This is a genomic window from Lentzea kentuckyensis (assembly GCF_002150765.1).
GTDB lineage: Bacteria > Actinomycetota > Actinomycetes > Mycobacteriales > Pseudonocardiaceae > Lentzea > Lentzea kentuckyensis.
This window is the reverse complement of sequence record NZ_MUYM01000013.1, coordinates 1-57,671: the sequence shown is the minus strand read 5'-3', so window position 1 is coordinate 57,671 and position 57,671 is coordinate 1. Positions and strand designations below refer to the sequence as shown.

The following is a 57,671-nucleotide window of genomic DNA, read 5'->3' as shown; positions in this document are numbered from 1 at the left end:
TCGACCTGGCTCACGGCGGGCACGAGCGACAACAGCAGCTCCGCCACCGCGATGGGCGTCGGGTGGTTGAAGACGAGCGTCGCCGGCAGCGTCCGACCGACCGCGCCGCCGAGGCGGTTGCGCAGCTCCACCGCCATCAGCGAGTCGAAGCCCAGTTCCCGGAACGGCCTGTCCGCGGCGATCGCGTCCGGCGCGGTGCCACCGAGTACCGCGGCGGTGTGCGCACGCACCATTTCCAGGGCGACGCGCCGCCGCTGCGACACCGGTGTCGTGGCGAGAGAACACTGTTCCGCCCGGACCTCCACGGCCGTCGCGAAGTCGGCGAGCAACGGGCTCGGGCGAGTGCCGGTGAACCGCGCGGCGAACCGGGGCCAATCGATGTCGGCGACGAACACGGAAGCCGCCGTACCGCCCACCGCGGCGCGCAGAGCCGCCAGCGCGGTGCCGAAGTCCATGCCGCGCAGGCCTCGCCGCCGCATCGTCTCGCCCGCGAAGCCGGCCGTGTCCTCCCACAGGCCCCACGCGATCGACAGAGCCGGGAGCCCGTCGGCCACGCGCTGTTCGGCCAGTGCGTCGAGGAACGCGTTGGCGGCCGCGTAGGCGGCCGATCCCGCCGTGCCCGTGATGCTCGCGACCGAGGAGAACAACACGAACGCGTCCAGCTCTCGTGCGTTCGTGAGCTCGTGGAGGTTCGTCGCCACGTCGATCTTCGGCCGCAGCACCTCCGCGATCCGTTCGGCTGTGAGCCCTTCGATCGTCCGGTCGTGCAGCACCATCGCCGCGTGGACGACGGCGGTGAGCGGGTACCGCTCGGGGATCGAGTACAGCACGTCCGCCAGTGCCTGCCGGTCGGCGGCGTCGCACGCGACGATGCTCACCTCGGCACCGAGCCCGGTGAGTTCGGCCCGCAACTCGTCCGCGCCCTCGGCCCCAGGGCCACTGCGGCTCACGAGCAGCAGGTGCTGTGCGCCTTCGGCGGCCAGGAACCGGGCGAGGGCGCGGCCGACCGCACCGGTGCCACCGACGATCAGGACGGTGCCGTGCGGGCGCCACCGGCCGGCGGCGGGCGTCCGGCGGGCGAGCCGTCGTCCGAACGTCGCGACCGGCCGGATCGCGATCTGGTCCTCGTCGCCGCCGGCCGCGAGCAGCGCGCACAGCCGGTCGAGCGCCCGTGCGTCCGGATCGGCGGGCAGGTCGGCGAGACCACCCCACCGGCCAGGGTGTTCCAGTGCGGCGACGCGGCCGAAGCCCCAGACCATCGCCTGCGCGGGATCAGGCCGTTCGCCGCCGGTGTTCACGCCGCCGCGGGTGACACACCAGAGCCGGCCGCGGGCGAGCGCGGGCAGCACGGCGGCGAGCGCGCCGAGCCCTTCCTCCCCGGCGAGCAGGGACACGACCCCGTCGAAGCCGCCCAGTCGCGCGGGATCCGGCTCGCTGTGGACCTCGACCACCGCGCCCGCGTGCCGCATCCGGATGGCGAGCACGGTGGCCAGGACGTCGTCCTCCTCCGCGAGCAGGGCCCAGGTGCCGGTGAGCGGACGAGCCGCCGCCTCCGCCACCGCACGCCAGTCGATCCGGTACCAGCGGTCGTCCACGTCCCCCGGCTCGGCCCGACGCCACTTCGCGAGGGCCGCGACCAGGCCGTCGGGGACGTCGCCGTCCGCGACCCCGATCAGGCGGGCGAACGCGGCGGTGTCGCCGGACGCCACGGTCTTCCAGAATGCCGAGCCCTCCGGTGAAAGCCGGGGTCGCGGGGCCGGCGGCCAGTGCCGCTGCCGCTGGAACGGGTAGGTGGGCAGGTCGACGACCACCGGAGTGGTGCCGTCGAGGAACATGGACCAGTCCACGGCGACACCGGCCACCTCGGCCTGCGCGAGTGCGGTGCCGAACCGGCGCAGCCCGCCCTCGTCCCGCCGCAGCGTGCCGGTGACGACGACCTCCTCAGCGTCCACATCGGACACTTCGGCGATCTCGGCGATGCCCCAGGTGAGCACGGGATGCGGGCTCACCTCCACGAAGATCCGGTGACCGTCGGCCAGCGCCGCCGCGGTGGCGAGGTCGAACCGCACGGGCAGGCGCAGGTTGCGATACCAGTAGTCCGCGTCCAGTTCCGTGCCGTCCACCCGTGCGCCGTCCACGGCCGAGTAGAACGGGACCCTGCCGTCTCCCGGCGTGATCGGGGCGGCGAGCTCACGCAGCCGGTGTTCGATGGACTCCACGTGGGAGGAGTGGGAGGCGTAGTCGACCGGGAGCCGGTGGGTGTCCACGCCCAGCGCCGCACAGGTCGACGCGAACCGGTCGAGTGCCTCGGGAGCACCGGCCACCACGACGCCGGTCGGGCCGTTCACCGTGGCCACGGCGAGCTCGCCCGGCAGGATCGCGGCGGCCTCCCGCTCCGGCAGGCGGACGAACATCATGCCGCCCTGACCGGCCAGCACGAGCAACGCCTTGCTGCGCAACGCGATGATCCGCGCGGCGTCCTCGAGGGACAGTGCTCCGGCGACGTGCGCCGCGGCGATCTCCCCCTGCGAGTGCCCGATGACGGCGGCCGGCCCGACTCCGGCGGCACGCCACAGCGCGGCGAGCGACACCATCACGGCGAACAGGACCGGTTGCACGACGTCGACGCGATCGAGCCCAGGGGCGCCGGGTTCACCGCGGAGCACCGCGACCAGCGACCAGTCCACCCAGGGGCTCAGTGCCCGCTCGCACCCGGTGATCGCGTCCAGGAAGACCGGCGACGAGTCGAGCAGCTCGACCGCCATGCCCTGCCACTGCGACCCCTGGCCGGGGAACACGAACACCACCGGAAGCCCGGTGCCGGCCACGCCCCGCACGACGGCCTCGGAGGGTTCCTCACCGGCCACCTCCAGCAGGCGGTCCGACGCCTCCGCCGCTCCCGAGGCCAGGACGACCGCCCGGTGTTCGAACCTGGAGCGTGTCGTGAGCAGTGAGAACGCCACGTCGGCGAGCCGCGCTCGCGACTCGCCGATCCGGTCGCGCAGGAGGGCGGCTTGGGTGCGCAGCGCGGCCGGTGTGCGAGCCGAGAGCACCAGCGGCACGGTGCGGCCGTCCTCGGCCTCACGTCGCGGCTCGGCGCAGTCGGGTGCCTGCTCCAGCACGAGGTGTGCGTTGGTGCCGCTGATGCCGAACGACGACACGGCGGCACGGCGCGGGTGATCGCGGTCCGGCCACGGCTGTTCGCCGGTCAGCAGCCGAACCGGAGCCGACGCCCAGTCCACCCTGGTGGTCGGCTGGTCCGCGTGCAACGTGCGGGGCAGCACGCCGCGGTTCAGCGCGAGGACCATCTTGATCACACCGGCGACGCCGGCGGCGGCCTGGGTGTGGCCGATGTTGGACTTCAGCGAGCCCAGCCAGAGCGGGCGGTCCTCCGCGCGACCCGCGCCGTAGGTGGCGAGAATCGCGCGGGCCTCGATCGGGTCGCCGAGCAGCGTGCCGGTGCCGTGTGCCTCGACCGCGTCCACCTGGTCGGGGGTCAGGCCCGCGTCGGCCAGCGCGCGGCCGATGACCCGGCGCTGCGCCGGGCCACTGGGCGCGGCCAGACCGTTGCTCGCGCCATCCGAGTTGACCGCACTGCCGCGAATCACGGCGAGAACCCGATGCCCCGCGCGCACGGCGTCGCTGTGCCGTTGCAGCACAAGCACACCGATGCCTTCCGCCCAGCCCGTGCCGTCGGCCCCCTCGGCGAACGCCTTGCACCGGCCGTCCGGCGCGAGACCGCGTTGCCGGGAGAACTCGACGAACATGCCCGGTGAGGACATCACCGTCGCGCCACCCGCCAGCGCGAGGTCGCACTCGCCCGACCGCAGCGATCGCACCGCCTGGTGGATCGCGACCAGCGACGAGGAGCACGCGGTGTCGACGGTGATCGCCGGACCGTGCAACCCGAGGACGTAGGCCAGCCGGCCGGAGGCGACGCTCGGCGTCGTTCCGGTGAGCGCGTAGCCGCCGTCCTCGTCCGACTCCGTCAGCCGTGACCCGTACTCCGGCGCGGTCACGCCGATGAAGACGCCGGTGTCCGAGCCGCGCAGGCGGGCAGGGTCGATCCCCGCGCGTTCCACCGCCTCCCAGGTCGTCTCCAGCAGCAGCCGTTGCTGCGGGTCCATCGCGGCGGCCTCGCGGGGCGAGATGCCGAAGAACTCGTGGTCGAACAGCGGGGCCTCGTGCAGGAAGCCACCGTGACGGGTGCAGGTGTGCCCGGGAAGTCCCGGTGTCGGCGAGTACAGGGCTTCGACGTCCCAGCCCCGGTCCGCGGGGAACCCGGTGATCGCCTCCCTGCCCTCGGCGAGGAGCTCCCACAGCTGCTCCGGGGTGGACACGCCGCCGGGCAGGCGGCAGCCCATGCCGACGACGACCACCGGATCATCGTCGGCCGTGGCCCGTTCCGGTGCGGGCGGCGGGACGTCGCTGGTCTCGCCACGCAGGTGCGCCGCGAGTGCCGCCAGCGTCGGGTGGTCGTACGCGGCCTCCGCCTGCAGCGGAACACCTGCCGCCGCCGCGAGACCGGCGACGAACTCGACCAGGGTCAGCGAGTCGAACCCGAGTGCCTGGAACGTGCGGCGGGGATCGAGATCGGCGGGGTCCGCGAACCCGAGTGCGGCCGCGGCGTGCGTGCGCACGAGGTCGTCGAGATCGGTCCCGGTGGCCGGTGGCTCCGGCGCCACGGGGCTGTCCGCGGCCTGCCGGAGCGAACGACGCGCGAAGGCGTACGTGGGCAGCTTGACCCGGTGCCGCGGGGAACCACCGGCCAGCGCGTCCCAGTCGAGCGGGACACCCGCGGTGTACAGCGATCCCAGCGCCGTGCCCAGCGCGACGGCCTCGACCGGCTCGCTGCGGCGCAGCAGGGGAACGAACACGGCGCCGCTCACGCAGTCGGCCGCCATGGCGGTCAGTGCGCCACTCGGGCCGAGTTCGACGAACGTGGTCGCTCCGGTGGCGCGCACCGCGTCGGCGAACCTCACCGTCTCCCTCGCCTGCCGCATCCAGTACTCCGGCGTGCGGAACTCGCCGTGTTCAGCGGTGCCACCGGTGAGCGTCGAGACCATCTCGAACCGGGGCACGCCGAACGTGGCGGTGGCGACGGCCTCGCCGAACTGCCGCAGCATCGGGTCGAGCGCGGCGGAGTGGAACGGATGGCTCACGGAGAGCCGGGTGATCTTGTGTCCCCGTCCGGCCAGGGTGGCGGCGACCGCCTCCACGTCGTGCCGGGGGCCGGTCAGCACCACGGTGCGCGGGCCGTTCACCGCACCCACCTCCACCGCGGTGCCGGCGAGCAACGGCAGCACCTCGTCCTCGCCCGCGCGGACCGCGACCATGGCGCCGTCCACCCGCAGGTTCTGCATCAGACGTCCGCGCAGGGCGACGAGCCTGGCCGCGTCCGGCAGCGACAGCACACCGGCGACGTGCGCGGCCGTCAGCTCGCCGAGCGAGTAGCCGGACACCACGTCCGGACGGACGCCCACGTGCTCAAGGACGCGGAACAGCGCGACACCGAGCGCGAACAGCGCGGGCTGCGCGTACTCGGTGGTGTCGAGGAGAGCGGCCTCCGCGGAGTCGGGTTCGGCCCACATCACCTGTCGCACCGGAAGTGCCGTGTGCCGGTCCAGTTCGTCGCACACCTCGTCCAGCGCCGCCGCGAACACCGGGTCGGTCGCCGCGAGCGCCTGGCCCATTCCGCACCGCTGGCTGCCCTGGCCGGGGAACAGGTACGCCAGCCGGCCGGCCTCGCCGGTCACCTCACCACGCGGCACCGCCGGCGCGGGTTGTCCCGCGGCGAGCCGCGCGAGTCCGTCGACCAGTGCCGCCCGGTCTGCGCCGACCACGGCCGCCCGGTGCTCGAACGCGGTCCGCGTCGTCGCGAGCGCGTGTCCCGTGCTCACCGGATCGAGACCGGGGTGCTCGTGGACGAAGGTGTGCAGGCGCTGCGCCTGTGCCCGCAGCCCTGCCGGCGTGCGGGCCGACACCGGCCAGATCGTCACCGCCGGAGCCGCCGCGCGGACGTCCTGCTGTCCGTCCTCTTCGGACGGACCGGATCCGAGCACCACATGCACGTTGGTTCCTCCCATGCCGAAGGACGACACACCGGCGATCGCGGTGTCCTCAGTGGACGGCCAGGGGATCACGTCCGCCTGCACGCGCAGGTTCAGCTCCGCCAGTGGAATCTCCGGTGGCGGCGTGCGGAAGTGCAGGCTGGGCGGCAGTGTCCGGTTCGCCAGCACGAGCGCGGTCTTGATCAGGCCGGCGATCCCGGCCGCACCTTCGAGATGGCCCAGGTTCGTCTTCACCGAGCCGACGAGCAGCGGGGAGCCCGCGGGTCGTGCCGCACCGAACACGGACCCCAGCGCGGCGGCCTCCACCCGGTCACCGAGCGGGGTGCCGGTGCCGTGCAGTTCGACGTACCCGACCTCGCGCGCGGTGACGCCGGACCGGCGCAGCGCCGCGCCGAGCAGACCGCGCTGGGCGATCTCGTCCGGCCTGGTGAGACCCGTGCTCGCCCCGTTGTTGTTCATCGCGGTGCCACGGATCACGCAGTAGACGTGGTCGCCGTCGGCGATCGCACGCGAGAGCGGTTTCAGCAACACCGCGCCGCCGCCCTCACCTCGGGCGAACCCGTCGGCATCGGCGTCGAACGTGCGACATCGGCCGGTCGGGGACAGCCCGCCGAACCGTGCCGCGGCCACGGTGCCGGACAGCAGCAACGCCACGGAGACGCCACCGGCGACCGCCAGCACCGACTCGCCCCGGCGCACGCTCTCGCAGGCCAGGTGCACAGCGGCCAGCGAGGAGGACTGACCGGTGTCCACGGTGAGGCTGGGACCGGTGAGGCCGAGCAGGTACGACACGCGGTTGGCGATGATCGCGTTCTGCTCGCCGGCCATGGTGTGCCTGCCGACCGCGTCGAGCCCGGCCTGCCCGGTCAGCACCGCGTGCTCGTTGCCCATGGCACCGACGAACACGCCGACGTCCGTTCCCGCGCACGACGCCGGGACGACGCCGGCGTCCTCGAACGCCTCCCAGGCGAGCTCCAGCATCAGGCGCTGTCTCGGGTCCATCACGGCCGCCTCCGCCGGTGACAGGCCGAAGAAGGCGGGATCGAAGGAGTCGATGTCGTCCAGGAATCCGCCCCGCCGCGCGGCGGCGGGCAGCGCCGGCCCAGCCGGTTCCCACCGGCCGGGAGGTACGTCGGTGGTCGCGTCCGTCCCGGCGAGGAGCAGTCGCCAGAACGAGTCCGGCCCGTCCGCGCCGGGCAGCCGGCAGGCCAGGCCGATGACGGCGACCGGCTCGTCGGCGGACCTGGTTTCCGCCGGGGAGACGTCCGTGCCTGCGTCGAGAGACATGCCGACGTTCCTTTCGAAGGTTCGCTGGATCAGACGGGGAGCGCCACGGGCACGCGCGTGCGGCCGGCGGTCATCAGGGCTGCGACGAGCAGGCACACACCGGCGCCGGCGAAGACGACGACGGCGGCCGCGTCCCCTGGCACCGCCACGATCACCGCGCCGGTCGCCGCGACCCCGGCCAGTGCGCCGACCTGGCGCACCGCCTGCAGGGCGCCTGCCGCCACGCCGGCCTGTCCTGGGCCGGACGCGTCGAGGAAGATGGTGGAAAGACCGGGAAGAGCGAGCCCCACACCCAGGTTGCCGACCGTCAGCAGAGCGACGAGCAGCCACGTCGGCGCGTTCGCCGTGATCGGGACCAGCGCCAGTGAGGCCGTGCCCGCGACCGCGAACCCGGCCACCATCGCCGGGCAGGTGCCGAACCTGGCCGCGGCGCGGGCGAAGAGGAGGTTGCCGAGCACGACGGCGCCCGTGACCGGCACCAGCCACAGCCCAGTCCACAGAGGACTGTGCCCGGCGTGTGCCTGCAACTGGACCGACACCGCGTACAGCCGCCCGAACAACGCGCAGTTGGCGAGGAACCCCGCCACCGCGGCACCCGAGACCCGCCGGTCGGCGAACAGGGTGGCGGGCAGGACCGGCCGCGCGGAGGTGCGTTCCCAGCGGAGGAACCCCGCACACCCGAGCACCGCTCCCACCACCGCACCGGCGACCAGTGGGTTGGTCCAGCCCCTGCGTGGCCCCTCGACGAGCGCGAAGCACAGCGCGGTCAGGGCGACCACGGCCAGGACGTGACCGGCCCAGCCGATCGGAGCCGGCCGCCGGGGCGGCGGGGCGATCACGGCGCGCGTCGCGACCATGGCCGCGATGCCGAGCGGTACGGGAATGAGGAACACACCGCGCCAACCGGCCAGTTCGGCGACCGCGCCACCGATGAGCGGACCGGCCGCGGTGGCGACCGAGACCACCGCTGTCCACAGCGCGACGGCCCTGGCTCTCCTGGCAGGTTCCGGGAACGACGACGCCAGCAGCGCGAGCGAGCTGGGCAGCAGGACGGCCGCACCCACGCCCTGCACCACCCTGGCGACGAGCAGCACGCCGGCCACCGGGGCGAGGGCCGCCACGGCAGAGCCCACGACGAAGATCATCAGACCGCCGAGGTAGGCCCGCCGCTGCCCGATCCGCGCGGCCAGCGCGCCCGCGCAGAGCAGCAGGGCGGCGAACGCCAGCAGGTAGCCGTTGAGCAACCAGGTCAGACCCGTGAAGCCGAGACCGAGGCCGTTCATCACGGTCACCCCGGCCACGTTCACCGCGGCACTGTCGAGCATGGCGAGCGCGAAACCGGCCGCCAGTGAGAGCAGCCGGACAACCGCTTTTCCGCGACCTTCGCCATCCACACCGATGACCATTCGATCACCATTCTCCGACGCCGGATCGGGATATCCGAAAGCCTTCCCAATCTTCGAGACTAGTCGCCGGAATCACGCCTCACACTTAGAGTTTTAACGAGATCCACCAGCACCCACACCCGCAGTTATCGAAATAATTCACCGCACTTTTCCACAATGGGTGCGGATGGTCGATCATGCCCGCTGGCCACGGGAAAATCGCCCAGCCCGCTCCCCAGTCCACCCCGGCACCCGGCGTGTGGCGGCCCGTCACCGCGCGTTGCGCGAACGCCGGCTCGCCGACCCCGGCGACCAAGCCGGGCGGTTTTCCATTTTCTGCGGATAACCGCCGCGGACGATCCGCCCTAACGTCACCGGTATGACGACTGCCGGATTCATCGTGACCGTGCTGACGGCACCCGTGCTGGTCGGCCAGCTGATCTACGCGATCACCCGCGGCAGACCGCGGTCCACCCGGAACTGACGCGACAGGTGCTTGTCGAAGTTCGGAAGTGATTTACCTCTCAATGCAGATGCCCCGGCGACGTGGGCCCAAATCATTCCTCAAAACGCGGAGACATCGGACTGCCAAGATCAGGGACATGTCCGACGACCTGTTGCCGCCCGACGCCGCGCGAAAAGCAAGACGATGGATCCAGATCGGAATCACTCCGCCCGCCGCGGACAACCGTGCGAACTTGTACGAACAGATCTCGGATCTGACGAGCGGCCTGACAGAGTCGAACCGCATCGAAAACCACTTCTTCATGCACCGGCCGCCCGGCCTCAGGTTGCGTTTCGAGGCACGGCCACGCCGACGTTCCGAGGTCGTCACCGCGGTGCATCTGGCCGCGGCGCAATGGGCGGCGTCCGGGTTGGTCAGCGGCTGGAGCCACGGCTGCTACGAGCCGGAGACCGCATTGTTCGGAGGAGAGGTGTCGATGCGGTTCGTCCACCGGATGTTCAGCGCCGACTCGTCGGCGTGGCTGCGCCACCACACGGGAAGCCGGACACCGGCCTGGCTCGTCGCGCTGCTGCTGACCAGGAGCCTGCTCGACGCGTTCCGCATCACGCCGTGGGAAGACAGCGACGTCGGTCATCTCATCCAGCGCACGGGACGGACGTTGTACGGCACGACCGCCACGAGCAACGACGTCGTGACCCGCGTCAGCAGGCTCTGGCGTGACCCGGACGCGTTGCTGCCGGAGCTGAACGATGCGGAGAGAGAGGCGGTGACCTCGTTCCGGGCACTCGCACGCACCGAGGTTCCCCGCTGGCGGACGGAGTACTTCGACACCCCGCTGGTGACGGTCGGGCCTCGCCAGCTGATCGCGCACTACGCGGTGTTCATGTGGAACCGGGCCCGGCTCTCCGCGTACCGCCAAGGTCTGCTGGCCGACAGCCTCGCGCGAATCGCGTAACGCCGGTCAGCACTTTCGTGGACAGTTCCCTCGAACCGAGGAAGCTCGCCGCGGGCACGTGGCACGACCCGGATCCGGCCATATCGTCGTCATGACAGGTCACAGGAGCTGACCGAGGAGCGCGCATGGCCAGGGTCCGGGAGGCGGTCGCGAACGGCGGAACCGAGTCGACCACGTCGGTCGAGCCGTCGTTCCGCGACCGCGTGCTCGCCGAACAGATCACCGAGGTAGACGTAGCGGCCACACCGCATCTGGCGGACCTGCGCGCCGTACTGGTGCTCGCGGTCTCCGCGCACAGCGCGGCGATCGAGACCGGCGCACCGCCCGAGCGCGAGCTCGGCCGCCTGTGCGAGCTCGGTGCCCGCTGGGCGAGGGCACGAGGGCCGCTGGACCCGCTGCTGACCGCCCTGCGGAAGGTGACCGAAAGCGTCGAACGAACCGCGGTGGCGGAACTGCGCGAGCTCGGCGACACAGTCGAACTGGTCGGCCGCATCCGCGCCACCGGTGCGTCGTTCGTACGGGAGCTGCTGACGGGCTTCCAGCAGGCGTACGACCCTGGCCTCGGCGACCCGGCTCCGCTGGACCGGCAACTGCTCGCGTCGAGTCTGCTGTGGAGTGTCGAGATCCCCGAGTCGTTACGTGCCAAGGCCGCACCCGCCTACGCGATCGTGGCCGTGCGTCGGCACGGCCCGGCTGGCGACGATCTGGTCACCTCGCTGGACAGGGCGTTCACGCACTGCGGTGCGCGCGACCCGCTGTTCATGATCACGGGCAACGAGGGTTACGCGCTGGTGCCGGCGCATGACGAGCACCACGCCCTGCACCTGTGCGCTCGCGCGCATCGGCGGCTGGAGGGTCAGACGTGGTTCGCGGTGTCGTGGCGCCCCCGCCACGACGTCGGTGCGGGCAGGCAGGAGGCACACGCCGTGCTCGCCCTGGTCCGCGGCGGCGGCGAGGAACCGGGTGTCCACCAGTTGCTCGACGTCCTCGTGGAGTACGCGGTGATGCAGGATCCGCTCGCGATGGGCCACCTGATCACGGTGATCACCCCGATCCTGCGCCAGGAGGTGCTGCGCACCACGCTGGAGGCCTTCATCGCCGCGAACGGCAACCGCAGCAGGGCGGCCGCCGCGCTCAGGATCCATCGGAGCACGCTGGACTATCGCCTCAGCCGCGTCGAACAGCTGACCGGATACCAGCCGACCAGTGCCCGCGGGTTGCAGCTGCTCGCCACCGCGCTGGCGACCTACGAGACGTTCCAGAGGGACGCCGAGCAGGCCTGCTGACCGGGATGCGCTGCGGGACAACAGGTTCGCTGCACACCTCCGACGCCGCGGTCAGGCGCTCCTGAGGCCGGTCAGCCCCAGGTCGTAGTCCGCTCCGCGGTCCTCCTCGGCCAATACGTACAACGCGTAGGCGGCGGTGAGGGCGCGCAGGCCCCGGACACTCGACGGCGACTGGCCGGTGAGCTGCTCGATGCGGTCCAGCCGGTAGTCGATGGTGCTGCGGTGGATGACGAGCCGCTCCGCCGCACGGGTGCGGTTGCCGTCCGCCGCGATCAGCGCCTCCAGCGTCTCCCGCAGCGTGCTGCTGTTCATGACCCCTTCGATGAGCCGCTGGAAGAGCCGGGCGGTGGACGGCGAGCGGATCGCCGCGTACTCGACCAGAACGTCCTGGCGCCGGTAGACACCCGGTGGCAGGCGCAGGGCGGTCACGAGCGCGAGCACGTCCGACACGACCTGCCTCGCGTCCGGCACGACGGCGCTCGGCCCCCAGGTCAGCGCGGCCCACATCTCGTCGGCCTGCAGCACTCCCGCGACCCGTGCGCACATCTTCAGGGCGCCCTCCTCGGTCTGCACGGGCAGCAGCACGTAACCGCGGTTTCCCTGCAGCAGCGACAAGGTCCCGTCGCCGCCGAAGCGGTGGAAGGCACCCTCCACCGCTTCGGCGGCCACGCTGCCGTTCGCGCGCACCGCGACGATGGCGTACGCCGGCGCGAACTCAACGTCCGCCAGATCCGTCCGCTGGGTGTCACCGGCGAGCAACGCGAGCGCGAGATCCCGGTGGGTCACCGGCGGGCGGCTGGTCGAGCCACCCGGCGGTGCCTGGTTGAACCCCCTGAGCAGCTCCATGGCGACGCGCCCGCAGGCATCGCTGAACCGGCGCAGCGCCGAACAACGCCTCCGCGGACCACGGTGATCGTGCAGAGCCTCGTCCAGGAGGTCACCGGCCAGGTGGTTGACGGTCTCCAGCAGAGCGTCGAGACGGCCTCCCGCGCGCGCCCAGAGCGCACCCGCGTGGCGGACCCTGACCGCGATCTCCGGTTCCCAGAAGTCGTCACCGGCCAATGCCGCCGCGTACACCGGCAGGATGCGCGCGGCAAGCGTTTCAGGGGACGCCACAGCCTCGGTTTCCGTCATCGTTCACCCACCACATCGGTCACATAACCAGTGCTGGCAACGATTACACCCGCTCGGGGATCAGGACGGAACGTCAACGCAAAATACTCTAGCCAACTTCCCAGAAGGCTTTCAGCGCACCGAATCGGCGATCAACGCCGCGGTCAGCAGCTGCAGGCCGCGACCACTCGTGGGGTCGCACCCGGTCACGCTCGCGATCCGCTGGAGCCGGTAGTCGAGCGTGCTGCGGTGGATGAAGAGCTTCTTCGCCGCCTGGTTGCGGTTGTAGTCGGCGTCGATCAGGGCGGTCAGGGTCTCCCAGAGCACCGCGTGGGCACGCAGCGGCTTGATCACGGCGGCGAGGTTCTCGCTGACCTCGGCGTGCCTGATGACCGCGTACTCGACCAGAACGTCCGAGATCGTGTACGCGCCACTGGGGCGCCGGCCGGCGGAGGCGAGCCGCAGGACGTCGGTCGCCTCCCGGAAGCCGTCCGCGAGCCCGCAGCGATTCCTCTTCGCCACGGCGAGCCAGCCGCTGCCGTTCAACCACTGCGTCAGGTGCTCGGTGATGCGCGCCGTGCGGTTGGCGTCGGTGTCGGGGATCAGCAGGATCAGGTCACCCTCATGACGGGTGCTGAGCGTGCCAGGACCGACGACGTCGGCGGGAAAGGTCTGGGCGCGGCCACCCGCGGCGGTGCGGGCGCGGACGACCAGGTACTTGGCCGCCAGACTGTCGAGCACGTCCTGCGACACCTCGCGGCCGGTGATCAGGTCCGCCGCCAGGTCGCGCGGCGCACCGGCACCGGTCGTCCCGCGCCGCAGGCCTTCGAGGAACTCCTCGATGATCGACCCGCTGTTGCGCACGAGGTCGGCGAGCTCGGTGTTGTCACCGGCGGCGCGGAGCAGGATGTCGACCAGGTCGCCCTGACGGTCGCCGCTCCACCGTTCGCCGACGGCACGCACTCTGGCCAGGAAGTCCGCCGGACTGGGCGAGGCGCCACTCACCGGCCGCAGGCCTGGGCGCTGGGTGCTGACATCCACCGGGGATCCCCATTCAACCGCGGTTTCCGTCATTGTCGATCCACCTTCCCGAAGGACACGGTCGTGCCGACTGAACACAATTCCCGAACAAGTTCCGTCACGCGTGCGACGGCACCAGTTGAGACGGTGCGACTTTTCCGGGAGCCGATCTCCCGATCGCAGGGAGCTCCCCGGGAAGTTCCACCGAATAACGAAAAGATTAGGGAGGAGCGGGAGGCGAAGTCAACGCCGCGTACCAAATACTGTGGTGCCGTTCCGCCTACGGTTCGGTATGGCGACCACAGAGAGTGATGGTACGGTCGAGGACAGCTACGATATCACCCACAAGTAGACTGATCAGCGGGCTGCATTAGCCGTCTTGGCTCGAAGGCACTACTCCGTTGCGGTGACGGGGCGTCAGTCGACCGGTGACATCGGTCCCAGCGCCCGCAGCGCGTCTGCCAGCTCCGCCCGGCGCCGAACCCCGAGTTTGCGATAGGTGTTCGTGAGGTGTTTCTCCACCGCGCGTGAAGTGACGGACAGCTGGTCGGCGATTTCCTGGTTGGAGTGTCCCCCCATAGCCAGTATTGCGACCTTCCGTTCCGACCGGGTGAGCTTTCCCCCGGTCGCGGCGGGTTTCACGACACCGAGTGCGGTGCGAGCGCGTTGCGCAACGCGCTGGGCTCCGATTTCCTGTGCGAGATCGAGACAGGTACGCCAGTCGGCCTGTTCGCCGGTCAGTTCGGCCCACTGCCGCAGGGCCTGGACGAGTTCCAGCTGATGCGCGGACGTCCGCAGCACCTCGACCGAGCGCCCGGTCAGTTCCCTGCCACGCTCACCGCCGACAGCTCGCCCCAGCACCCGCAGCGTCCTGCCGATGCCCGACGGCGCTCCCCATTCCTCCGCGATCAGGCGCTCCTCCTCGGCCAGCCTGATCGCGCCGGTGGTGTCACCGAGTTCGAGCTTCACGAGCGCGAGGGACGACCGCCACGGGAACAGCACGGGATTGCGCCAGCCGGACCGGTCCAGGCGCGCGCCGCAGTCACTCAGGGTCAGCGCCGCCGCGGCGAACTCGCCGCGCAGGACGGCGGCCTGTCCGCGCAGCAGCGCGGCCACCGTGGACAGGCCGGGGTCCGCGGGCTCCGCACCCGCCGACTCGAGTGCCCTGTCGATGAGCACCGGATCGTCGAGCTGGAGCACCACCGCACCGGACACGACGGCGGCGGAAGTGCCGACGGCGCTCCAGTTCCACGCGCCGAGGTCGAACGCGTCCACGGTGGCGCGGGTCGCGTCCGCGACCTCGCCGGACATGAGGTGCACCAACGACTGCTCGGTGCGGACCATCGCCTGCTCGACGACGTCACCCCGCTGCCGCGCGGCTTCGAGCGCACGGCACAGCCAGCCGCTCGCGACATCGGGTGTGTCGGCCGCGGCGAGCGCCGTCACCAGCAACGGCGCCGCGCTGGGCGAATGCGGTGATGCCGCCGGCTCGCGCGCCAGGAGCTGTTCCGCGATCGCCGCCACCCGGCCGGCCGGGGTCGCCGCGGCCAGCGTCGCCGCGTTCACCAGCACGGAGAGCAGCTCACGTTCCGCTCCACTGCCGGTCCGCTCGGCGGCGTCGAGTTCGTCGAGCCGGGCCGGCACGGCGGAGAGCTCGCCCGCCTCTCCCCGCGCGATGAAACGCAACCTGGCCTCGAGCCGCAACGCGAGATCGCGGTCCACGCCGCTGAGCCCCTCAGTGGGCCCGAACTCGTGGAAGACCTGGCGCAGGATGGACACGACGGCCTCCGGCGCGTTGCCCATCACCGCCGGAGTGAGCCTGATCAGCGCCGCCGCCCGTTCCCTCGGACCTGGCAGCAACGCGATGGCGTAGGACACCGTGCGCACCGCGGCGTGCACGTCGAACAGCCGCTCCGCGCTCGCCAGGTCGACCAGAACGGTGGCGCGGTCCTGACCGTCGGCGGAGGTGTCGAGCAGTGCGCGGCGCAGGTAGGACACCGCGGTTTCCGGTGCGCCGCGGCGCACCGCGACCTGCGCCGCCTCCCTGAGCGCCTCGACGGCCCACCCGCCCTGCCGCACCGAGATGGCGAGCAGCTGGCGGGCCACCGACTCCGCGGGTTTGCCGAGGTCGTGCAGCAGGCGGACGGCCCGCAGGTGGAGCTGTTCTCGTTCGGCGGTCGTCATCAGGTCGTGGACCGCGTCCCGGGCGCCACGGCGGGTGAACCCTCTTTCCCCGAAGACACCGAGCTTGGTGAGCCCGCGCATGATCTCGTCGACCACGCCCTCGTCCAGGCCGGCGAGCACTCGCACCACGTCCGGTTCCGCGGACTCCCCGAGCACCGCCGCCGCCTTCAACAGCCGCTGCGCCGCCTCGGGTTGCGCACGCATGCACGCGACCAGCCGTTCCCGCACCTGGGCTGGGCGCATCGCGGGCACGAGAGCCGCGTTCGCCTCGGTCGGGGACCGTCCGCTGACCGCCCACGCCAGCGCGAGCGCGGTGAGGGCCAGCGGGTTGCCTCCGGTCGCCGCGTGGCAGGCCAGGCCGAACTCCGGCGCGCAGTCCTGGCCCAGCCTCGTGCGGACGAGCTCGGTGGCGCCGACGGGGCTCAGCGGGCGGGGACGCACCCAGCGGGACGCCAGTGCGAGGACCGCCGCGACCGCCGGGCTGTGCGCGAGCGGATCCCCCTCGCGCACGGTCACGACCAGCACGGCGCGCAGGTGCCGGATCCGGCGGGCCAGCACCTCGAGCATGAGCAGCGACTGGTCGTCGACCCACTGCAGGTCGTCCACGAGCAGGAGCAGCGGCCGGTTGCGGCTGAGCTCGCGGGCGAGACTCAGCAGACCGAGCTGAACGGACTGCTCGTCGTTGCGGGGGTGCGGAGCGAGACCGTCGCGGCCGGACACCGGGCCGGTCCACTCCCCCGGCGGCGTGCCTGCCGCCCCTGGTTCGAGGAGCTGACGAGCCACACCGAAAGCGTGACCGCGCTCCGTCGGTGTCGCTGACGCGTGCAGCACGGAGAAGGACTCGGCGCCGGGATGCTCCGGCAGCGTGCGCAACAACGCGGTCTTGCCGTTGCCGAGGGGACCGGCCAGCACGAGGATGCTGCCGATGGCGTCACGGGCCCGGTCGAGCGCGGTGCCCACCAGTCCCATCTCGTCATCGCGTTCCAGCAGCATCCTGTCGCGTCTCCCCTCGTCACGCGCCAGGTTCCCAGCCGAGCCCGCGGGCCCGGTGGAGCACGGAAGTCGATCTGCACAGCACGGCGATCCCCGCCGCCTCCTTCAACATCGGCCCCGCCCGTCCGGGGCCGACGACGTGCGCGAGGTCGAGCAGCGCGTTCGCCCGCAGCAGCTGGAACGGAGAACCGGTGAGCAGCCGGACCGCCTCCCGCAGATGTTCCTCGTCGCCGAGCACCGCGCCGCAGCTCAGATGAGCTCTGGCCACCGTGCTGGGTACTCCCCAGCGCTGCGCGAGTTCCAGTTCCTTGCGGCACATCAGGCTCGCGCGCTCGTGATCGCCGGTCGCGCTCAGTGCGGCCGCGGCGATCGATCTCCAGGGCAGCACGGCGGGGTTCACCCACTGTCTCGACAGCATCCACCGCCCGCACTCGTCCGCCTTCGCGACCGCCTCCGCGGGATTCCCCGTGACGAGCGCGAGCACGGCTCTGGCGAAGTTGAAGAACGTCCGCGCGTACCCGAACCCGATCCACTCGTCCTGCTGGCTCGCCGCCAGTTCGATCGCCCGTTCGATCTCTCCGCGTTCGACGCACACCAGCATCTCGCCTCCGACGAGGATCGGCCGCGCGTCCGGATGCATGTTCTCCAGCGGGTACTCCGCCCTCGCCTGCGCCAGGTCGGCCGCGGCATCGTCCAGGTCTCCCGCCATGGCGCGCACCTTCGCCCGCATCAGCAACGCCTGGGGCACGACCGCTGTGAGACGTCTCCTGCGGGACTCGGCGACGACGAGGTCCAGCCCGGCGACGGCCTCGGACACGTCGTCGCACGCTGCCAGGGCGAGACAGGCGAACAAACGGGATGTGAGCAGTCTGGCCGGCGCCGTCACGGTGGCGCGCGCGAGCAGCCGGGCGCGCGCGGGATCGACGCCTTCCGCCACGCACATCCACGCCGCGACCCCTGCCCGGTCGGGATCATCGGCGGAGCTCTGGAGTTCCGCGCTGTCCAGGATGCTCAGCTCCGGTGTCTCGACCGGGGCGTCGTCGGCGATCCAGTACAGCGCCGTGACGGCGTCCAGATCACCTCCGGCGGAGCGCACGGCACCGAGTGTGCGCCGGAGCAGAGCGGCGTCACCACGCCCCCACAGCTGGTCCGTCGCCGCGAGCCGGACGACGGTGCACTCCGGCGGCTGGACCTCCATCAGCATCCTGGCGAGCCTTCGGTCGGCGGCGACCGGCGCGACCGCGCACTCCGCCACCGCCAGTTCGAGCATGAGTTCGGCCCGCACGACCGGCGTGCCCGACTCGGTCAGCGCGCGACGCAGAAACCTGACCGCCTCGAGCGGACGGCCCGCGTCCATCTCCTCACGGGCCACCGCCCGCAGCAGCGGCACCACCCACGACTCGCCGAGCGGCGGGGCTCCGGTCAGCAGTGACGCCACTTCGGCCGGAGCGAGAGCGCATTGGTGCCCCAGTCGTGCCGCCCGCGTGTAGAGGTCCTCGCGCTCCTCCGCGGGCATTTCCTCCAGGACGCGCGACACGGTGGTACCCGTGGTGAGCTCGGGCCTGGCGACGTCCGTGACGAGACCGGCGCAGACGAGCAGTTCGAGTGAGCGGGCGAGGGAGAACGTCCGCAGCCGGGCCAACGCTCCGAACAGGTCCACCGGGAACGAGGAGCCGCAGACCGCGATCACACGCAGCAGATGGGCGACCTCGGCGGGCAACGAGCGAACGATCGCCGTGGTGACATCGGCGAGCACGTCGGTGGCGATGAGGGCTACCGCGTCGGCGTTCGCCCGGCCGGGCCGCAGCTCCTGCTCGGCACACCGGTCGAGCACGAGTCGCAGGGCCGGCAGCCGGCCGCCGGTGTGGCGGCGCAGCGCGCAGACGAACTCCTCGTCGCCCCAGACGCCGAGATCCCTGGTCACCAACGCCGAGATGCCGTCGTTCCCCAACGGCCGCACGGCGACGGTGACGGACCCTGGCAGCACGGACAGGCAGGTGTCCGTCACGGCCACGACCGCCAGCGGCACGCGGACGGCCTGCGCGGCCAGGCTTCCGAGCCAGACCCTGGACTGTTCGTCGAGACGGTCCGCGTCGTCGACGGCGACCAGCACCGGTCCGGTACGGGCCAGCTCCACGAGCCTGCCGATGGCCGCCGGGCCAGGTTGCGCGCCGTCCAGTTGGGACATCAGTTCGGCCACCACACCGCCGTGGCCGGCCAGGGCCTCGGAGCCGCCGGCAGCGGTCAGCACGGTGGCGCCACTGCGCTTCGCGAGAGTGATGGCGTGGTCGAGCAACGCGGTCCGGCCGGTCCCGCGCTGCCCGCAGATCTCGAGCGACGACGACCGCCCGGACGCCAGCAGGCGCACGGTCGATTCCAGCGTGGCCAGTTCGCAGTCCCGTTCGACCAGGTCCGGCGCCGTTGTCCCGTGGCTCACCGCAGCTGCACCGCGAGTTCGGCACGGGTGTGCGCCCCCAGCTTGCGGTAGGCGTTCGACAGGTGGTTCTCGACCGTGCGCACGGTGACGTGCAGCTTCTCCGCGATCTCCCGGTTGGTGAGCCCGTTCGCGGCGAGGAGGGCGACCCGGCGCTCGCCGGTGGTCAGAGCGTCCTGGGGCGAGGCGGACACGGCGCTCATCCGCCCGCCAGCGGCCACCAGCAGCTCGTGCGCCTGGTCCGCCGCCACGCTCGCACCGCAGCGCACCGCGATGTCGACCGCCGCACGCAGGTGCTTGCGGGCCTCCTTGTCGTGCTCCGCGCGCATCAGCACCTGTCCCAAGGCGCGCAACGCCTGCGCCTGGTGCAGTTGCGAACCCGCCTCGCCGAGTTCCGCCACCGCCTGCTCCAGCGTCTCGGCGTGGGCCTTGCTCAGCCCCTGGGCGAGCAGTGCGTAACCCCGTGCGACAGGTGTGTCCCACCTCAGCGCGGTCTCGGCACCCTGCTCGGCGAACGCCGCCGCCTCGGCCGTGCGGCCCAGTTGCACCGAGATCGAGACCGCGTGGACCCACCACGGGACAAGCACCGGATTGTGCACACCCATCGCCTCGAACTCGCGGCCACAGCGCTGGAGCACGTCCAGTGCGGCGTCGCCGTCACCGCAGTTCCACAACCAGTGCGCCTTGGCGTTCAACGCCCAGCCGTACTCGATCGGGTCACCCGGCGTGTGCATCCGGTGGAAGAGCTGCTCGACCTGGTCGTTGTCGCCGCGCCGCACCAGCGCCAACGCGAGCACGGTCAACGCGGGCGACTCGTGTTCCGGGCTCGGCAGGGCCAGCGCGGCGTGGGCATCCCGCTCGGCCCCCACCAGGTCGCCCGCCTCGTACGCCAGTCCCGCGCGGGTCGCGAGCGCGATCTTGAGGGTGCGGACGTCGTCCCGTGCCGCCGCCGCGTCGATGATCTCGCTCGCGAGCGCCATCGCGTCGGCCCGCTCGCCGCAGAAGTGCAGCGACACGACCGTGTGCACGTCCCAGAGATCACGGCAACCACCCGGTGCGGGCAGCGCGGAGCGGACGTGGCTCAGCGCGGTGGGCAGCGAGTCGCCGCGCAGCACCTCGGCGCGGGCGAGCTGCAGCACCAGCCTGCGGTAGCCGACCGCCCGGTCCTGCGGCGGGCTGATCGTGCGCGCCAGGGCCATCGCGGCGCCGACCGTGGCGGGCGCGCTGAACCCGTTGATCAGCGTCACCGCCTCGGTCTGGGCACGCAGCTCGGGATCGATCTCCCAGGGCCGGCCGTCGAGCCGACCGGCGAGCAGCCGGAACGCCTCCGGCCCGCGCCCTGCCCGCAACGCCACGTCGCCGCAGTGGATCGCGACCGAGGCGCGGACCTCTGGATCCGTGACGTCGTCGAGCAGCTCGGCGTAGACGTCCATCGCCGCCGAAGGGTCGACCTCGGTCAGATGCGTCGCCAGTTCCAGCCGGGTGTCGACGTGACCGGGAACCGCCTCCAGCACTCGTCGGAGGCAGCTGATCGCGCGATCCGGACCGAGCGCGCCGTCCCGTGCCGCGCCGCGCAGCGCACAGAACATCCACACCTCGGTCAGGGCGGGCAGCATCATGACCAGTTCGGCGACCTCCTCCTGCGGACGGCCTTCGTCCGTCAGGAGCCGTGCGGCCTTCGTGCGCAGCGCGGTCAGCTCGTCCGGGTCGAGCGTGGCCAGCAGCCGCTCACGCAGGACGGCGGACCTGAAGCGGCCGCTGTCGTCGAGGATGCCGAGAAGCTGGAGCTCCACCCGTTTCGCCTCGGCCGCGGCCGCCGGGAGCTCAGCGAGAACGGCCGCGCTGGAGGGCTCGGCGCTGCCGAGCACCGCGACGGCGACGACGTACCTGCGCGTCGTCTCCTGCTCGCCCTCGATCCAGGTGAGATGCCAGGTGACGGACTCGGACTCGATGTCGGGAACACTGCCCAGCGCCTTCAGCGTCTCGACCCAGGACAACGTGACACCGGGAAGTCCCGCGGCGGACTCGAGGCAGGCGAGGACGATCTCGCGGTCGGGGATGAACCCGCATTCGCGCGTGATCAGCTCCGTCACGTCGGCCTCGGCGAGTGGCCCCAGGTCGATCGTGGTCGTGTCCAGCGCACCGGTGAGCTCGGTGAACCTCTCCTCCGCGGCGACGCGCTCGGCGCAGGGGTAGGCCAGGACGACGTACACCCGCGGCCGGGGCAGGCGGCGTGCGAGTACGCCCAGCCAGCGCGCGGTCGCACGATCACAGCGGTGGGCGTCGTCGAGGACGAGCACCAGCGGCCGGTCGGTGGTGAGCCCGACGATCAGATCGTTCATCGCGTACAGCCGGGCGTACTCGTCACGTCCCGCCGCGACCGCGTCCACCACCGCCGCGCCGAGCAGGTCGCTCGCGACGGCGAAGTCCGTCTGCCCCTCGCAGGTGGTCACGAGCACGTCGGCGATGTCGCGCAGTTCGTGGCGCAGCAACTCGATCGTCGCGGACTTCCCGATGCCGCGTGGGCCCCGCAGATGGAGCAGTCCCGGCCGGCCGCAGCCCGCGTCCTTCACCCCGGCCAGCACCTGCCGCAACTCACGCCTGCGGCCGACAGGTTGCCCGGTCGAGAGGTGCCCGTCATGTTTCGACAGCGTCATCCAGACTCCCCGTGCGCCTTGCCGTACCGGCATGTGGTGAGCGTTTTGGCCCAGTGCATTGGTACAACTTTCAGACCAGCGACAGGTTACTCAAGAGGTGTCGTAGCGCTTCGACAACTTGACGGTTTCTTGAGGTGCGAGACGCATCACTGCAGGTCAGATATTGTTCTATAGCGATTCCGTATCAAGACGCACGCCAAGTGCGTTCGCCATGGACGACGTCGGGCGCGACCTTGATCGGTAAACCACATGGCGTTGTCGGAGGCGAGGACGACACCACCTGACCCGCCGCGCTCGATCGCGGATCTTTCGTCCGAACCTGTCACGCCACCTCCTGGCGGTCGGGCGTTGGGGCCGTCGGCAGACTCGGCACGCACCCAGGACGAGCCGCGGCGCGCCCACCGCTCAACTCTCCGTCCCATAGAAGTCCGACCACTCTTTCGAACACAATCCGCAGTCTCCCGACTTCGTTCCGTATTGTGCGCAAAGCCCGGCAAACCAGGCACCAGACCCGCTCCCACCTCCACGCGGACGCCGGAGAGTGCTCCGCGACCTTCGGAATCCTTGTGACAGCAAGAGTTCCCGCTCCCGACCGTGTCACCCTCTACCGAATGATCACTCCAGCAACGCGACTGATCGACGAGCAGGCCCGCGCACTGCGCGACGCGTTGACGGCGGCCATCCGTTCGACCCGCACGGAACTTCCCCATCTCGCCGCCAAGCTCACCGCACAACGCCATTCGACGCGCACGCGCGCCGAGGAGGCGAACTCGGTGTTTCCCGCGATCGTCGCCGCCGCGCTGGACGTGGACCCGAAGCCCGCGCTGCCACTGTGCACCGCTTCCGCGCTGTGGTGGATCTCCGTCGACTCGGAGGCGGTAGGCGCGCAGTGCGGCGCGATGCTCGCGATGCGGCACCTCGGGACGGCGCGCGGACCGGACGGCTGCAAGCTCGCCTGGTTCGACGAGTTCGCCCGGTCGTCCACCGCCGTGATCGAGACCAGACTGGCGGCTCGCGGCCGGCGCGCCGGCGACATCAGCCGCAAGAGCGTGCTGGCACACCACCTGGGGATCACCGGAGCGGCCCACGCCCGTGACGCGGCCATGGCGGCCCACCTCGCCGAGGAGCACGCGGTGGACGGCTGGCGCGAGTTCGGCGCGCTCTACGGCCTGATCCGGCAGCTGCACACCGACCACGTTCGGTCCACAGTGGACGACGACGGCAACGCGACACTCATCGTGCCACCGCTACTGCTGGCTCATGCCTTCGAACTGGGCAACAGCGGAATGCGGCGGGAACTCGTCCGGCTGCCGCCGAACGCGCCGGCCAGGGACCCCGGACAGCACACCATGCTGCGCGACCTCCTGCGGTCACCGCGCACCGTCGCCGCCTACGCACGGGACCTGCGCCGGCTGCACAGAAGGGCAAGTGCGCGTCTCGACGACCTGCACCCGGCCGGAGCGGCGCGCACCGCACTCAGGTCCACATTGGACGCCACGCTGGAGCTGACCATGCCGGGCGCACGGGAGATCATCGGCGGGTGAGTCTGCTCATGCCCGGTTCTGACAAGGGACGGTGCGGTCCGCGGAGGGAGGTTCGTGACACGACATTCCGCGAACCGCACCGGGGAGAGGACCGAGGAGGTGAGGCGTGCGAGGCACCTCGGCCTGAACCGAACTGTAGAACTCCGCATCGCAGGGCACCATCCGCGCGTTTCGGAAAGGATTCCGTCCAAACGCGACCGGAGCTGCCGGCCGCGCTCCCAGCCACCGCACACCATCGAATTCGACGCGAAAAATTCGACAACACCAATGTCAATTGACATGAACCAGGCGCCTGAGCAGCCCGTACTACCCGACAGACAAGGAGAGAGGGCGGTACCGAGGTGCAGCAAAACGGCGTCGGCAGACATTCCGTGAGCAATTCCTCCGGAGTATCGGAAACAGCCCTTCTCCGAGTGCTCTGGATGATCACCCAGGGCATGGTGTGGCCCTGGCTGCTGGAAAACCTCTGCCACCGGGAGGCGATCGACCAGGCTCTCCACGCGAGCCTCATCCTGCCGCCCGAGGGCGAGCACATCGGATACCACATCACCGACGCCGGCCGGCGTCGAATCGTCGACTGGTACCGCACAGCCGGTCCCGGAAGCGGTTCGGCGAACGACACAACGCAGTGGCGCGCGGTCACCGTTCGCTGAGTCCAACGGGACCCCACACGTCCCGACACCTCTTCGGAAATCGTTTTCTCTGCTCTTTCGACGATATTCGATTCGAACGGCAGCACGCCGCCTGCGTCCGATCGTGCGAAATTTCTTCCGCGTTTGGCGGAAGCGTCGTAGCCTGCTGAGACGAGATGAGCCGTTCGGCCCAATCGATTGTGGGTCGTTCGCCGAACGATGTCTGAGCACAGAGGACCAATGAGATACCTGCACCACGCCGTCAGAGCCAGATCCATCAGCTGGCTTCTCGTCGTCCTGATCCTGGCGATCAGTGCGGCCGGCGCCTGCGGAGGCGGCGAGGAGCAGACACCGCCGGCGGCGACGCACGACCTCCCGACGATCATCGAACCGCCCAAGAAGGCGGCCCTGACCGTGACCGTGCGGAAAGTCGTCGACGTGCGCACGGTCGAGCTGTCGGACGGCGAGCAGGTCAAGGTCAAGGGACTCGCGGCACCTGACGAGTGCTGGGCGGCGGCGGCCACCTCGTTCGCGAAAACCATGCTGCTGGACAAGCCCGTGGACACGACAGCCTCAGGCTCGCTGCACCTGGCGGACGGAACCGACTACGCGGTGCTGGCGGTCGAGCTCGGCATGGTGCGCAACGAGTCGACCGACGACCGGATGCTTCAGGAAGCGGAGACGACCGCTTCAGCCAAGCAGCTCGGCCGGTGGGGACCACCGTGCGTCAGCCCGCCCACCGGCGAAGCACCGGCACCCACCACGACCACCAGGACCACCCCGCCGGCACCCGAACCGGTCACCGGCTGCTCGGTCGCCTACCGCGTCACGCACACCTGGCCCGGCGGCTTCCGCACCGACGTGACCATAGCCAACACCGGGAACACCGAGATCACCGGCTGGACCCTGCGATGGAAGTTCAGTGACGGCCAGTCGGTGTCGGAAATGTGGAACGCGACCGCGAAACAGTCCGGTCCGGACGTCTTCGCGACCGCCGTGCACTACAACCAGACGATCCCTCCCGGCGGCACGCTGCTGATGGGGTTCACCGCCGGCAGCGGTGGCGTCAACCACGATCCCCGCGCCTTCAGCCTCAACGAGCACCCCTGCACGCTCGCCTGACGCGCCCGTCCACTGTGGACACCGGGAGGCGCCGCCGCACCTCAGCCGGTGTGGCGGCGGCCCCGGTCACGGTGGTCGCGTGGCCCGTGTCCGATCAGCCGGGTGAAGATCGTGTTCAACGTTCCGGGATCGCGGTAGCCGACGTCGGCGGCGATGTCGGCGATCGTCCTGTCCGTGGTCTCGAGCAGGTGTTTCGCCCTGCGCACCCGCGCCTTCTGCAGATATCCGAGTGGAGTTTCTCCGGTTTCGCCGCGAAAACGACGCAATAGCGTTCGTGTGCTGGTGTGCAACGCCGTAGAGAGCAGCCTGAGGTCATAGCGTTCGTGCATGTTCTGCTCCAACCAGCGTTTGACGCTGTCCGAGAACTGCGAGCCGGTGGCCGGCAGCAGTTCCGCGTCGACGTACGGCGCCTGACTCGACCGCAACTCGTCGACGAGTGCGATGCGCGCGGTAGCTCGCGCGACGCGGCCACCATGGTGTTCACGGATGAGACCGAGCGCGAAGTCGTACATCGCGCTGAACGCGCCCGTCGTGGTCACCCCGCTGTCGGTGATCACGAGTTCGTCCGCCCGAACGTCCGTCCCAGGGCAACGGCCGGCCAGTTCGCCGGCGAACAGCCACGAGGTCGTCGACTGCCGTCCGTCGAGCAGGCCGGCCTCCGCCAGCAGGAACGCGCCGACACAGATCGACACCAGAGCGACTCCTGACCGGGAGCTGGACCTGATGGTGTCGATCTCCGGCCTCAACGACTCGAGCCTCGCGGCGAGGCGGTGGCCGGAGGCCAGTTCGAACCCTGGCACGACGAGCACATCGACGTCTCGCACCGGTGAGACCGCGATGGTCACGCCACCGGAGGCGACCACATGCCGCCGTGGCGACAGGATCGACACCTCGTACGACGGCCCCCTGTTCGCGTCGGCCGCGGCGATGTGCGAGGCCATGGTGAGGAGATCGGGAACCCCGAAGACCTCTGACGCGAAACATCCCGGATACGCAAGCACTCCGACGCGAAGCGGCGCGATCATGTTGGCGAGATTACCCGGGAATGTGGCGACATCGCCACTGTTCGCGCCAGGCAATGCGCCGGAAGATATCCCTGTGACGATTGTCGGACCATGCCACTTGCGCGGCCTGATGGAATCACGGGAATTTCGAAATCGTCCATTCAGGACGCAATTCTGACACCTATCTGGGGGAACAACCATGCCCGAAATCAGTCGACGCGACATCCTGCGCGGTGGCGTGCTCGTCGCGACCGTCGCGTTCACCAGCAAGGTCTTCGGCGACGGCCCGATGGCCGCCGCCGCGCCCGCGGACGGGTTCGCCGTCGCGTGCAACGCGCTGGACATCACGCCGACGGCCCCGCCGTGGCCCAGTCTGTGGATGGCGGGCTACGGCTGGGGTCCGCGCGGCAACCACGGCGTGATCGAGGAGTCCCGCCCGCTCACCGCGCACTGCATCGCCATCCACGACAACGGTTCCGTCAACGTGCTGCTGCGCATCGACGCGATCAGCATCCCGCGCGACGTGCACCAGGAGATCCGCCGCAGGGTCGTCGAGGACCTCGGCGTCGGCAGCAGCGACTTCATGATGGCGGCCAGCCATTCGCACTCCACACCGTTCATCGGCGACACGCACCCGGACCCGTACGTGCTGATGGGGCTGACCCAGGCGGACATCGACGCCGTCAACGGGACCACGTTCCTGTTCATGGACCTGCTCACCGAACTGGTGGAGCGGACCGTCAACGAGACGCCCATCCCGGCGGAACTGGGCTACTCCGAGACCGTCGCGGACATCGGGTACAACCGCCGCGGCCTGTCCTACGTGATCGACGACGTGCCGGTGCTCACGGTCCGGGCGTCGTCCGACGACACCCTGCTCGCCGTGCTGTTCGGCGCCACCGCGCATCCCGTGTGCCGGGGCAACGACGAGGTGTTCGACGCCGACTACTGCGGCGCGGCCGCGGAACTGATCGAGGAACGACTCGGCGCGATGGCGTTCTTCTTCCTGGGCACGGCAGGCGACCACAACGCGTACGAGCCGTACAACCCGGACCAGCCGGCCTTCCTGGGAGCGAGACTCGCCGACGCGGTCGTGGACGAGGTGTGGAACGGCGAGTTCACCCCGGTGACCGGTCCGATCACGACGGAGCTCACCGAGATCGAACTCGAGTTCTCCGTCGACAACGACGATCCCGAGGTCGTCGAGATGCTGCGCGACAAGTACGAGGCTCGGCGACAAGGTCCCGGCACTCCCGGCTGGCTCGGCTGGGCCGAGAAACGACACGCCGACGTGATGATCCGCAAGATCGACGACGGCACGCTGGAGTCGAACGTGCCGATGCCGATCCAGTGCTGGAAGCTAGGCGGCCTCACGATCCTCGGGCTCGCGCACGAGGTCGTCGGCATCTACCACCTGCTGATCAAGGACATCGCGGAGCGGCTGGGCACCGGCAACCTGTGGATCATGGCCTACGCCAACGAGACGCAGTGCTACGTGCCGTCCGACGAGATCAGCTGGACACAGGTGTACGAGTCCGGGTGGAACCAGGACGACAACACCATCACGGGTTACGGCAGCAGCCAGCTCGCCTACGGGTGGCCGTCCCCGTTCCGGGCGTCGCCACCGGGAACCGATCCCGCGGCACCCGACAGCACCGAGGCCATGGTGCTGGCCGCCTGTGAGGGGTTGCTCGGCTAGACCTGCGCCAGACCCGGCAGACGAAGATCGCGAGTGGAGCTTCCACTCGCGATCTCCTTGCCGCCCGACGACCTCCGTCACGGTGTCGCGGGTTCAGCGGCTCACCCGATCGTCACACACGGCAGTCCGACCGAGGACCACGTCCCGTTGTCGTTGCGCCGCCAGCCCTGGGCACAGAGGTCACCGCGGCCGGATCCGGTGCCGCTGACCGAGGGCCGCCGCAGTGCTGCACGCGCACCTGGAAGTTGGGGCCGTAGCCGTCCACGCAGTTCACACTCGGCGCCGCCTGGGCGACACTCGGTGCCAGTGTCAGACCGGCGACGGCCAGGACCACCGCACCGGCGACTCGTGTCTTCTTCCCCAAATCAACACGTGAAGAAGCCGGGCACTGGATCGCGATCAGGACTCGGCGGCGGGCCATCGGGCCAGTTGCTCGTCGGCGATTGTCGCGATCGCCAGCGGATCGACCTGGGCCAGGCCTTTCAGGGACTCCCACCACGCTGTGGTGGTCAGCGCGGTGGCCAGGTGACGGCGTGCGCGCGGGATGAGCTGGGCGCGGTTGGTCGGCAAGCCTGGTGGCGCGTGGGTCGAGGTGGCGAGGGCGGCCAGGGTGTTCGCGAGCGCGTTCACCAGGTTCACGTCGGCGGTGGTGCTCGCAACCAGTGTTTCGGCCGTGGCCACCATCTCTGCCGCTCGCCTCGGATCATGAGGCTCGAGCGTGCCGGCGACGGTCAGGAGCGCACGTGCGCGTTCGGCCGGGGCGTCGATTCGAGCCAGGACGGCTTCGCAGTGGTCCGAGATCCGCGCGGCACGGGGGTCGCCGGCCGCGTGCTGGTGACGGGCGACCAGGGCCAGCGCCTGCGCGCGGGCCGGCAGTTCCGTGATCAGCTCGGCTTGGTGGGCGGCCAGGTCGAACCGGCCGAGGGTCGCGTTGGCGCTGGCGAGTTTCGTCAGCGCGTGGTCGCGTTCCTCGGGATAGCTCATCTGGTCGATGAAGTTCAGTGCGCGTGTGATGAGGTCTGAAGCGGTGGCCGGCCGGTTGATCGCACTTACCGCGCGTGCCAGTGAGGCATAGGCCGCTACCTGGAATTCCGGGTGGTCGGCGTGCTCGACCGCGTGGACGGTCTCGTCGATGAGGCGCGTGACGCGGTCGTGCTGGTGGATGACCGTCAACGCCTCGATGAGGTCGGCCATCGCCTCGGCCTGGTAGATCAGCATGTCGTTCTGCCGGGACAACTCCTCGACGAGATCGGCCAGGCGCACGCAGCGTTCGGCGTCGCCTGTCAACGCGATGGGCTTGGCCAGCTTGGCGAGGGAGCGCATCTGGTCGCCGGCGTTGGCGTCTCGTCGCAGCAGCAGTTCGGCCTCGTCGGTGATCCGCGTGGCCATGTTCTGGTCGCCGACCGCGGCCAGCAACGTGATCAGGTCGGCGAACACGACGCCGTAGGGCCAGACGATGGCGCTGTGGTGGGCCAGGGACATCACCTCGTCGGCGAGCGCGCGGACGCGGGCGTAGTCGTTGTGGGTCCTGGCTGCGATCTTGGCAATCTGGAGGAGCGTGTGGGCCTTGAGCAGCGTGCCGCTCAACGGGTTCGTGAGCCGGCGGGCCAGGGCTTCGGCGCGGTCGAAGTTCCCAGCGAGCGCATACGTCTCCACCAGCGCGGCCGAATCGGTCCTGCTCGAGTGCTGTGCGTTCAGTGATTCCGCCTGGTGTGCCAACTGGAGGGCGCGGAGCTGATCACCGCTGACCGCCGCTGACCGGGCGAGGTCGCCCAGCGTCGCGGCGCGCCGCTGGACGTCGTCGATCTGCGTGGCGCAGGACGCGGCGCTGTCGGCGATCCATGTCGTCCAGGCGCTGTCTCCGATGGCGGCGACCTCGTTGGCCAGCGCGGCCAAAGCTCGCGCCCGAAGTTGCGGAGCGGCCGATTGGTGAATCGAGTTCTCAAGTTCGCGGGCGAGTCGCACCGCAAGTGGCCGGTCGCCATGGTGCGCGGCCTGGCCGACGAGCTTCGTGAGCTGCGTCAACTGCAGCTCACGGTCCAGAATCCGCCGGGCAAGGGTTTCGGCGCGACCGAGGTCCGCGCCGGCCGCCACGACGGAGCTGATCGTCGCCAACGCCTCCTCGCGATCACGGGAGACACTGATCTGGTCCACAAAGGACGCGGCGTCGTCGGCGAGCCGTGTCGCCAGCGCCGCGTCTCCCGCCGTCGTCGCCACATCGGCCAGCTCGGCCAACGCCTGCGCGCGGTCGGCGGCGAAGTAGTGGTTGTCGTATGCCGAACGTTCCCCGGCCGCGATGAGGCGAACAGCCCGATTGCGGTCGCCGGCGATCGCGACGGTTGCGGCCAGGGCAGCGACCAGGTCGGCGTCGGCTCTGCTGCGGTCCATGATCAATTCTGCTTGGGCGGCGAGCCGATGAACCTGGTCGGGCGCACGGCAGGTGTTGGCAGCGGCCATGAGTTCGCCGATCGCGATCAGCTGGCCAGACTCGTTCTCTTTCCGCCACACCAGCATCTCCGCGTAGGAGAAGGCCCGCGCCGCGTGCTGGTGGTAGCCGGCTGTGGCGAGGGCATCGACGAGTACGAGGACGTGTCGGTGGCCCACCTCGATCTGCTCAAGGCCGGAGTCGACCTCGTTCGCCAATCTGGATGCACGCGCGTGGTCGCCCGCGGTCGCTGCCGTGCGGGCGAGACTCACCAGCTCGCGCTGGCGGTCGTAGTCGTCGGAGATCTGGCGGAGCAGCGTTTCGGCTCTGTCGTGATGACCGCGCGCCGCCCACACCCGCGCCAGATCACGCAGGAGGTCGTCCGCGCGGGATTGATCGGCGGCGGCGATCTGGCCGATGAGCAGCTCCGTTTCGCGGGAGGTGGTGGAGGCGCCGTCGTGGTCTCCACCGGCCATCTGGGCATCGACCAACTCGACGAGCACGGTCACCTGCCAACCGGGCAGGTCGGCGAGCGGGACGAGGCGCTGGGCCGTCGCGACCAGCCGACGCGCCCGTTCCGGATCCGTGGCAGCGATGGCGGTCGCCGTGCGGGCCAGCGCGCGGGCCCGGTCGTAGACGCCGTCGATCTCCGACGCGATCGCCTCGGCGTCGCCGTGTCCGGCCATCGCGGTCACGAGCCGCAACCTCGGCCAGGCGCGATCTCTCGGGTCCACCAGCTGCCCGATGCGCGCATTCGCTTCGCGCGCCACCTGAGCCATGCGCTCCACATCGCCGACTGCGACAGTTGCGCGAACAATGCCGATGAACGCGTTGGCGCTGTCCTTGGGGTTCCGGACGCGGCCCGCGATCAGTTCGGCCCGAACCGGGTCACCGGCGAGAGCGATCGCCTCCGTCACTTCGGCGAGCGTGTCGTCCCTGTACCGCTCGGGGACGTCGCCGGCCAACGTGACCAGTTCGTCGATCAGTCCGGCGGCAGTGGCGCGGGTGGTGTCACTCGCGGCCATCGCCAGCGCCAAACTGTTGAAAGCACTCACCTTCGGCATGGGATCCACGTCGGCGACGTGAGCCGCGAGGTCGGCGGCGAACCGGATGGCCTCATCGTCGTTGCCTTGACTCACCTGGGCCTCGACCAGTGCGAGCAGCGCGTCGCGACGGCCGCCCCAGTCCTGAACTCCGGCGGCGAAGCCCTCGGCCCGCACCGGCTCGCCGATCAACGCCCACACGGCCGCCAACTCCGCCGGAACGTCCGTGCCGCGCTGGACGAGGCTGTCGCGTTCGGCGGCGAGTGCGGCCAGGCTGACCAGGTCGGGCATGTGCTGCGTGGCCAAAACCTGTTGGGCGACCCGGATCTCGGTCAGCCCGAGCAGATCACCCCCGGTGAGCATCCGCATGCGACGGTGCCTGGCTCGATCGGTCGCGTACCGGGCCAGGCGCTCCAGGTCATTCGATCCACCGAGCGCTTGCGGATAGCCGCGGAGCAGGTAGTGAGGCGTGTGGGCCGGCCAGCCCGACACCTGGTACGAGTCCGCCCATGCGGCCAGCCGTTGGTGGTACACGCCCAGAGCGCGCCGTCCGATGTGCTGCGTAGCCACCTCTCGGAGGGTCTCGTGGGAGAACAGGTACACCGGTGCGCCCGGGTATCCGGCCACCGGCGGGCCGATCCAGCCGGACACGCTGCGCCCGAACCCTCCCTCGAGCCGGCGGCGGATCTCGTGCTCGGGGTGGTCGGTGAGCTCGGCGAGGTCGTCGACGGTGAGGCCGCCGCCCGCCGCGGTGATCAGGCCGAGCAGATCGCGCTGCAGCAGCGGACCTGTCAGCAGCGTGTCCAGTTCCAGGCCGGCGAGCCGTTCGATGGCGCTGGCGTGCGGTGACACCGAAAGCTCGCGCACCCGTACCGTCCGAAGTGGATGGTCGTGACGGGTGTCGTCTGGCAGTTGCAGCCCAGGCCGGCTGGTGACCAGCACCCGCACGGCCGGGGGCGGCCGGCGCGGCAACAACGCGGCGATGCTGGACAGTCCGGCCGGTCGCCTGTCCTCGTCCAACCCGTCGATCATCAGGAGCAGGCGCCGCCCCGCCTCCTCGGCGCGAGCAGCCGCGTCCTCCAGCATGTGCAGCATGTCACCGACATGGGCGCCGGCGGTCGCCGCACCAGTCGGCCGGTGCAGCAAGGCGGCCAGCTGTTCGGTCACGGCTGCCACGAACGTGCCGCTGTCCGACTGACCGGCGAGCCGGCCCGTCACGAAGAACGCGACGACGTCCACTCCGGCTGGGGGATGCAGCACGAACCAGGCCATCAGCGCCGATTTTCCCGCCCACGGCCCGGCCTGCCACCAGGCGTACGGAGCGTCGCCGACGCAGAACTGCACCAGTTCGCCGAGTTCGGCATCCCGGTCCAGCAACTGGTCCGGCGCGGTGTCACGCACTTGGGCGCGGTACGCCGCCAGCACCGCCGCGGGCAGGCGTCCAGGAGCCGGATGGATGTGCACATCGCCGTACACCACGCCCGCCTGCAACACGACAGCGGCGGACCCGTCCATCGTGTTGCGCACCCGCAGGCCGTCGTGCCCGCTCTGACCGGTGCCCTCAGGATCCCGCGGCTGCCCAGGTTCCGATGTCGCCACCTGGAGCACCTCCCCTGGATCGGGTTCGCGGCAGCGGAATCGAGCGTTTCAGTCCTACCGGCCCGCACAGCCGGAATTCACCCGCCCGGCCTAGTGGCGTGCCGCGGCTTAGTTGTGCTCCCGGTTGTGGATGAAGGGACCCTTCATCCACCTCAGGTCGATGAAGGGTCCCTTCATCGACGGGGACCAGCGACACCGTGCGATCGGACACTTTCGCCGTCCGACCTCTTTGGATACACCAACGTATCGGATACATTGATGTATCGAACGGAGGTGGGACGATGGCGGACGCGGCACCCGAACCCGCACGGCGGGTGACCAGGCGACGGGCCGAGACGCGGCAGCGATTACTGCAGGCAGCACTGGAAGTGTTCGCCGAGGAAGGTTTCGGCCGCTCCACCGTCGACCAGGTGTGCACGCGCGCCGGCTACTCGCGCGGCGCGTTCTACTCGAACTTCGAGACCCTGGACGAGCTGTTCCTCGCCGTCTGGGAGCACCGGTCGACCGAACTGATCGCCCGCACGCGCGAGGCGTTCGAAGACTTCGAGCAGGCCGCGGTCAAGGACGTCGAGGGCGTCGTCGCGCACCTGCTGCGGGCGGTGCCGATGGACGAGGACTGGTACCGCGTGAGCGCCGAGTTCACCGCCCACGCGCTGCGCAATCCACAGCTGCGGCGGGTGATCGTCGAGCGCGAGCAGGCCATCGCGGCGTCCGCGCGACCGTTCCTGCTGGCGGCACTGGCCGACATCGGGCGCACGGTGCCGGATCCCGGCGCGCTCGGCCAGGCACTGGTCGCGGTGCACGACGGCACCGCCCTGCAATGTTTCAGCGAACCGGGCAACGTCACCGTGCAGCAGCGCCGTGCCGCTCTGTTCGCCCACGTCATCACCGCGTACAGCATCGAAAGCAGGCAGTCATGAGCGACGAAGCAGACGTGATCGTGGTCGGAGCCGGGCTTGCCGGCCTCGTGGCGACCTACGAACTCACCAGGGCAGGACGCCGGGTGCTGGTGGTCGACCAGGAGAACCGCGCCAACCTGGGCGGTCAGGCGTTCTGGTCGCTCGGCGGCCTCTTCCTCGTCGACAGCCCCGAACAGCGCCGCAACGGCATCAAGGACTCCTACGACCTGGCGCTGCAGGACTGGATGGGCTCCGCCGGGTTCGACCGCGACGACGAGGACCACTGGGCCCGGCAGTGGGCGCAGGCCTACGTCCGGTTCGCCGCCACGCGCAAGCGGCAGTACCTGCACGACCTCGGCCTGCGGTTCACCCCCCTGGTCGGCTGGGCCGAGCGCGGCGGCGGGGTCGCGGACGGTCACGGCAACTCGGTGCCCCGCTTCCACCTGACCTGGGGCACGGGCCCGGAGGTGGTGCGGGTGTTCGCCGAGCCGGTGCTCGACGCCGAACGCCGCGGCCTGGTCCGGTTCGCCTTCCGCCACCGGGTCGACGAGCTGATCGTCGAGAACGACGCCGTGGTGGGGGTGCGGGGCACCGTGCTCGAACCGTCCGATCTGGACCGCGGCAAGGCGTCGTCGCGCGTCGCCGTGGACAGCTTCGAGTCGCGGGCCAAGGCCGTGATCGTCACGTCGGGCGGGATCGGCCACAACCACGACCTCATCCGCGCCAACTGGCCGGTCGACCGCCTCGGCCCGTGCCCGGAGACGATGATCGCCGGGGTGCCGGCGCACGTCGACGGGCGGATGCTCGCGATCAGCGAGACGGCGGGCGCCACCCTGGTCAACCGCGACCGCATGTGGCACTACACCGAGGGCCTGCACAACTGGGACCCGATCTGGCCGAACCACGCGATCAGGATCATCCCCGGCCCCTCCTCGATGTGGTTCGACGCCGACGGCAAGCGCTTGCCCGCGCCGAACTTCCCCGGCTTCGACACCAACACCTCGATGAAGGCCATCCTCTCGACCGGCTACGACTACTCCTGGTTCGTCCTCAACCAGACGATCATCAACCGCGAGTTCGTGCTGTCGGGATCCGAGCAGAACCCCGACATCACCGGCAAGGACATCCGCAAGGTGCTGGCGAGCCGCGGTGGCAAGGGTGCTCCCGCCCCGATCGAGGCGTTCAAGAACCACGGTGTCGACTTCGTCGTCGCCCGCACCGTCGACGAGCTCGTCGCCGGCATGAACAAGATCGCCCGCGGCCCGCAGCTCGACGCCGCGGGGATCGAGCGGCAGATCGTCGCCCGCGACCGCGAGGTGACCAACGGGTTCTCCAAGGACCTCCAGCTCATGGCCATCGCCAACGCCCGCCGCAGCTGGGGCGACCGCCTCGTGCGCACCACGAAGCCCCATCGGCTCCTGGACCCCGCGCACGGTCCGCTGATCGCCGTGCGGCTGAACATCCTCACCCGCAAGACGCTGGGCGGAATCCAGACCAACCTCGACTCCCAGGCGCTGCACGCCGACGGCACGCCGTTCCCCGGCCTGTACGCCGCGGGAGAGGTCGCCGGATTCGGCGGGGGCGGTGTGCACGGCTACAACGCGCTCGAAGGAACGTTCCTGGGCGGCTGCATCTTCTCCGGGCTCACCGCGGGCCGCGCTCTGGCCCGCACGCTGAGCTGACCCGAGCCGGTTCACCGCCGAATGTGCGTAATTCGCCGGAATTGCTTGAATCGGTTGATGGTGAGCGCTAGTACGGTGGTATGGCCGTTGAATTCCAGGTGCTCGGCGACATCGGTGTCAGGGTCGACGGTGAAAGCGTCTCGATGGGGCATGCGCGCCAGCTCTGCGTTCTCGCGGCGCTGGTCCACGACATCGGCACAGCTGTCTCCGTCGACGAGTTGCTGAGCCGTGTTTGGGGTGAGAATCAGCCGAAGGGCAGTCGTGGCGTGCTCCACGGCCATCTCACCCGCCTGCGCCGAAAACTCGGGGCAGCGGGAGGAATCACGATCGACCGCGAGGGCGTGGGCTACGTGCTCACCGGCGATGGAGGGATGGTCGACCTCCATCGCTTTCGCCGTTTGCTCGCGGAAGCACGAACGGCGCGGGACGAACCGGCGGCGGAGCTGTTCGGACGGGCTTTTTCGCTGTGGCGGGGAAAACCGTTCGGCACACTGTCGACAGCGTGGATCGAAAGCGTGCGCGCGTCGCTGGAAGCCGAGCGATTCGCCGCGATGCTGGACCGCAACGACGTCGAACTGAGGCTTGGTCACCACCGTGACCTGTTGCCGGAAATGCTGGCTGAATCAGGCGCTCATCCGCTGGACGAGCGCCTGACCGGCCAGGTGATGGTCGCGTTGCGCCGCTGTGGACGGTCAGCGGACGCCGATCAGCACTACCGGCGGATCCAGCGTCGTCTCGCGGAGGAACTCGGTGTCGATCCGAGTCCGCGGTTGCGGGAGATTCACGAGCGCGGGCCGGACGAGCGAATCGACGTACCCGGCACTCCCGCCGCCGAAACGACGCCGGTGCCGAGGCAACTGCCCGCGCACACGGCGCACTTCGTGGGACGCGAAAGTGAACTGGTCGCACTGGACGACGCATTGCGTTTCCAGCGCACACAACCGGGACAGGCCGTTGTCGTCGCCATCAGCGGTCCGGCCGGGGTCGGGAAGACGACGCTCGCGGTGCACTGGGCCCAACGCGTTCAGGACGAGTTTCCCGACGGCCAGCTCTACGTGAACCTCCGCGGATTCGACCGCACCGGAACCGCGGTACCGCCGTCGGGCGCGTTGAGGGGTTTCCTCTTCGCACTCGGGATATCGCCCCGTCGAATACCCAGCGACCTCGACACGCAGATCGCGATGTACCGCGGTTTCGTCGGTGAGCGGCGAATGCTCATCGTGCTGGACAACGCGCGGGACGCCGGACAGGTCCGGTCGTTGTTGCCGGGGCCGGGCAATTCCACGGTGCTCGTCACCAGCAGGACCCGGTTGTCCGGCCTGGTGGTGGCGGAAGGCGCGCACACGGTGACCGTGCGGCCTCTCCCCGGGCAGGACGCCCGCGAACTGCTCAGCCGTCATCTCGGACGCGACCGCGTCGACGCCGAACCCGGCGTGGTCGACGAGCTCATCGCACGATCGGGATCGCTGCCGCTCGCACTGGCCGTGCTCGCCGCGCGGGCTGCGCTCACCCCGGCCTTTCCCCTGCGCGCCCTGGCCGAGGAGCTGACCGCCGAACGCGCGGGGCTCGACGCCTTCGAGGGAGCTGATCAGGAGACCAACGTCCGTGCGGCGATCTCATGGTCGTACCAGCATCTGCGGCCGGCGGCGGCACGGATGTTCCGGCTGCTGAGCGCTCATCCCGGTCCGGACTTCACCACGCCGGCGGCCGCGAGCCTGGCCGGGGTGGCTCTCGGCACCGCGGCACAGGCAGTCGACGAGCTGCTGGGAGTGCATCTCGTCGAGGAGCGGCAACCCGGCCGATTCGCCCTGCACGACCTCGTCCGGGCCTACGCCGCCGAACAGTCGCACGCCGAGGACGACGAAACTGTCCGGACGGAAGCGTTGCGCCGCTTGATGGACCACTACCTGCACACCGCCTGGCGCGCCGCGTTGAGCCTCCGGCCGATGCGGACCCCGATCAAGTTGCGGGGACCCGCGCTCGGAGCCGCCCCCGAACTGCTCGGCGGCTACGCCGAGGCGTGGCGCTGGTTCGAGGCCGAAACCGCGGTGCTGTTCGCGGTGCTGCGGCTCGCCGTCGACACGGGGTTCGACGAGCAGGTGTGGCAGCTGGCGTGGACCATGGCCGACCACCTCGATCGCAGGGGGCGGTGGCACGACTGGACGGAGATCGGGCACGTCGCGCTCGCGGCGGGCCGCCGGCTCCGCGATCAGCGCGCCCTGGCGAGCGCGCACCGCGGTCTCGGGCACGCGCTGATCCTGTTGCGGTCCTTCGAGGAGTCGCAGTCGCACCTGAACGCGGCGCTCCAGCTGGACCCGGATCCCGTCGCGCAGGCCGGCGTGTTCCGCGGTCTCGCGCTCCTGTCCGACACACGAGGGCGCTTCGAGGAAGCACTTGAGCATGGCGAGCAGGCGTTGGCGCTCTCTCGTTCGTGTGGTGACCGAGCCGGTGAAGCCGCCGCGCTGAACCAGATCGGCTGGTACCACTGCCGGCTCGGCCATCACCAGCGCGCCCTGCACCTGTGCGAGGAGGCGCTCGACCTGCACCGCGAACTCGGCGACTGGACGGCGGAAGCCGTCACCTGGGACAGCCTGGGCTACGTGCACCACCACATGGGCCACCGGTCCCAGGCCGTGGAGGGCTACGGCCACGCTCTCGACCTGTACCGCAAGCTCGGGGACCAGTTCGAGGAAGCAGCCACCCTCGGCCGGTTGGCCGACGTCTACGAGACGGAACACGATCCCGCGGCCGCGGGCGACGCACTGCGGCGGGCGGTCGGCATTCTCGAAGCGCTCCACCACCCCGACGCCGCCGACCTGCGGGCAAGGCTCCGCGTCCTCGTCGGCGGCGTCCCCACAGGTCAGAAAACGATCAGCTGACGGCCCCGGACTCCCCCGTCCTCCAAGCGCTGGTGGGCCAGGCCCGCCTCGTGCGGGGCCAGCCTGTCCGCCGTGCGCAGGGTCAGCACTCCCTTGTCCGCCAACCCGCTGAGCTCCCGCATCGCGCCGGCCATGTCCGGGTGCTCGATCACGTACACCTGGTGCACCGTGATGTCGCGCTCGGACGGCAGGTCGTACGGGCGGCATTTGACGACCTGGCCGCCGGTGCGCACCGCCGCGAGCATCGGCTCGCCGATCACCGCGGCGTCGATCAGGGCGTCCACCCCGGCCGGCACGACCGAGCGGTACTGCGTCGCGAGACTGGCCGAGCGCGGCACCACCTCGTCCGCGCCGAGCTCCAGCAGAAGCTCCACATCGGACGGTGCCGCCTCGGCGATCACCCAGAGCCCGCGGTGTTTCGCCAACTGGACGGCGTACCCGCCCAGCGCGCCCGCACCGCCGGTCACGCCGATGGTCGCTCCCTCCGGCAGGTCCAGCATGCGCAGCGCCATGTCCGCGGTCAACGCGTTCATCGGCAGGCCCGCGGCGTCCACCAGGTCGACCGAGGCGGGCAGTTCCGCCACCTGCCTCTGTGGCACCACGACGAACTCGGCCTGGGCGCCACCGGTGGCGGTGAACGGGTTGGCGAACGCCATCACCGGCGTGCCCACCGGCAAGGTGACGCCCTCGCCCACCGCGTCGATCGTGCCGGCCGCGTCCATGCCCGGCACGTGCGGCGGACGCAGGTGCCGCACGTAGTCGGCCAGCGCACCGGAGCGCAGCAACAGGTCCGTCGGATTCACCGCGGCCGCCGCGACGCGAATCCGCACCTGGCCAGGACCGGGCTCCGGCACCGGCAACTCGCGGACCTCGAGCGCTTCCGGTCCCCCGAAGTTCTCCACCACGACCGCACGCATCACGTTCCCCCTCCAACGCTTGTCCTGCACAGCTCCGCGAACGCGGCCAGGCGCGCGTCGACCGTCCCGGTGATCGTGTGCACCGGCACGGACTCGGCGGCGAACGTGGCCAGCAACAGCTCGTCCGAGAGCACGCGGAACCGTTCGCTGATCGGCTTTACCTCGTCGTGCAACGGGAACTCCACCGGCAGGTGCACGACGAGGTCGTAGGCCTGCGCGGCCCGCCGGGCGATCTCCGGCCCGAGCGCGGCGACCACCTTCGCGTACGGGTCGTCACCGCCCGGCTCCAGCGCCGCACCGGCCGGTGGATGCATCCCCACCGCGAGCCGCACGGTGGCGTAAACCCATTCGTGCAACAGGGATCCGTCGGAGATGAACCCTCGCGTGGCCGCGGTCTCCGCCTGTACCCGCTCGGCGTACCGCCGGACCACGAGCTGGATCAGCTCGGCCGGTTCGGTGTCCTCCAACGACTTCGGCGCCCCGCCCGCCGGGTTGCGCATCGGCGTCCCGTGCGCCATCGGCAACCTGGTGAGCCCGGCGAGCCTCGACACCACGGTGGTCTTGCCGTTGCCGTAGGCCCCCACCACAGCGACCTTCACCGCACCCGCTCCTTCTCCTCGAACAGCTCCCAGCCGTGCTCCCGCGCGTGCGACACCAGTGCCTGATCGTCACCGACCACCACCGGGCGTCCCACCGCGGCCAGCAGATCGCTGTCCGACAGGTGGTCGCCGTAGGCGGCGCTGGCGGCCAGTGAGACGCCGTACAAGGCCGCGAACTCCTGTACCGCCAAGGCTTTCTCGGCGCCGATCATCGGCTGCCCGACCCGGCCGGTGTAGCGCCCCGCGCTGATCTCCGGCATGGAGCACAGCACCACGTCCGCGCCCACGTGCCTGGCCACCGGCAGCAGGCACGCCGGGAACGACCCCGACACGAGGACCACCAGGTCCCCGGCCCGCCGGTGCTCGGCGATCACGTCGAGCACCGGCGGGCGGAACAACCCGTCCTCGGCCAGCTCCGCGGCGAACCACTCGGCCGCGACCTGGTCGACGTGACCGGCGACCAGGTCCTGGAGGTTCGTGAAGTAGGCCCGGTTGGTCCGCTCGCGCGGCAGGCCGGCGGCGGTCATGTCCCGCAACCGTTGCCGCGCCTCGCGATACACCTCGGGCCTGCCCCGGCGGGCGCACAGGAACTCGAGGAAGCGGAACATCGTGGTCCGGGTCGTCACCGTCCCGTCGACGTCGAAGAACGCCGCCCTGCCCGACGTCCGCTCCTCGGCGGTCCAGAGCACCCGCTCGCTCACGCCGGTGCCGGCGCGAACCGCTGCGCCTCCGGCGTGGTGTCAATCAGCGCGTACTCCTCCTCGGCCCGCGCGATCGCCTCGTCGATGCTCAGCTTCGGCGTGATCTGGTAGATGTCCAGGATCTTCTGCAGCCGCTCGGCCACCGTGCCGCCGACGCTGTGGTACGGGATCTCCAGCTCGCGCAACGTCTTCAGCATCAGCTCGTCGGCCAGCGAGCGGAACTTCTCGTTCACCGGCCGGTGCCCGTCGGCGACCAGCGGGAACTCGATCGGCAGGTGCACGAACGAGTCGTAGTTCGCCTTGGCGTGCTGCTTGGCCGGCACCGCCATCTGCTGCAGCACCTGGCCGTAGAACCGCACCTCGTCGGTGAGCTCGATCGTGTCCAGGTCGACGGACAGGTTCGGGTTGATGCCGACGAGCACCCGCACGGTGCCGTAAGCCCACTCGTGCAACGAGGATCCGTCCGACACGAAACCGTGCGGCAGGTGCGACTCGTTGACGGCGCGCTCCTGGTTGCGGCGCATGATCAGCATGATCAGCTCGGCCGGAGTGCACTCCTCCAGGGTCTTGCCCGGGATGGAGATCGGCAGCAGCTCGCGCATCGTCTTGGCCGACGAACGCGGCAGGCCGGTCAGGTGCGCGACGGCCATGGTGGTCAGCGTCTTGCCGACGGAGTAGGTACCCGCGATTGCCAGTTTCATGTTCCTGTTCCCCCTGTGTGGTTCAGTCTTCGATGGGCAGCTGGTGGGCCACGGAGCAGACGACGGTCACGCCGCCCAGCTCGGACACGATGTCCGCCCGCCGCCAGGTCTCGCCCTTGCGGTTGTGCAGCAACGCGGCGTCGCGCAGCTCGACGACGACCGGGTGCGTCCCGGCGTCCGGCCGGACCGGCGACTCCGCCTGCCACCTGGTCGAGCGCATCCACAGCGTGTTGGAGTCGGCCCTGGTCACGCCGTCCAGCTCGTACAGCAGGACCTGGCCCAGCTGCAGCGCCACGACGAACGCGTCGACCAGGCTGACCGACGGCTGGAAGTCACCTTCGACGCCCACTCCCGGCAGAGCGGGCGTGGCGGGCAGCTCGACCCGCGCCGTCGCACTCAGCCGGTCCGCGGCGACCACGACGTCGCGCAGCCGCTGCAAGCGCGCCTTGTGCCCGTCGCCGTACGGCCGCCGGTCCTGGTCACCGAGCTCGTCGGAGCCGTCCGGCCCGGCGGCGACGTGGTCGACGTCCACCCGCAGCCGCAGCGAGCCGACCTGGCAGTCCAGCGTGCTGACCACCCGGCCCGGCTCGGCCTGTTCGGCGACCCGGGAACGCGCCGCCGTGACGGCGAAACCGGTCAGCTCCTCCTCGACCGGAGAGGATCCGGCCTTGATGTGGGCCTCGCGGATCCACGCCGACCGGCGTGCCTGCTCGCCGAGGCCCGCGTGCCGGGCCAGCCAGATCTCCGCCAGCTGCACACCGAGCAGCAGCACGTCGATGGTCGACAGGTGCGGCAGCTGGTCGATGGTGCCCTTGCGGGACCAGTCGGCCGGGTAGCCGACCGCCGCCGTCGCCGAGACGACCGGCCCACCCTCGCCGTCGGCCGACTCGATGCCGGAGAGCCGGTAGGTGGCGCGCTTGTAGCCCTCACCGAAGAACCGGGTCTCCCGGTCGCCCAGGTACTCCTCGACGGTGGCGAAGCGCAGCACCGCGTCGTCCACAAAGGACTGCATTGCATCCCCCAAGTTGTCGGATCGGTCAGGTGGTGACGGGCTCCGGCTTGGTCGTGGCCGCGGCCGGAGCGGGAGCCTGCTTGGCGGTCCGGAGGAAGGCACCGATCGCCAGTGCGCCGGCCAGGACGATCAGACCGTCCACCAGGAAGCCGAACGTCGTGCCGGACAGCACGTCCGACCGCGACGCCACGCCGCCGGAGAGCTCGCCGTACTGGGTGGCCGCGATGGTCGACATCACCGGGATGCCGAGCGTGAACGCCACCTGCTGGGTCATGGTCGCGAGGCCGGTGGCCAGACCCTGCTCGCTGTCCGCGATACCGGACGTCGCGACGACCGTGTACGCGACGATCGCGAGCACGTGGCCGAAACCGCCGACGAACGTGGTGACCAGGACGACGACCACGGAGACGGCCTTCGCCTCACCGAGCCAGAACATCACACCGGTGTTGACCGCCTGCACGACCAGGCCCCAGACCAGCGTGTTCTTCGCGCCGATGCGGCCGATGATCTTCGAAGCGAACGTACCGCCGAGGAAGGCACCGGTGCCCAGGAAGCCGAACATCAGGCCCGCCTGCATCGGGGTCAGGTCCAGCACCTGCTGCATGTACAGCGTGAGCAGGAACGCCATGCCCGACTCCATCGAGAAGGTGAGCAGACCACCGAGGTTGCCCCACTTCACCGTGTTGCTGCGCAGCACCTGCACCGGAGCCAGCGGAGCCTTCGCCTTGAGCTCGATGAAGTAGAACGCCACCAGCAGCAGCGCGCCCGCCGCCAGCGCGATGAGGGTCTCCGCGGACGCCCAGCCGTTGCGCTCGGCACCGGTCAGGCCGAACACGAGCGCCAGCATGCCGAGCGTCACCGTCACGGCGCCGGGCACGTCCAGCTTGGGCCGGTCGTCGCTGCGGGACTCGTTGATCAGCATCGCCGCGGCCACGAAGAGCGCCACGCCGACCGGGACGTTGATGAAGAAGTTCCAGCGCCACGAGAGCACGTCGGTGAGCACACCACCGAGCACCGCGCCCGACGCGAAGCCGAGCGACAGCAGCGCGCCGTTGAGACCCAGCGCGCGGTTGCGCAGCGGCCCCTCCGGGAAGCTGGTGGTGAGCAGCGCCATGCCGGCGGGCGTCACGATGGCCGTCGCCAGACCCTGCGCGACCCGCGCGATGATCATGATCTCGGGCGTCGTGGCCAGACCACCGACGAGCGAGGACACGGTCAGCAGCACCATGCCGAACAGGAACAGCTTCTTGCGGCCGATCAGGTCGCCGATCCGGCCGAACAGCAGCATGAACCCGGCCGCGGTCAGGGCGAACGCGGTGACGACCCACTGCAGGCTGTCGATTCCGAAACCGAGGTCCGTCTGCATCTTCGGCAGTGCGACGGTGAGAATGGAGAAGTCCACTGCGAACATGAACTGGGCACCGAGCAGAACGACGAGAATCGCCTTCTGCTTGCCCGTCATCTGAAGCTTTTCCGCTTCAGGCGATGAGGTAGTTGACATGAATATGATGATCGTCCGGGTGGATGGCGGCAAACAGTGCGCAGTCAACCTATTACCGCCACCAACACCCTAAGCGGCTACAGGTCGTCGACCGGCTCCCAGACACGGGTGCCGCCGTCCTCCACCACACGGCCGAACAGGGCGTCGGCGAAATGCACGCCGTAACCGAAGGTACCCGGCTTCGCGAGTTCGTCAATGATCGCCTGCCGCGTCCGCACGGCCGCGTTGTGGTCGTAGTCGAACACCGACCGCCATTCCGGCCGTGAGATCTGCACCGGCGTGTGCATGGCGTCGCCGAAAGCGATCAGTCGCCGGCCACCCGACGAGATCACGTACGCGGTGTGGCCCGCGGTGTGCCCGGGACACAGCCACGCCGTCACCCCGGGGAAGATCTCCTGCCCGTCCGCGGCCCGCACCAGCTTCTCCGGCCCGAGCGCCGCGACCGGGATGCGGCTGGGGCTCGCCCACTCCACAGCGGACGCGACGAACGCCGCGTTGGTGAACACCAGCCCCTCCCGGTACGCCCACCCGATGTGGTCGTCGTGGAAGTGGGTGAGCGCGAGCACGTCGACGTCAGCGGGGTCCTTGCCGAGCTGGGTCAGACCGTCCATCAGGTCGCCGCCCTCGAGCGCGCCCAGAGCGGGATGCGACAGCTCGGCCGGCACCTTGTGCGGCCCGTAGCCGGCGTCGATCAGCAGGGTGCGGCCGTCGTGCTCCACCAGCAGGCTGCCGATGGAACCGACCAGGTAGCCACCGTCGTCGAGGTGGTCCGCCCGGTTCTCCCAGTCGGCGTCCGACGACTCGGCGAACCACGTTCGCGGGTGCATCTGCACGAGCCCGTCGGGCACGTGCGTCACCTTGTGGTCGCCGAAGCTGAACGAGCGCATCGGTGCCGTCCGCCGCAGGCGATCGGAGTTGATGGACGAGGTCAAGACAAAACCCCCAGAAGAAGGAACATCAGGCACTGGAACGAAGTGCGGGCGCTCCTGCGGCGGAGGCGACCCGCTCCAGAACGGACACCGCGGTCTCCGTGCCCGTCCCCGGGATGGGGAGGAACACGACCATGGTCAGCCCGATCCGATCGGTGAACCGCAACGACGTGCGGTTGAAGGCGAGCTTGCCCGCCACGGGGTGGAACAGCAGCTCAGGGCCGCACGCGTCCTCGGCGACGGTCTGGCGCGACCACAGGTCCGCGAATTCCTCGCTGCGCGCGGTGAGCCGGGTGATCAGCGCGGCCAGCTGGCCGTCCTCCGGGTAGCGCGACACCTGGGACCGGAACCGGGCCACGACGGTGCGCGCCTCCTCGTCCCAGTGCGGGTAGAGCGTCCTGGCGTGCGGGTGCGTGAAGAGGTACTCGACGAAGTTGATCTGCTGGCCGGTCTCCAGCCCCAGCAACGTCCGGAACGGACTGTTCGCCGTGACCACGTTCCAGTGCCGGTCGACGATGTAGGCGGGGTTCGGCAGCCAGTTGTCGACGAACGGGCTCAGCGTGCGCGCGTCCGGCCGGTACACCGGGTCGGTGTGCTCGGCGCTCAGCCCGGCGAGCCTGCGCATGTACAGCCGCTGGGTGTCGTCCAGCCCGAGCACGCGGGCGATCGAGTCCAGCACCTCACCGGAGACGTTCGTCGCCCGGCCCTGCTCGATCCACGTGTACCAGGACACGCCGACCCCGGCGAGCAGCGCCACCTCCTCGCGGCGCAGCCCCGGCGTGCGGCGCCGGCCGGCGGTGGGCAGGCCGACCTCGCTGGGCGACGTCTCCCCGCGCCGGGCGACCAGGAACTTGCCCAGCTCGGCGAGAGGAGTCGGCACTTCGTTTTCCACAGCTGGTCTCCGCACAATCTCAGAGTATGCACGATCGGCAACCATCACCGAAGTCCGTTCGCTGGAATCGGAAATTGTCGTGTGCAGCATTGTGACCGGTGTGGCCGCCTGGTCGTGGCGGTCACACCGGTCAATGCCGGATTTGTCATCCGAACCTGGTCAGTGCCTTCTCAGGCCGCCACGAGCTTCGACTCGATGAGCGTGGTGAGTTCGGCCACGGTGAGTTCGGGCACCAATTCCTCCTCGCTGAGGAACACGCCCACCTCCTTGTTGATCACCAGCGCGGCCTCCAGCAGCACCAGTGAGTCCAGCCCGACGTTCTCGAACGTGTCACCGGCGCGCAGTTCCGCCTCCGACATGTCGAACTTCGAACTGAGCAGTGTGATCAACTTTTCCTGCAGATCCATTCGCTTCTCCCCCTATGTGTTTCTTGCTCACGCAAGAAGCTCAGATTTCCTCGACGGTGATCTCGGGCCAACGCAGCGCCGTCGCACCCCACGTGAGCCCGCCCCCGAACCCGGCGAGCGCGACCCGGTGCCCCGGCTCGACGTTCCCGGACGCGACGGCGTCGGCCAGTGCCAGCGGGATCGAGGCGGCGACCGTGTTGCCCACCCGGTCCAGGTTCGCCACCACCTGCTCCGGCTCGAGACCGAGCTGGTCGCCGACGGCGCGCAGGATCCTGATGTTCGCCTGGTGGGCGACCACCCGGTCGATCTCGCCGTCGTCCCAGCCGATCCGCTTGGCGAGCGTCGAGACCGACTCGCTCATGCGCAGCACGGCGTTGGTGAACACCTGCTTGCCCTGCATCGTGAAGTACCGGTCCGTGTCGGCGGGCAGGACGCCGGACGCCCGTTCGCGCGAACCGCCGGCGGGCACCATGATCAGTTCCCGGTTGGCGCCGTCGCTGCCGAGGTCGAACCCCAGCAGCGCGCCGTCCTCGTCGGCCTCACCGGCGCTCAGCACGACCGCGCCCGCCCCGTCCCCGAAGATCGCCCGCGTGGTGCGGTCGGTCGGGTCGAGGATGGTGGAGAACGTGTCGGCGCCGATGACGAGAACGCTGTCCACGATCCCGGCGCTGATGAGGCCGCTCGCGGTCGCGAGGGCGTAGACGAACCCGGTGCACACCGCCGCGACGTCGAACGCCGCGGCGTGGGTGAGCCCCAGTCGCGCCGCGACCTCCGGGGCCGTGGCCGGGCACGGGTGGTCCGGCGTGCTCGTCGCGAGCACGACGGCACCCACCTCGACCGCGTCCGCCGAGGCGAGTGCCCGCCTGCCCGCCTCGACGGCCAGGTCCGATGTCGCCATTCCCGGCGAGATCACGAAACGCTGCCTGATGCCCGTACGGGCCTGAATCCACTCGTCCGACGTGTCCAGCTGCGCTGCCAGATCTTCGTTCGTCACACGGTTCGGCGGTAATGCGGCACCCAGTCCGCGCAGAACTGCCGACTTCCCCATCTGGCCCCCCACAGAGCAGATTCGACGTGTCATCAACTGTCGAATCCGAGCCTAGCGAGACGGCCTTACGCGACGCTGTCGCGCGCTTGACGGCCCCACAGGCTCAGACTCACCAAGCTGACCAGGCACAACGCCGAGACGTACCAGGGAAACCACCCACCTCGCTGCGCCGCGGTCAAGCTCTCCACCACGTACGGCGCGGTGCCGCCGAACAACGCGACGCTGACCGAGTAGGGCAGCCCGACACCGACCGAGCGGATGTGCACGGGGAATTGCTCGGCGAGCAGCTGTGGCAACACAGCGGCGCATCCGGCGAACAACAACAATGCCACGGTCATCACCGCGAAAAGCGACGTCCAGGACGAGTCGAGCAAACCGAACAGCACGGGCGAGACCAGTGCCGTGCCACCCGCGAAGATCAGGGCGGAAAGGCGCGCTCCGAACCGGTCCGCGAAAACCCCCCACAGCGGAAGGCTGAGCGAGAAGATCGCCAGCGCGGCCACCATCACCCAGGTCGCCTGGGTCTGCGGCACCTTGTGCACGCGGGTCGCGTACGACGGCAGGTAGACGACGAACGTGTAGAAGACCACCGTCGCGCCGGCGGTGAGACCGGCGACCCGCAGGCAGGCCCGCGGGTGCGCGCGCAGGACCTCGATCATCGAGGCGCGCCTGCCCGGCTTCTGCTCCAGGAACGCCTCGGTCTCGGCGAGTCCGCTGCGCAGGTAGAGGCCGTAGAACGCGAGCAGAGCACCGACCAGGAACGGGATCCGCCAGCCCCAGTCGCCGATCTGCTGCGGTGTGAGGAAGGTCCGCAGCGCCATGAACGTCAGCGCCGCGAGCACCACACCCGCCGTCGCGGTGACGTAGATGGAGCTCGAGAACCTGCTGCGCCTGCCCTCCGGCGCCAGCTCCACCACGTACGAGCTGGCCGCGGCGAACTCACCGCCGGCGGACATGCCCTGCAACGCCCGTGCGAGCAACAGCAGCGCCGGGGCCAGCGCCCCCACCTTCGTGTGGGTGGGAGCCACCCCGATGATCAGACTGCCGGTACCCATGAGCACCATGGACGCCGACAGCGCCCAGCGCCGTCCGTACCGGTCCGCCAGCACGCCGAACAACGCGCCGCCGACCGGTCGGAACACGAACCCGACCGCGAAGATCGCGAGCACCCCCAGCAGGTTCGACACGGGGTCGTCCTTCGGGAAGAACTGCGGCGCGATGACGGCCGACAGCACCAGGTAGCACTGCCAGTCGTAGGACTCGAACAGGTTGCCGATCGCAGCGCCGACCAGGTTGCGTCCTCTGGAACGCGACGCCGGCCGTGCGGTGTTCACCGACATGGAAAATCCCCCTAAAAGGCGTGCCTGACACCCCCAGGCACCGTTGGAACCGATTTCTGGTCGCGTGCCTAGTGAGGACCGGCGCCAATGCTTCGAGCACCGCCATCGCCCGCGCTCGCGGGCGGTTCTGCCCGGTCTCGTCGCACATCTCGATCGCCCGCTCGGCGCACCGGATCGCGGTCGGCTCGTCGCCGAGCCGCGCGTGGATCTCGGCCAGCTCCGACAGCTGCGTGCCCGCGGGCCCCTGCCAGCGGAACAGCTCGACGAGTTCGAGCGCCGCCTTCGCCTGGTCACGTGCGCTGTGCACGTCACCACGGCAGAGGTTCACCCACGCCAGCCGCAGCAGCGCGAAACTCCGGCCGGGCTGGTAGTCGATCTCCACGGCCACCGCGTGTGCCTCCTGCGCACACGCCAGCGCCTCCTCGCGCCGTCCGTCGTCGTTGAGGACGGAAGCCATGAGGCACAACGTGTCCACCTCGTGCGTGCGCTCCCCGGCCTTGCGGAACGAGTCCCTGGCCAGGCCGGCGAACTCCAGTGCGGCGACCGGGTCGCCGAGCTCGCTGTGCGTCAGCGCCAGGCCGTACAACGCGTTGCTCTGGTCGTACGACGATCCCAGCCACTCCGACTCGCGCAGGGCTCGTTCGAAGTACTGCCGCGCGGTCCGCGCGTCGCCGATCTCCTGGTACACCAGGCCGAGTCCGCGGATCGAGCTGGCCTCGACGTGCCTCAGACCCAGCGACGTGGCGAGCGCCAGCGACCGCTCGAAGTAGTCCATCGCGTCGGTCATCGCGCCGTCCAGCCGCGAGGCGGACCCGAGCAGCACGAGCGCGGTGGCCTTGCCGCGGTCGGAACCGACGCGGTCGGCGATGATCAGCGCCTCCCGCGAGTACCGGCGCACCTCGTCCGGCCGGGCGAGGTTGAGGTTCGTGTGCCCGATGTTGATCAGCGTCGCCAGCTCCTCCTCCGCCATGCCGAGCTCGCGGTGCAGACGGAGGCAGTGGCCCTGGTGCTCCAGGGAGATCTGGTAGGCGCCGCTCAGGTTGTACAGGTTGCCCAGGCTGCGGTGCATGGCGGCGGTGGCGAGCTTGTCGCCCGCCTCCTCGGCCGCCTGCAGCGCGGCCTCGGTGATCTCCCGCCACTCCGCGCGGTACTTGCCGGTCCAGAAGTAGCCGCGCAGGATGTCGGCCAGGTGCCAGGCGACCATGCCCGGTCCTGAGTGGACGGACCGCAACGCCGTGGCGATCAGGTTCTGCCGCTCGGCGTTCAGCCAGCCGAAAGCGGCCTGCGCGTCCTGGAAACCGGTCACCTGGACCGTGCCCGCCGGCGGGAGCGGCATGCGCAGGAACTCCGCGTGCAGCAACCCCGCGGCGCGGTCCGCCACGTGCATGTACCACGTGCCCAGGCGCTCGATCGCCTGCCGCTCGTGGTCCGCGCCGTCGGCGGCGAACAACTCGGCGGCGTACTGCCGGAGCAGGTCGTGCACCTCGTACCGGTCCCCCGCCGAGCGTTGCACCAGGCTCGCCGAGGTGAGTCGGTTCAGCGCGGCGCTGATCGAGCGCTGGTCGACGCCCGTCAGCACGGCCAGCGCCGACGCCGAGAAGTCGCGGCCGGGCAGCAACCCGATGTACCGGAAGACCCGTTGGTCGACGGGGCTCAAAGCGCGGTAGGACAAGGAGAACGCCGCGGTCACGCCGGTGTCCCCGCCGTCGCCGAGCGACAGCGCGGCCAGCCGGTTGCCCTGCCGCAGCTCGTCCACGTACGCCGCGTGGTCCGACGCCTCCCGGATCAGCAGGTTGGCGGCGGCGATCCGCAGGGCCAGCGGCAGATGACCGCACAGCTCGGCGACCTCCGCGACGATCCGCCGGTCCACCTCGGCCGCCCTGACGGACAGCATCTCCGTCACCAGGCCGGCGGACTCGTCGGCGTCCAGGGTGTCCAGCGGGATGATCTGCGCGCCGTTGGACACGATGAGCCGGTGGAACCGGTCGCGACTGGTGACGAGCAGCGCGCAGCCGGAGGCACCCGGCAGGAAGTGGTCGATCTCGTACTTCTCCGACGCGTTGTCCAGCACCACGAGCACGCGCTTGTCCGCGAGCGAGGACCGGTACATGCCGACCTGGTCGCGCAGGTCGAACGGGATCTGCCCGGCGGGGACGCCGAGCCCGGTCAGCAGGTGGTGCATCGCGCGCTCGGGCGTCAGCGGCTCGTCCTTGTCGTAGCCGCCGAGGTTCACGTACAGCTGCCCGTCCGGGTAGTTCTCCCGCACCCGGTGGCCGACGTGCAGTGCCAGCGCGGTCTTGCCGATGCCCGCCGTGCCGGTGAGCACCACGACGCGCAACGCGCCGGACGGGCCGAGGTGGCAGCGGATCTGCTCGATGAGCCGCGTGCGGCCGACCAGCGAGGGCGGCTCCGGCGGGAGCTGGGCGGGGACGGCGACGACCGGGGTCTCCGCGTCGACCAGGCCAGGATCGGCGGCCAGCACGCGGCCGTGCAGCTGACGGAGGCCGGGACCAGGTTCCACCCCGAGCCCGTCGATGAGCAGGTCGCGCACGGTCTGGTAGGCGTCCAGCGCCTCGGCCTGCCGGCCCGCCCGGTACAGGGCGAGCATGAGCAGCTCCCAGAGCTTCTCGCGCAACGGGTTCGCCGCGGTCGCGGCACGGAGTTCGGGGATCAGCGCGGCACCGCCGCCACCGGCCAGCTCGGCCGCGTACAGCCGCTCCAGCAGGTCCTGCTTCTCCTCCAGCAACGCGAAGAGGAACTCCTCCCGGAGCCGTTCGGACGGCACGTCCGCCAGCGGGTCGCCGCTCCACTCGCCGAGTGCCGCGCGCAACAACCCGACCTGGTCGCCCTGGTCGGCGGTCGCGGCGGCGGAGACGAGCCGGCGGAACCGGAACAGGTCGACCTGGTCGGGAGAGATGTCGAGCCGGTAGCCGAAGGGAGTGGTCGTCAGCAACGCCGGGTCGCCCAGCTGCTGACGGACCCGGCGCACGTAGGTGTGCAGCGCGGCCCGCGGGTTCGCCGGCAGTTCCTCGTCCCAGATCCACCTGGCCAGCTGGTCGAAACCGGCCGAGTGGTCCGCGCTGACCAACAAACCGGCCAGCAGCGACCGGTGTTTGGGTGCGGGAATGGCCACGACCTTGCCGGAAACGGTTACTTCCAATGGGCCGAGAACCTTGAAGGCGTCGCCCTTTCCTCTCAAGCCCATGTCACACCCCCCGGCCCTTATAGTATCAAACGAGATGGACCGCCGATGCGAAAACGCCCTGATGTGATCCCGGTCAAAGATCAACCCAGAACGTGCTTGACCACACAAAGACTCTCGACCAGCAATGTCCTCAATGGACGTTCGCGCCGGACGTCACACCTGCACACGAATACGATTTCACACAATCTTGGCATGTTAAAATCAGGTGAACATTCACTCGCTATATTTGTCAATGGAAAATTCTTCACGAGCAACGAAACGGATATTTCAGGGCGCAGGCGCGGATGATGGTCTGGTTTTGCCTGTTCCCGTCAGGGCGGTCCGGTCTTCAGCAACTGGCCGCGCTGAGCCGAACGAGTGACCCGCGGGCCAGGGCCGGACCGCCGCGCCGAGAAGCGCCGAGCGGCGGCCTATTGTGCGAACGTGCCTGACCTCATCGTCTTTCTCAGCCACAGCTACCGCGCCGCCGAGGTCAACCTGCGCGTGTTCGACCTGCTGTCCGAGTCCCTGTCGCTCCAGTTCGAGGTGGACGAGGGGACGACGTCGACGAGCACCACCCGGTTGGAGCGCATGGTGCGCGCGGCCGACGCGTTCGTCGGGGTTTATCCGGTGCTCGGCGATCCCCTGAGGAAGCCGTCACCCGAAGAGCTGCAAAAGATCACGCGGTACTTCCGGCTCGAACTGGACATGGCCGTCCGCGCCCGCAAGCCGTACCTCGTCATCATGGACCGGCGTCTGCGCGGGGTGCTCCCTGTCCCCGATGCCACCTACAGCCACCAGTACGAGGTCCAGGAACTGCTGAGCGGCAAGGAGACGTTCCGGCTCAACGAGTTGCGCCGGGTCGTTCGGGCGTTCGAGCGCGACGCGCGGATGACCAGCCCCTCCGAGTGGCGTCAGGGCACTGTCGGACTGGTGATGCCGCCTGGCGAGGCACGCGCGGCCGTGGCCGAGGCGCTCAAGCCCGTTCACCAGGTGTCGCAGCTCGACTGGCCGGTCACGCTGGATCTGGAAACCGCCATCGCACTGCGCCAGTGCGAGTGGGTGGTCGTGGACACCACGGCACCGGAGTCCGCGGCGCTGGTCGCCTATCTGCGCGGGCAGGCCATTCCGTTCGTGCGCCTCAGGCAGGGCGAGGCGGAGCATGAGGCGGACAAGGCGCTTTTCGGGACGTTCCAACGCCACTACGCCAAGAACCTCCTGCGCTGGTCCGATGTGGACAATCTGGTCGAACAGCTGGAGACGGTGACCGAGCTGATCGAGAACCAGCCGAGGCTGATCAGCAGCCAGGAGGACGCCCGCGACTACTTCCGGCGGGCGTCCGGCCGGAAGGAGGCGGTGTTCCTCAGCTACGCGGCCGAGGACTCCGACTACGCGAAGCAGATCGGTGACGCGCTGCGGCAGCGTTTCCAGCGAGTGTTCGACTACCGGGTGGCCGGGAACATTCCTCTCGGCGCGGACTGGCTGCCGGCCCTGCTGGAGAACCTGTCCCAGTCTGCGGTCGGCGTGCCGTTGCTGTCGGCCAGCTACGTCGGCAGCAACTACTGCCTGGACGAGGCGCAGCGGATGGCCGACCTGCACCTGCGCCGCAAGATACGGGTCTTTCCGATCCGGCTCGACGGAACGCGAGTGCCCGAACTGGAGATGATCCAGTACTGGCACGCTTCCCGGGTCACGCCGGCGCAGATCGTCGACGCGATCATCGCCGGCCTCGACGGGCAGCCGGGCGGGGCCGCCTCCGGAACACCGTCCGGAGGCGGCCCCGCGCGGTGATCAGGACCGCCGGGTCACCTTGTTCGCCACGACGAGCGGGGCGAACTGGACCCAGTCGACGTTCGGTCCCCAGGCGGAGGGGTTGCCGAAGGTGACCGCGCCGGCCGGGGTGACCAGGTCGAGAGGCGAGGTCTCCAGCCAGAAACCGTCCCACGTGTAGTTGTGGCGGTACCGCGCGGAGGTCGCCTTGCCGCCCGCCTCGGTGGCGACGAGCACCCGGTTGATGATGTCGGTGTTGTACGGGTGGCCGGTGTTCTTGTCCGCCTGGGCATAGCTGACGGTCAGGTTGTACTGGCCGGCGCCCACGCCGATGCGGGGAACCGTCAGCGTGCCGTTGTTGCCGAGGTAACCGACGTAGGTGCCACCGGACGCCCAGGGGCTCGACGCGGTCACCGCGCCGCCCGTGAGCTGGCCTGCCTCGGCTTCGACGCGCACCGCGTTGCGGTCGGCCGCCGCGTCACGGGTCAGCGTGAGCGTGCCGGCGACGAGCGGGGTGCGGCCCTCGTTGGACAGCTTGACCTCGGTGATGCCCGCCTTGAGGTGCACCGTGGTGCTGCCGTTCCACGCACCGGCGCAGGTGGTGGTCAGGGTCGCGCCGGTGACGCCGCGGCCGGAGAGCGACAGGCCGAGCGCGCTCTTGCCGGTGGCGGTCAGCGTGGTGTCGAGCCGGTAGTAGCCGTCCTCGGCCGCGGACACGTAGGTGGTGATGGACTGACCCGACCGCAGCACGCCGCTACCGCGTGCCTCGGACAGCGGGTACACCGTCCTTTCCGGACCGGTGACCTCGGTCAGGTCGACGCGGTCGAGCGTGATGTCCGACGAGCCACCGAGGTAGCCACCGGGACCGCTGGTGCGCAACGAGATCCGGTGCGTGCCGGCGGTGAGCTGCACGGGCGTGTCGTACCGGCCGCGGTAGGTCCAGCCCAGCGTCGCGGGCAGGGTCAGGTTCCGCACGTGGGCGTCGTCCACGTAGAGGGCCTGCTGGCCGACGAACGCGTTGGTGCCGTAGAAGACACCGAGCTTGTAGGTGCCGGTGCGGGGCACGGTCACGTTGACCGTCACGCGGGAGTTCGGCTTGTTCATCGAGCCGACGTCCTTGCGCCCGGACGTGGTGTAGCGCATGGCCATGTCCCAGGAGCCCGACCCGTCGTCCTGGACGTACACCTGGGCGTTCTCCACCGTGCCGTTCTCGGCCTCGTAGGTCGCCTGCCACGGCGCGTTCGCGACCGGCGCCGTACCCGAGGCCGGCGTGATGATCACCTGGTACGCGGCCAGCTGGTCGCCACCGGGCACCTTCACCGTCGCCGCACCGTTCGCGACCCGGATCCGCGACGCCGCCACCACCGGCGGCTGGCCCGCGTCACCCTCGTAACCGGTCCAGCTGGTCTTGGAGACCCGCACGTCGACCTGGTCGCCGAACACCTGCCGGTCGATGCCGGTGACCGCGACGTTCACGTCGTTCGCCGTGCCACCGAGCAGGACCGTCGCCTTGGCGGCACCGCGGTTCAGCGTCGCCATGCCCTGCAGGGTGTCCCTGACGTTCGGCTGCGGCGGCGTCACCTTGACCGTGTTGCCGGAAAGGTCGCCGTACCACTTCGTGAGCCACCAGCCGCCGTTGGCGCGACCTGCGCGCACGGCGTGGTCGCTGAGGTTGCCGGCCATGGACCAGAACGCCATGTGACCGTCCACTTTGGTGTCTTCCAGCATGGTGATCCACTGGACCATCTGGCCGGGCACCGAGGTGTCGCGCTTGTTGGTGTACTCGTTGATGACGATCTCTCGCGGCGAGATGCCGAGCTGCTTCTCCATCTCGCGGTAGTCCGCGTAGTTCTTGCGGTAGTTCGCGAGCGAGTCCGGGCCGAGCTCGTGCCAGCTGGTCAGCTCCGGCAGCACGTTGTTGGCCTTGGCGTAGGTGAGGAACTCGCGCAGGTGGTCCGCGCGGTACCGGGTCTCACCGATACCGGCGATGCGGGCGGTGGGCAGCACGGACTTCACCAGGCGGTAGATCCTGGTCCAGTCGGCGAAGAACTTCTGCTTCTTGTTCGCCCAGTCCGAGTACCAGATGCCGTCGGGCTCGTTGAAGATCGTCCACACGAACTTGTCGCGGTCGGGTCGCTGGGCGACCTTCTCCAGCTGCGGCCGCAACCTGGCGGCGTAGTCGTCGATGCCCAGGTCCTCGTAGGGCCACTTGCTGTAGGCGTCCTGCGCGTAGATGTGCATCTCGCTGCCGCCCGTCGCGAAGAACTCGTCCGCGAGCTTCAGCGCGTCGCCGTTCGGGTGCTGGTCCCCGTCCGGCGCCTTCTGCGAGATGCTGCGCAGCCGCATTCCCGCGATCAGGTCCTGGGACGGGACACCGGCGTCGCCGAGGCCGTAGAGCATGCCCGTCGCACCGCCGCGGAACGCGCCCGTCGAGGAGGCGAGGTCCACGCGCAGGGTCTCGGTCGCGGCGACGGCGACCGACGGGGACAGGGAGGTGAGCGCTAACGCGGCAACGACCGCGCAGGCAGGGATACGCATCGGAGCTCCATTTCGGATCACTTGACGGCACCGCCAGTGATGCCAGAGATGATCTTTCGTTGGGCGACGGCGAGCACGACGACGAGCGGCAGGCTCATCAGCACGACGTAGGCGAAGATCAGGTGCCAGTTGTTCAGGTACAGCCCGGCACTCGCCACGCGGAACAGGTTCAGCGGCAGGGTGTCGAGCCGGCCGCCGACGACGAAGAACGCGTAGAACACGTCGTTCCACACGTACAGGCAGATCAGGATCGTGGCGGTGGCGAGCACCGGTCGCAGCAGCGGCAGCACGATCCGCCAGAACACCATGAACGGGCCCGCGCCGTCGATCTGCGCGGCCTCCTCCAAGGCCGGCGGGATGGTCCGCACGAAGCCGGTCACGAAGAAGATCACCGTGGACAGGTAGATGCCCGTGTACACACCGATCATGCCGATCGCGGTGCCCGCGAGCCCGAGCTGGCGCAACAACAGCACCACCGTGACGACCGCCGGTGGCAGCACGATGCCGCTGATGCCCAGCGCGTACAGGACAGCGTTCAGCCGGGTCGCGCGCCGGGCCAGCACCCACGCCGCCATCGACCCGAAGGTCAGCAGCAACGCGACCGTCGGCACGACGATCAGCAGGCTGCCGAAGAACGCGGCCGGCACCTCGCCGTCGACCCACACCTGCCGGATGTTCTCCAGCAGCTGCCAGTGTTGCGGCAGCGACAGATCCGGGTTGAGCGCCTCGCCCTGCGACTTCGCGGCGGTCACCACGACGAGCCACAGCGGGATCCCGATGACGCCCAGCACGAGCGCGATCGCCGCGACGGGCTGCGCCCTGGTCCAGAACCGGTTCACAGCACCGCCTCCCGCCCGCGCAGCGTCCGGATCACCGGGAACGCCAGCAGCGCGACGAGCAGGAACAGCACCAGGCTCATCGCGGTGGCCTGGGCGAACAGGCCCTGCCCGAACGTGCGGTAGATGAAGATGTTGAGGATCTCGGTGGTGCGCGCGGGTCCGCCGCCGGTGGTGGCCTGGACGATGTCGAACCCGTTCATCGACCCCAGCAACGCCGTCGCCACGTTGAACGTGACCGCGGGCGCCAGCAGCGGGAACCTGATCGTCCAGAACGCCCGGACGCGGGACGCGCCGTCGATGCGTGCCGCCTCGATCAGGTCCTCGGGAATCGTTTTGAGGCCCGCCAGGTAGATGAGCATCGACAGACCCATCCACTTCCACGCGTGGATCACCGCGACCACGACGATCGTCCACGTCGTGTCACCGAGCCACGCGTAGTCGATGCCCAGCAGGTGGTTCAGGCTGCCCTGCGGTTTCAGCAGTGCCTGGAAGATGTAGCCGACGGCGAGCGCGGACATCAGCACGGGCACCAGGAAGAAGATCCGCGCCACCCGGTTCAGCGTGGTGTCGCGTTCGAGCAGGACCGCCAGCCCGAAGCCGAAGACGTTCTGGAACAACGCCACCAGCACCGCGTAGACGAGCGTGATCCGCACCGCGCGCAGCAGCGTGCCGTCCGACGCGAGCTGGGTGAAGTTGTCGAAGCCCGTCGGGTTGATCGTGCTCTTGAACCCGGACCAGTCGGTGAACGCGTAGACGAAGTTGAACACCGTCGGCAGGAAGAAGAACACGAGCAGGATCGCGAAGGCCGGTGCCAGGAACCACATCGGGTGCGTCTGCCGCTTGACGGTGTTGCGGCGCGGCGTGTCCGGCGCGGGGAGCGGCCGCACCGGCGACCGCTCCCGCACTGCGGAGGA

General features: G+C 70.1%; 33 protein-coding genes and 1 pseudogene (1 of these 34 running past the window's edge). 10 read left to right on the top strand and 24 right to left on the bottom strand.

Annotation, left to right across the window (positions count from 1 at the left end):
* Positions 1-7,358: part of a type I polyketide synthase coding region (locus B0F77_RS07955; RefSeq protein WP_143466626.1), annotated on the bottom strand (this coding region is incomplete at its 3' end). 34 nt of the annotated region lie to the left of the window's left edge; the window shows 7,358 of its 7,392 annotated nt.
* A 29-nt stretch (positions 7,359-7,387) separates the two neighbouring features.
* Complete coding sequence (locus tag B0F77_RS07950) at positions 7,388-8,764, bottom strand: MFS transporter (protein ID WP_086662153.1); 1,377 nt, start codon at positions 8,762-8,764, stop codon at positions 7,388-7,390.
* Between the two features lie 581 nt (positions 8,765-9,345).
* On the opposite strand from B0F77_RS07950, the gene B0F77_RS07945 reads away from it, so the two are divergent.
* Positions 9,346-10,164 carry a thiopeptide-type bacteriocin biosynthesis protein gene (locus B0F77_RS07945; protein ID WP_158102641.1) on the top strand — a complete coding sequence of 273 codons (819 nt, stop codon included), beginning with the start codon at positions 9,346-9,348 and terminating at the stop codon, positions 10,162-10,164.
* 125 nt (positions 10,165-10,289) lie between these two features.
* Positions 10,290-11,450, top strand: a complete 1,161-nt coding sequence (locus B0F77_RS07940) for a PucR family transcriptional regulator (RefSeq protein WP_086662151.1) — start codon at positions 10,290-10,292, stop codon at positions 11,448-11,450.
* A 51-nt stretch (positions 11,451-11,501) separates the two neighbouring features.
* On the opposite strand, the gene B0F77_RS07935 is transcribed toward B0F77_RS07940, so the two are convergent.
* The 5 genes from B0F77_RS07935 to B0F77_RS07915 all read right to left on the bottom strand — a co-directional run bounded on the left by B0F77_RS07935 (position 11,502) and on the right by B0F77_RS07915 (position 21,851).
* A complete protein-coding gene (locus tag B0F77_RS07935; RefSeq protein ID WP_086662150.1) occupies positions 11,502-12,584 on the bottom strand; it encodes a PucR family transcriptional regulator in 1,083 nt (360 codons plus the stop codon).
* Between the two features lie 111 nt (positions 12,585-12,695).
* Positions 12,696-13,604: a PucR family transcriptional regulator gene (locus B0F77_RS07930; RefSeq protein WP_158102640.1), complete on the bottom strand. Its 909-nt coding sequence runs from the start codon at positions 13,602-13,604 to the stop codon at positions 12,696-12,698.
* 396 nt (positions 13,605-14,000) lie between these two features.
* A complete protein-coding gene (locus B0F77_RS07925; protein WP_086662148.1) occupies positions 14,001-16,760 on the bottom strand; it encodes an ATP-binding protein in 2,760 nt (919 codons plus the stop codon).
* Between the two features lie 19 nt (positions 16,761-16,779).
* On the bottom strand, positions 16,780-19,197 hold the full coding sequence (locus B0F77_RS07920) for an ATP-binding protein (RefSeq protein ID WP_086662147.1): 2,418 nt from the start codon (positions 19,195-19,197) through the stop codon (positions 16,780-16,782).
* Entirely contained in the window at positions 19,194-21,851 is a 2,658-nt protein-coding gene (locus tag B0F77_RS07915; protein WP_158102639.1) for a helix-turn-helix transcriptional regulator, read from the bottom strand. Before B0F77_RS07915 ends, B0F77_RS07920 begins: the two co-directional genes overlap by 4 nt.
* Before the next feature lie 611 nt (positions 21,852-22,462).
* Between B0F77_RS07915 and B0F77_RS07910 the strand changes: the two genes are divergently transcribed.
* The 3 genes from B0F77_RS07910 (at position 22,463) to B0F77_RS07900 (ending at position 25,149) form a co-directional block, all read left to right on the top strand.
* Positions 22,463-23,395, top strand: coding sequence for a hypothetical protein (locus B0F77_RS07910; RefSeq protein ID WP_086662145.1), 933 nt, complete (start codon positions 22,463-22,465; stop codon positions 23,393-23,395).
* 422 nt (positions 23,396-23,817) lie between these two features.
* A complete protein-coding gene (locus tag B0F77_RS07905; protein WP_143466624.1) occupies positions 23,818-24,048 on the top strand; it encodes a hypothetical protein in 231 nt (76 codons plus the stop codon).
* 219 nt (positions 24,049-24,267) lie between these two features.
* Positions 24,268-25,149, top strand: coding sequence for a cellulose binding domain-containing protein (locus B0F77_RS07900; RefSeq protein ID WP_158102638.1), 882 nt, complete (start codon positions 24,268-24,270; stop codon positions 25,147-25,149).
* 41 nt (positions 25,150-25,190) lie between these two features.
* Here B0F77_RS07900 and B0F77_RS07895 read toward each other — a convergent pair whose 3' ends face one another.
* Positions 25,191-26,174: a GlxA family transcriptional regulator gene (locus tag B0F77_RS07895; RefSeq protein ID WP_086662142.1), complete on the bottom strand. Its 984-nt coding sequence runs from the start codon at positions 26,172-26,174 to the stop codon at positions 25,191-25,193.
* A gap of 178 nt (positions 26,175-26,352) precedes the next feature.
* Here B0F77_RS07895 and B0F77_RS07890 point away from each other — a divergent pair, with 178 nt between their 5' ends.
* On the top strand, positions 26,353-27,852 hold the full coding sequence (locus tag B0F77_RS07890; protein WP_086662141.1) for a hypothetical protein: 1,500 nt from the start codon (positions 26,353-26,355) through the stop codon (positions 27,850-27,852).
* Between the two features lie 399 nt (positions 27,853-28,251).
* On the opposite strand, the gene B0F77_RS07885 is transcribed toward B0F77_RS07890, so the two are convergent.
* Positions 28,252-32,919, bottom strand: a complete 4,668-nt coding sequence (locus B0F77_RS07885) for a P-loop domain-containing protein (protein WP_143466623.1) — start codon at positions 32,917-32,919, stop codon at positions 28,252-28,254.
* A gap of 281 nt (positions 32,920-33,200) precedes the next feature.
* Here B0F77_RS07885 and B0F77_RS07880 point away from each other — a divergent pair, with 281 nt between their 5' ends.
* The 3 genes from B0F77_RS07880 (at position 33,201) to B0F77_RS07870 (ending at position 38,379) form a co-directional block, all read left to right on the top strand.
* Entirely contained in the window at positions 33,201-33,839 is a 639-nt protein-coding gene (locus B0F77_RS07880; protein WP_086662139.1) for a TetR/AcrR family transcriptional regulator, read from the top strand.
* On the top strand, positions 33,836-35,500 hold the full coding sequence (locus B0F77_RS07875; RefSeq protein WP_086662138.1) for an FAD-binding dehydrogenase: 1,665 nt from the start codon (positions 33,836-33,838) through the stop codon (positions 35,498-35,500). Before B0F77_RS07880 ends, B0F77_RS07875 begins: the two co-directional genes overlap by 4 nt.
* A gap of 80 nt (positions 35,501-35,580) precedes the next feature.
* Entirely contained in the window at positions 35,581-38,379 is a 2,799-nt protein-coding gene (locus B0F77_RS07870) for an AfsR/SARP family transcriptional regulator (RefSeq protein WP_086662137.1), read from the top strand.
* Here the strand turns inward: B0F77_RS07870 and B0F77_RS07865 are convergent.
* From B0F77_RS07865 to B0F77_RS07810, 12 genes and pseudogenes are all read right to left on the bottom strand, one after another.
* Positions 38,361-39,296 (bottom strand): NADP-dependent oxidoreductase, encoded by a 936-nt coding sequence (locus tag B0F77_RS07865; RefSeq protein WP_086662136.1) that lies wholly within the window; start codon positions 39,294-39,296, stop codon positions 38,361-38,363. The genes B0F77_RS07870 and B0F77_RS07865 overlap by 19 nt on opposite strands.
* Complete coding sequence (locus B0F77_RS07860) at positions 39,296-39,895, bottom strand: AAA family ATPase (protein WP_086662135.1); 600 nt, start codon at positions 39,893-39,895, stop codon at positions 39,296-39,298. The genes B0F77_RS07865 and B0F77_RS07860 overlap by 1 nt, the downstream gene beginning before the upstream one ends.
* Positions 39,892-40,596 (bottom strand): HAD family hydrolase, encoded by a 705-nt coding sequence (locus B0F77_RS07855; protein WP_086662134.1) that lies wholly within the window; start codon positions 40,594-40,596, stop codon positions 39,892-39,894. The genes B0F77_RS07860 and B0F77_RS07855 overlap by 4 nt, the downstream gene beginning before the upstream one ends.
* Positions 40,593-41,297, bottom strand: coding sequence for an AAA family ATPase (locus tag B0F77_RS07850; RefSeq protein WP_086662133.1), 705 nt, complete (start codon positions 41,295-41,297; stop codon positions 40,593-40,595). Before B0F77_RS07850 ends, B0F77_RS07855 begins: the two co-directional genes overlap by 4 nt.
* A gap of 22 nt (positions 41,298-41,319) precedes the next feature.
* The gene (locus B0F77_RS07845; protein WP_086662132.1) at positions 41,320-42,309 is read right to left on the bottom strand and encodes an AvrD family protein; all 990 of its coding nucleotides are present in this window, start codon (positions 42,307-42,309) and stop codon (positions 41,320-41,322) included.
* A 25-nt stretch (positions 42,310-42,334) separates the two neighbouring features.
* Positions 42,335-43,771 carry an MFS transporter gene (locus B0F77_RS07840; RefSeq protein WP_086662131.1) on the bottom strand — a complete coding sequence of 479 codons (1,437 nt, stop codon included), beginning with the start codon at positions 43,769-43,771 and terminating at the stop codon, positions 42,335-42,337.
* A gap of 116 nt (positions 43,772-43,887) precedes the next feature.
* Positions 43,888-44,742, bottom strand: coding sequence for an MBL fold metallo-hydrolase (locus B0F77_RS07835; RefSeq protein WP_211293712.1), 855 nt, complete (start codon positions 44,740-44,742; stop codon positions 43,888-43,890).
* Between the two features lie 25 nt (positions 44,743-44,767).
* The gene (locus B0F77_RS07830) at positions 44,768-45,631 is read right to left on the bottom strand and encodes a helix-turn-helix transcriptional regulator (protein WP_158102637.1); all 864 of its coding nucleotides are present in this window, start codon (positions 45,629-45,631) and stop codon (positions 44,768-44,770) included.
* A 170-nt stretch (positions 45,632-45,801) separates the two neighbouring features.
* Positions 45,802-46,038, bottom strand: coding sequence for an acyl carrier protein (locus B0F77_RS07825; protein ID WP_086662129.1), 237 nt, complete (start codon positions 46,036-46,038; stop codon positions 45,802-45,804).
* Between the two features lie 40 nt (positions 46,039-46,078).
* On the bottom strand, positions 46,079-47,086 hold the full coding sequence (locus tag B0F77_RS07820; RefSeq protein WP_086662128.1) for a beta-ketoacyl-ACP synthase III: 1,008 nt from the start codon (positions 47,084-47,086) through the stop codon (positions 46,079-46,081).
* A gap of 65 nt (positions 47,087-47,151) precedes the next feature.
* On the bottom strand, positions 47,152-48,426 hold the full coding sequence (locus B0F77_RS07815) for an MFS transporter (RefSeq protein ID WP_086662127.1): 1,275 nt from the start codon (positions 48,424-48,426) through the stop codon (positions 47,152-47,154).
* 274 nt (positions 48,427-48,700) lie between these two features.
* Positions 48,701-51,631 (bottom strand): annotated as a pseudogene (locus B0F77_RS07810) (AfsR/SARP family transcriptional regulator); the annotation flags it as partial.
* 423 nt (positions 51,632-52,054) lie between these two features.
* Between B0F77_RS07810 and B0F77_RS07805 the strand changes: the two are divergent.
* Positions 52,055-53,401: a toll/interleukin-1 receptor domain-containing protein gene (locus B0F77_RS07805; protein ID WP_086662125.1), complete on the top strand. Its 1,347-nt coding sequence runs from the start codon at positions 52,055-52,057 to the stop codon at positions 53,399-53,401.
* Here B0F77_RS07805 and B0F77_RS07800 read toward each other — a convergent pair whose 3' ends face one another.
* The 3 genes from B0F77_RS07800 to B0F77_RS07790 form a co-directional block, all read right to left on the bottom strand.
* Complete coding sequence (locus B0F77_RS07800) at positions 53,402-55,918, bottom strand: carbohydrate-binding protein (protein WP_086662124.1); 2,517 nt, start codon at positions 55,916-55,918, stop codon at positions 53,402-53,404.
* 17 nt (positions 55,919-55,935) lie between these two features.
* On the bottom strand, positions 55,936-56,757 hold the full coding sequence (locus tag B0F77_RS07795) for a carbohydrate ABC transporter permease (protein WP_086662123.1): 822 nt from the start codon (positions 56,755-56,757) through the stop codon (positions 55,936-55,938).
* Positions 56,754-57,671: carbohydrate ABC transporter permease (locus B0F77_RS07790; RefSeq protein WP_211293711.1), on the bottom strand; the 918-nt coding region annotated here is incomplete at its 5' end. The genes B0F77_RS07795 and B0F77_RS07790, both read right to left, overlap by 4 nt.

What these genes read in the sequence shown, in the direction of transcription:
- B0F77_RS07950 (WP_086662153.1), bottom strand. Translation starts at nt 8,764, where the DNA reads ATGGTCATCGGTGTGGATGGCGAAGGTCGCGGAAAAGCGGTTGTCCGG.
- B0F77_RS07945 (WP_158102641.1), top strand. Translation starts at nt 9,346, where the DNA reads ATGTCCGACGACCTGTTGCCGCCCGACGCCGCGCGAAAAGCAAGACGA.
- B0F77_RS07940 (WP_086662151.1), top strand. Translation starts at nt 10,290, where the DNA reads ATGGCCAGGGTCCGGGAGGCGGTCGCGAACGGCGGAACCGAGTCGACC.
- B0F77_RS07935 (WP_086662150.1), bottom strand. Translation starts at nt 12,584, where the DNA reads ATGACGGAAACCGAGGCTGTGGCGTCCCCTGAAACGCTTGCCGCGCGC.
- B0F77_RS07925 (WP_086662148.1), bottom strand. Translation starts at nt 16,760, where the DNA reads ATGCTGCTGGAACGCGATGACGAGATGGGACTGGTGGGCACCGCGCTC.
- B0F77_RS07915 (WP_158102639.1), bottom strand. Translation starts at nt 21,851, where the DNA reads ATGACGCTGTCGAAACATGACGGGCACCTCTCGACCGGGCAACCTGTC.
- B0F77_RS07910 (WP_086662145.1), top strand. Translation starts at nt 22,463, where the DNA reads ATGATCACTCCAGCAACGCGACTGATCGACGAGCAGGCCCGCGCACTG.
- B0F77_RS07905 (WP_143466624.1), top strand. Translation starts at nt 23,818, where the DNA reads ATGATCACCCAGGGCATGGTGTGGCCCTGGCTGCTGGAAAACCTCTGC.
- B0F77_RS07900 (WP_158102638.1), top strand. Translation starts at nt 24,268, where the DNA reads ATGAGATACCTGCACCACGCCGTCAGAGCCAGATCCATCAGCTGGCTT.
- B0F77_RS07895 (WP_086662142.1), bottom strand. Translation starts at nt 26,174, where the DNA reads ATGATCGCGCCGCTTCGCGTCGGAGTGCTTGCGTATCCGGGATGTTTC.
- B0F77_RS07890 (WP_086662141.1), top strand. Translation starts at nt 26,353, where the DNA reads ATGCCCGAAATCAGTCGACGCGACATCCTGCGCGGTGGCGTGCTCGTC.
- B0F77_RS07880 (WP_086662139.1), top strand. Translation starts at nt 33,201, where the DNA reads ATGGCGGACGCGGCACCCGAACCCGCACGGCGGGTGACCAGGCGACGG.
- B0F77_RS07875 (WP_086662138.1), top strand. Translation starts at nt 33,836, where the DNA reads ATGAGCGACGAAGCAGACGTGATCGTGGTCGGAGCCGGGCTTGCCGGC.
- B0F77_RS07870 (WP_086662137.1), top strand. Translation starts at nt 35,581, where the DNA reads ATGGCCGTTGAATTCCAGGTGCTCGGCGACATCGGTGTCAGGGTCGAC.
- B0F77_RS07865 (WP_086662136.1), bottom strand. Translation starts at nt 39,296, where the DNA reads ATGCGTGCGGTCGTGGTGGAGAACTTCGGGGGACCGGAAGCGCTCGAG.
- B0F77_RS07850 (WP_086662133.1), bottom strand. Translation starts at nt 41,297, where the DNA reads ATGAAACTGGCAATCGCGGGTACCTACTCCGTCGGCAAGACGCTGACC.
- B0F77_RS07845 (WP_086662132.1), bottom strand. Translation starts at nt 42,309, where the DNA reads ATGCAGTCCTTTGTGGACGACGCGGTGCTGCGCTTCGCCACCGTCGAG.
- B0F77_RS07840 (WP_086662131.1), bottom strand. Translation starts at nt 43,771, where the DNA reads ATGACGGGCAAGCAGAAGGCGATTCTCGTCGTTCTGCTCGGTGCCCAG.
- B0F77_RS07825 (WP_086662129.1), bottom strand. Translation starts at nt 46,038, where the DNA reads ATGGATCTGCAGGAAAAGTTGATCACACTGCTCAGTTCGAAGTTCGAC.
- B0F77_RS07820 (WP_086662128.1), bottom strand. Translation starts at nt 47,086, where the DNA reads ATGGGGAAGTCGGCAGTTCTGCGCGGACTGGGTGCCGCATTACCGCCG.
- B0F77_RS07815 (WP_086662127.1), bottom strand. Translation starts at nt 48,426, where the DNA reads ATGTCGGTGAACACCGCACGGCCGGCGTCGCGTTCCAGAGGACGCAAC.
- B0F77_RS07800 (WP_086662124.1), bottom strand. Translation starts at nt 55,918, where the DNA reads ATGCGTATCCCTGCCTGCGCGGTCGTTGCCGCGTTAGCGCTCACCTCC.